54 protein-coding genes and 2 pseudogenes (1 of these 56 running past the window's edge) are annotated in these 56090 nt (G+C 65.0%); 29 read left to right on the top strand and 27 right to left on the bottom strand.

Translation table 11 applies throughout. From position 1 onward, the window contains the following. From C404_RS52490 to C404_RS52475, 4 genes are all read left to right on the top strand, one after another. Positions 1-715, top strand: partial view of an amino acid ABC transporter permease gene (locus tag C404_RS52490; RefSeq protein ID WP_021196854.1) — the 3' portion only. Its footprint begins 11 nt before the window's first position; 715 of the gene's 726 nt are visible here — the last part of the coding sequence; its start codon lies beyond the left edge, outside the window; its stop codon occupies positions 713-715. After that, positions 712-1365, top strand: coding sequence for an amino acid ABC transporter permease (locus tag C404_RS52485; protein WP_021196853.1), 654 nt, complete (start codon positions 712-714; stop codon positions 1363-1365). The genes C404_RS52490 and C404_RS52485 overlap by 4 nt, the downstream gene beginning before the upstream one ends. Next, on the top strand, positions 1352-2089 hold the full coding sequence (locus C404_RS52480) for an amino acid ABC transporter ATP-binding protein (RefSeq protein WP_021196852.1): 738 nt from the start codon (positions 1352-1354) through the stop codon (positions 2087-2089). The genes C404_RS52485 and C404_RS52480 overlap by 14 nt, the downstream gene beginning before the upstream one ends. Before the next feature lie 168 nt (positions 2090-2257). Then, positions 2258-3226, top strand: coding sequence for a bestrophin family protein (locus tag C404_RS52475; RefSeq protein WP_021196851.1), 969 nt, complete (start codon positions 2258-2260; stop codon positions 3224-3226). Positions 3227-3298: 72 nt separating this feature from the next. Here the strand turns inward: C404_RS52475 and C404_RS52470 are convergent, their stop codons facing one another. Continuing rightward, the gene (locus C404_RS52470; RefSeq protein ID WP_021196850.1) at positions 3299-3970 is read right to left on the bottom strand and encodes a hypothetical protein; all 672 of its coding nucleotides are present in this window, start codon (positions 3968-3970) and stop codon (positions 3299-3301) included. A 121-nt stretch (positions 3971-4091) separates the two neighbouring features. Then, positions 4092-4790, bottom strand: coding sequence for a Crp/Fnr family transcriptional regulator (locus C404_RS52465; RefSeq protein WP_021196849.1), 699 nt, complete (start codon positions 4788-4790; stop codon positions 4092-4094). 209 nt (positions 4791-4999) lie between these two features. Between C404_RS52465 and C404_RS52460 the strand changes: the two genes are divergently transcribed. After that, positions 5000-6634 carry an acyl-CoA synthetase gene (locus C404_RS52460; RefSeq protein WP_021196848.1) on the top strand — a complete coding sequence of 545 codons (1635 nt, stop codon included), beginning with the start codon at positions 5000-5002 and terminating at the stop codon, positions 6632-6634. Positions 6635-6714: 80 nt separating this feature from the next. Here the strand turns inward: C404_RS52460 and C404_RS0130345 are convergent, their stop codons facing one another. Further along, positions 6715-8316 carry a lactonase family protein gene (locus C404_RS0130345; RefSeq protein ID WP_031329976.1) on the bottom strand — a complete coding sequence of 534 codons (1602 nt, stop codon included), beginning with the start codon at positions 8314-8316 and terminating at the stop codon, positions 6715-6717. Between the two features lie 198 nt (positions 8317-8514). Here C404_RS0130345 and C404_RS52455 point away from each other — a divergent pair, with 198 nt between their 5' ends. Next, positions 8515-9030, top strand: a complete 516-nt coding sequence (locus tag C404_RS52455; protein ID WP_021196846.1) for a GNAT family N-acetyltransferase — start codon at positions 8515-8517, stop codon at positions 9028-9030. A 107-nt stretch (positions 9031-9137) separates the two neighbouring features. Here C404_RS52455 and C404_RS59575 read toward each other — a convergent pair. The 4 genes and pseudogenes from C404_RS59575 to C404_RS52435 all read right to left on the bottom strand — a co-directional run. Further along, positions 9138-9311: pseudogene (locus C404_RS59575) on the bottom strand (sigma factor); the annotation flags it as partial. 115 nt (positions 9312-9426) lie between these two features. After that, positions 9427-10746, bottom strand: coding sequence for an MFS transporter (locus C404_RS52445; protein ID WP_031329975.1), 1320 nt, complete (start codon positions 10744-10746; stop codon positions 9427-9429). A 70-nt stretch (positions 10747-10816) separates the two neighbouring features. Continuing rightward, a complete protein-coding gene (locus C404_RS52440; protein ID WP_021196843.1) occupies positions 10817-11188 on the bottom strand; it encodes a 5-carboxymethyl-2-hydroxymuconate Delta-isomerase in 372 nt (123 codons plus the stop codon). 64 nt (positions 11189-11252) lie between these two features. Next, positions 11253-12311: a polysaccharide deacetylase family protein gene (locus C404_RS52435; protein ID WP_031329974.1), complete on the bottom strand. Its 1059-nt coding sequence runs from the start codon at positions 12309-12311 to the stop codon at positions 11253-11255. Positions 12312-12417: 106 nt separating this feature from the next. Here C404_RS52435 and C404_RS52430 point away from each other — a divergent pair, with 106 nt between their 5' ends. Continuing rightward, entirely contained in the window at positions 12418-13323 is a 906-nt protein-coding gene (locus C404_RS52430) for a LysR family transcriptional regulator (RefSeq protein ID WP_021196841.1), read from the top strand. A gap of 69 nt (positions 13324-13392) precedes the next feature. After that, positions 13393-14007 carry a glutathione S-transferase gene (locus C404_RS52425; RefSeq protein ID WP_021196840.1) on the top strand — a complete coding sequence of 205 codons (615 nt, stop codon included), beginning with the start codon at positions 13393-13395 and terminating at the stop codon, positions 14005-14007. A 25-nt stretch (positions 14008-14032) separates the two neighbouring features. On the opposite strand, the gene C404_RS52420 is transcribed toward C404_RS52425, so the two are convergent. Both C404_RS52420 and C404_RS52415 read right to left on the bottom strand, forming a co-directional pair. Further along, positions 14033-15208 carry an HPP family protein gene (locus tag C404_RS52420; protein ID WP_031329972.1) on the bottom strand — a complete coding sequence of 392 codons (1176 nt, stop codon included), beginning with the start codon at positions 15206-15208 and terminating at the stop codon, positions 14033-14035. A gap of 117 nt (positions 15209-15325) precedes the next feature. Then, positions 15326-16204, bottom strand: coding sequence for an AraC family transcriptional regulator (locus C404_RS52415; protein WP_021196838.1), 879 nt, complete (start codon positions 16202-16204; stop codon positions 15326-15328). Between the two features lie 273 nt (positions 16205-16477). Between C404_RS52415 and C404_RS52410 the strand changes: the two genes are divergently transcribed. Beyond that, positions 16478-16771 carry a GYD domain-containing protein gene (locus C404_RS52410; RefSeq protein ID WP_021196837.1) on the top strand — a complete coding sequence of 98 codons (294 nt, stop codon included), beginning with the start codon at positions 16478-16480 and terminating at the stop codon, positions 16769-16771. 70 nt (positions 16772-16841) lie between these two features. On the opposite strand, the gene metK is transcribed toward C404_RS52410, so the two are convergent. Then, complete coding sequence (gene metK, locus C404_RS52405; protein WP_031329970.1) at positions 16842-18032, bottom strand: methionine adenosyltransferase; 1191 nt, start codon at positions 18030-18032, stop codon at positions 16842-16844. Between the two features lie 247 nt (positions 18033-18279). Between metK and C404_RS52400 the strand changes: the two genes are divergently transcribed. From C404_RS52400 to C404_RS52385, 4 genes are all read left to right on the top strand, one after another. After that, a complete protein-coding gene (locus C404_RS52400) occupies positions 18280-19128 on the top strand; it encodes a lysophospholipid acyltransferase family protein (protein ID WP_021196835.1) in 849 nt (282 codons plus the stop codon). Positions 19129-19145: 17 nt separating this feature from the next. Next, complete coding sequence (locus tag C404_RS52395) at positions 19146-20039, top strand: lipid A biosynthesis lauroyl acyltransferase (RefSeq protein WP_021196834.1); 894 nt, start codon at positions 19146-19148, stop codon at positions 20037-20039. Between the two features lie 89 nt (positions 20040-20128). Further along, a complete protein-coding gene (gene dapF / locus C404_RS52390; protein ID WP_021196833.1) occupies positions 20129-21007 on the top strand; it encodes a diaminopimelate epimerase in 879 nt (292 codons plus the stop codon). Between the two features lie 61 nt (positions 21008-21068). After that, complete coding sequence (locus tag C404_RS52385; protein WP_021196832.1) at positions 21069-21896, top strand: polyphosphate kinase 2 family protein; 828 nt, start codon at positions 21069-21071, stop codon at positions 21894-21896. 125 nt (positions 21897-22021) lie between these two features. On the opposite strand, the gene pyrE is transcribed toward C404_RS52385, so the two are convergent. Then, positions 22022-22699, bottom strand: coding sequence for an orotate phosphoribosyltransferase (gene pyrE, locus C404_RS52380; RefSeq protein WP_021196831.1), 678 nt, complete (start codon positions 22697-22699; stop codon positions 22022-22024). A gap of 32 nt (positions 22700-22731) precedes the next feature. Here pyrE and C404_RS52375 point away from each other — a divergent pair, with 32 nt between their 5' ends. Both C404_RS52375 and argC read left to right on the top strand, forming a co-directional pair. Further along, positions 22732-23517 carry an exodeoxyribonuclease III gene (locus C404_RS52375; RefSeq protein WP_021196830.1) on the top strand — a complete coding sequence of 262 codons (786 nt, stop codon included), beginning with the start codon at positions 22732-22734 and terminating at the stop codon, positions 23515-23517. Positions 23518-23642: 125 nt separating this feature from the next. Then, positions 23643-24656, top strand: coding sequence for an N-acetyl-gamma-glutamyl-phosphate reductase (gene argC, locus C404_RS52370; protein ID WP_021196829.1), 1014 nt, complete (start codon positions 23643-23645; stop codon positions 24654-24656). A gap of 68 nt (positions 24657-24724) precedes the next feature. Here the strand turns inward: argC and C404_RS52365 are convergent, their stop codons facing one another. From C404_RS52365 to C404_RS52330, 8 genes are all read right to left on the bottom strand, one after another. After that, the gene (locus C404_RS52365) at positions 24725-25633 is read right to left on the bottom strand and encodes a prohibitin family protein (protein WP_021196828.1); all 909 of its coding nucleotides are present in this window, start codon (positions 25631-25633) and stop codon (positions 24725-24727) included. 322 nt (positions 25634-25955) lie between these two features. Further along, entirely contained in the window at positions 25956-26723 is a 768-nt protein-coding gene (locus C404_RS52360; RefSeq protein WP_021196827.1) for a YdcF family protein, read from the bottom strand. A 91-nt stretch (positions 26724-26814) separates the two neighbouring features. Beyond that, positions 26815-27180 (bottom strand): hypothetical protein, encoded by a 366-nt coding sequence (locus C404_RS52355; protein ID WP_021196826.1) that lies wholly within the window; start codon positions 27178-27180, stop codon positions 26815-26817. A 172-nt stretch (positions 27181-27352) separates the two neighbouring features. Next, the gene (locus C404_RS52350) at positions 27353-29131 is read right to left on the bottom strand and encodes a flotillin family protein (protein ID WP_021196825.1); all 1779 of its coding nucleotides are present in this window, start codon (positions 29129-29131) and stop codon (positions 27353-27355) included. 80 nt (positions 29132-29211) lie between these two features. Continuing rightward, complete coding sequence (locus C404_RS52345; RefSeq protein WP_021196824.1) at positions 29212-29868, bottom strand: OB-fold-containig protein; 657 nt, start codon at positions 29866-29868, stop codon at positions 29212-29214. After that, a complete protein-coding gene (locus C404_RS52340) occupies positions 29861-30601 on the bottom strand; it encodes a PspA/IM30 family protein (protein WP_021196823.1) in 741 nt (246 codons plus the stop codon). The genes C404_RS52345 and C404_RS52340 overlap by 8 nt, the downstream gene beginning before the upstream one ends. A gap of 76 nt (positions 30602-30677) precedes the next feature. Then, positions 30678-31172, bottom strand: coding sequence for a hypothetical protein (locus C404_RS52335; RefSeq protein ID WP_021196822.1), 495 nt, complete (start codon positions 31170-31172; stop codon positions 30678-30680). Positions 31173-31319: 147 nt separating this feature from the next. After that, a complete protein-coding gene (locus C404_RS52330; protein ID WP_031329966.1) occupies positions 31320-31829 on the bottom strand; it encodes a MarR family winged helix-turn-helix transcriptional regulator in 510 nt (169 codons plus the stop codon). A gap of 121 nt (positions 31830-31950) precedes the next feature. On the opposite strand from C404_RS52330, the gene C404_RS52325 reads away from it, so the two are divergent. Further along, the gene (locus C404_RS52325; protein WP_021196820.1) at positions 31951-32538 is read left to right on the top strand and encodes a nitroreductase family protein; all 588 of its coding nucleotides are present in this window, start codon (positions 31951-31953) and stop codon (positions 32536-32538) included. Positions 32539-32590: 52 nt separating this feature from the next. Then, entirely contained in the window at positions 32591-33508 is a 918-nt protein-coding gene (locus C404_RS52320) for an EamA family transporter (RefSeq protein ID WP_021196819.1), read from the top strand. 8 nt (positions 33509-33516) lie between these two features. Here the strand turns inward: C404_RS52320 and C404_RS60105 are convergent, their stop codons facing one another. Together C404_RS60105 and C404_RS52315 are read right to left on the bottom strand one after the other, a co-directional pair. Further along, a complete protein-coding gene (locus C404_RS60105) occupies positions 33517-34530 on the bottom strand; it encodes a hypothetical protein (RefSeq protein WP_021196818.1) in 1014 nt (337 codons plus the stop codon). A gap of 320 nt (positions 34531-34850) precedes the next feature. Further along, a complete protein-coding gene (locus C404_RS52315) occupies positions 34851-35795 on the bottom strand; it encodes a M48 family metallopeptidase (RefSeq protein ID WP_031329963.1) in 945 nt (314 codons plus the stop codon). Between the two features lie 92 nt (positions 35796-35887). Between C404_RS52315 and C404_RS52310 the strand changes: the two genes are divergently transcribed. Next, the gene (locus C404_RS52310) at positions 35888-37177 is read left to right on the top strand and encodes a muropeptide transporter (RefSeq protein ID WP_021196816.1); all 1290 of its coding nucleotides are present in this window, start codon (positions 35888-35890) and stop codon (positions 37175-37177) included. Here C404_RS52310 and C404_RS52305 read toward each other — a convergent pair whose 3' ends face one another. Then, positions 37178-38371: a class I SAM-dependent methyltransferase gene (locus tag C404_RS52305; protein WP_021196815.1), complete on the bottom strand. Its 1194-nt coding sequence runs from the start codon at positions 38369-38371 to the stop codon at positions 37178-37180. A 16-nt stretch (positions 38372-38387) separates the two neighbouring features. Here C404_RS52305 and C404_RS52300 point away from each other — a divergent pair, with 16 nt between their 5' ends. Both C404_RS52300 and C404_RS52295 read left to right on the top strand, forming a co-directional pair. After that, the gene (locus C404_RS52300) at positions 38388-39194 is read left to right on the top strand and encodes an SDR family oxidoreductase (protein WP_021196814.1); all 807 of its coding nucleotides are present in this window, start codon (positions 38388-38390) and stop codon (positions 39192-39194) included. A 21-nt stretch (positions 39195-39215) separates the two neighbouring features. Continuing rightward, the gene (locus C404_RS52295; protein WP_031329962.1) at positions 39216-39608 is read left to right on the top strand and encodes a dihydroneopterin aldolase; all 393 of its coding nucleotides are present in this window, start codon (positions 39216-39218) and stop codon (positions 39606-39608) included. On the opposite strand, the gene C404_RS52290 is transcribed toward C404_RS52295, so the two are convergent. Further along, positions 39605-40549 (bottom strand): arginase, encoded by a 945-nt coding sequence (locus tag C404_RS52290; protein ID WP_021196812.1) that lies wholly within the window; start codon positions 40547-40549, stop codon positions 39605-39607. The genes C404_RS52295 and C404_RS52290 overlap by 4 nt on opposite strands. Before the next feature lie 31 nt (positions 40550-40580). Further along, positions 40581-41807 (bottom strand): ornithine--oxo-acid transaminase, encoded by a 1227-nt coding sequence (gene rocD / locus C404_RS52285; protein ID WP_021196811.1) that lies wholly within the window; start codon positions 41805-41807, stop codon positions 40581-40583. Between the two features lie 218 nt (positions 41808-42025). On the opposite strand from rocD, the gene C404_RS52280 reads away from it, so the two are divergent. The 6 genes from C404_RS52280 (at position 42026) to C404_RS52255 (ending at position 48803) form a co-directional block, all read left to right on the top strand. Then, positions 42026-42952, top strand: coding sequence for a LysR family transcriptional regulator (locus C404_RS52280; protein WP_021196810.1), 927 nt, complete (start codon positions 42026-42028; stop codon positions 42950-42952). Positions 42953-43158: 206 nt separating this feature from the next. Then, positions 43159-43896, top strand: a complete 738-nt coding sequence (locus C404_RS52275) for a TetR/AcrR family transcriptional regulator (protein ID WP_037012512.1) — start codon at positions 43159-43161, stop codon at positions 43894-43896. A gap of 48 nt (positions 43897-43944) precedes the next feature. Beyond that, positions 43945-44919, top strand: coding sequence for an HlyD family secretion protein (locus C404_RS52270; RefSeq protein ID WP_031329959.1), 975 nt, complete (start codon positions 43945-43947; stop codon positions 44917-44919). Beyond that, positions 44916-45887, top strand: a complete 972-nt coding sequence (locus C404_RS52265; RefSeq protein ID WP_021196807.1) for an ABC transporter ATP-binding protein — start codon at positions 44916-44918, stop codon at positions 45885-45887. The genes C404_RS52270 and C404_RS52265 overlap by 4 nt, the downstream gene beginning before the upstream one ends. 2 nt (positions 45888-45889) lie before the next feature. After that, complete coding sequence (locus C404_RS52260) at positions 45890-47047, top strand: ABC transporter permease (protein WP_031329958.1); 1158 nt, start codon at positions 45890-45892, stop codon at positions 47045-47047. A gap of 334 nt (positions 47048-47381) precedes the next feature. After that, a complete protein-coding gene (locus C404_RS52255; protein ID WP_031329956.1) occupies positions 47382-48803 on the top strand; it encodes an efflux transporter outer membrane subunit in 1422 nt (473 codons plus the stop codon). Positions 48804-49084: 281 nt separating this feature from the next. Here C404_RS52255 and panE read toward each other — a convergent pair whose 3' ends face one another. Further along, entirely contained in the window at positions 49085-50050 is a 966-nt protein-coding gene (panE, locus tag C404_RS52250; protein ID WP_021196804.1) for a 2-dehydropantoate 2-reductase, read from the bottom strand. A gap of 166 nt (positions 50051-50216) precedes the next feature. On the opposite strand from panE, the gene ttcA reads away from it, so the two are divergent. Beyond that, positions 50217-51152, top strand: a complete 936-nt coding sequence (ttcA, locus tag C404_RS52245; protein WP_021196803.1) for a tRNA 2-thiocytidine(32) synthetase TtcA — start codon at positions 50217-50219, stop codon at positions 51150-51152. Between the two features lie 9 nt (positions 51153-51161). Here ttcA and C404_RS52240 read toward each other — a convergent pair whose 3' ends face one another. Beyond that, positions 51162-52124 carry a DUF6279 family lipoprotein gene (locus C404_RS52240; protein WP_052027485.1) on the bottom strand — a complete coding sequence of 321 codons (963 nt, stop codon included), beginning with the start codon at positions 52122-52124 and terminating at the stop codon, positions 51162-51164. A 171-nt stretch (positions 52125-52295) separates the two neighbouring features. Between C404_RS52240 and glmU the strand changes: the two genes are divergently transcribed. After that, positions 52296-53663, top strand: coding sequence for a bifunctional UDP-N-acetylglucosamine diphosphorylase/glucosamine-1-phosphate N-acetyltransferase GlmU (gene glmU, locus C404_RS52235; protein ID WP_021196801.1), 1368 nt, complete (start codon positions 52296-52298; stop codon positions 53661-53663). A 113-nt stretch (positions 53664-53776) separates the two neighbouring features. After that, positions 53777-55615, top strand: a complete 1839-nt coding sequence (gene glmS, locus C404_RS52230; protein ID WP_021196800.1) for a glutamine--fructose-6-phosphate transaminase (isomerizing) — start codon at positions 53777-53779, stop codon at positions 55613-55615. A 208-nt stretch (positions 55616-55823) separates the two neighbouring features. Here the strand turns inward: glmS and C404_RS52225 are convergent. Beyond that, positions 55824-56090 (bottom strand): annotated as a pseudogene (locus tag C404_RS52225) (hypothetical protein); the annotation flags it as partial.

The following is a 56090-nucleotide window of genomic DNA, read 5'->3' as shown; positions in this document are numbered from 1 at the left end:
ATTCGACTTTGGCGCGGTGTTCGATTACAGCGGCCAGCTGGCGCAGGGTGTGGGCTTTACGCTCGCGCTCACGGCGGCGGGCGCGGTGGTGGGCGGTGCCATCGGCGTGGCCGGGGGCGTGTGCCGCGCCTGGCGCATCCGGCCCTTCAACGCGCTGTTCAAGGTGTATGTGGAGGCCATCCGCAATACGCCGTTCCTCGTCCAGCTGATGTTCGTGTTCTTCGGCTTGCCGTCGCTGGGGGTGCAGATCAACGAGTGGCAGGCGTCGGTGCTGACGGTGGTGGTCAACCTGGGCGCGTACATCACCGAGATCGTGCGCGCGGGCATTCAAGAAACACCGCGCGGCCAGCTGGAAGCGGCCAACGCGTTGGCGATGAGCCGCTGGGCGATCTTCCGGCACGTGGTGCTGCGGCCCGCGCTGCAGAAGGTGTGGCCGGCGCTGAGCAGCCAGATCGTGATCGTCATGCTGGGCACGTCGGTTGTCTCGCAGATTGCCGCGCAGGATCTGACCTTTGCCGCCAACTTCATCCAGTCGCGCAACTTCCGCGCGTTTGAAACCTATCTGATCGTCACCGCGCTGTACTTTGCGCTGGCGTTGCTGCTGCGTCAGTTGCTGGCGTGGATCGGTCAGCGCTTTGTTGTGGGGCGTCGCGTGCCGGTGGCATCGGTGGTGCCGCGTGCCACCACCACCAACCCAGCGGAGACCGCAGCATGATCGCCGACATCCCTCTGTTGCCGATTCTCCTCAAGCTGGGGGAAGGGCTGCTCGCCACGCTCATGCTGTCGCTCATGGCCTTTGTGCTGGGCGGCACGGCGGGCCTGGTGGTGCTGTTTGCCCGCGTGGGGCGCAACGCCACGCTGCAGCGCGTGAGCAAGGCCTACATCCAGGTCTTTCAGAACACGCCGCTGCTCATGCAGATGTTCCTGGTGTTCTTTGGGGCGTCCATGGCGGGCTTCGAGATGTCGCCGTGGACGGCCGCCGCCATCGGCCTGACGCTGTACACCAGCGCCTACCTGGCCGAGGTGTGGCGCGGCTGTGTGGAAGCCATTCCGCGTGGGCAGTGGGAGGCGTCTTCCAGCCTGGCGATGGGCTACTTCCAGCAGATGCGGCATGTGGTGCTGCCGCAGGCCGTGCGGCTGTCGATTGCGCCCACCGTGGGGTTCTCCGTGCAGATCGTTAAGGGCACGGCGGTGGCCTCCATCATCGGGTTTGAAGACCTGTCCAAGCTGGGCTCGGTGCTGGCCAACGCCACGTTCCAGCCGTTCCTTATTTATGGGCTGGTGGCGCTGGCGTATTTCGCGCTGTGTTGGCCGCTGTCGCTCTGTGCCTCTCATCTGGAAAAGAAGCTCTATGCCGCTCGTTGATCTGTGCGCCGTACACAAGCATTACGGCAACAACCATGTGCTCAAGGGCGTGGACCTGCGCGTTGAAAGCGGCCAGGTGGTCGCCATCATCGGGCGCAGTGGCTCGGGAAAGAGCACGCTGCTGCGGTCCATCAACGGGCTGGAAGCCATCGACGACGGCCAGATCGTCGTGGACAACGCGGTGCTCCAGGGCTCGCAGGCCACGGCCGCGCAGTTGCGCGCGCTGCGCCTGAACGTGGGCATGGTGTTCCAGCAGTTCAACCTGTTTCCGCACCTCACGGCGGGCGAGAACGTGGCGCTGTCGCCCGTGGTGGTCAAGGGCATGAAGAAGGCCGATGCCAATGACCTCGCACGCCAGATGATGGCCAAGGTGGGCCTGGCCGATAAGTTTGATGCATACCCCGACCAGCTCAGCGGCGGGCAGCAGCAGCGCGTGGCCATTGCGCGCGCGCTGGCCATGCAGCCGAAGGTGCTGTTGTGCGATGAGATCACGTCTGCGCTGGATCCGGAGCTCGTCAACGAGGTGCTGGCCGTGGTCAAGCAACTGGCCGCCGAGGGCATGACGCTGATCATGGTCACGCACGAGATGCGCTTCGCGCGCGATGTGGGCGATCAGCTCGTGTTCATGCACCAGGGGCTGATCCATGAAAGCGGCCCCGCCAAGGACGTGTTTGCCAACCCCAAGACGGCGGAGCTGGCGGCGTTTATTGGCGCGGTGCAGTGAGCCTGCGCACCATGCGTCCACACTAGCCATCACAGCACCACAGCACGTCGGCGCCCGTTGCGGGGCGGGGATATCACCCAACGGGTGCCATGCCACGCCCTCGGCGTCGAGCCCGTGCGCGATAGGCCATCTGCGATAATCCCGCCCTCCCGCCTCTGCTTCCCCACCATGGTTGTCCGCCCCCACCTGCACTGGTTCCGCATGCTGCTTGCATGGCGCGGTTCCGTTCTGCCGCAGCTTCTGCCGCGCCTGTTTCTGATCTTCTGTATCTCGCTGGTGGCCATGGCGGTGCATGCGCATTGGCTGCCCATCTCCGTCAACCTCAGCACCACGCCGTTCTCGCTCGTCGGCATTGCGCTGGCAGTGTTCCTGGGCTTTCGCAACAACGCCAGTTATGACCGCTACTGGGAGGCGCGCAAGCTCTGGGGCCAGTTGCTCAATTGCGCGCGCGCGCTCACGCGTCAGGCGCTGACGTTGCCGTCGCAGTTGCCGCAGGGTGCGGTGTCCGCAGACGATGTGCGCGAGTTCACGCAGGTGCTGAGCGCGGTGCCGCATGCGCTGCGCCACCAGTTGCGCCGTACTGACCCACGTGAAGACCTGGCCACCCGTCTGCCCTCGCCGCTGCTCGATCGCGTGATGGCCGCGCGCTACCGGCCCGCCATGCTCACGCTGTGGCTGGGCGAGTGGGTGCAACGCCGAACGCAACGCAACCCGCAACGCGACCCGCAGCACAACGGCCAGGCCGGTGCGTTGGATGCCTATGCCGCGCTGGTGTTTGATCGCAGCCTGACCGAGCTGACCAACGCCATCGGCGGGTGCGAGCGCATTGTTTCAACGCCGCTGCCGTTTGCGTACTCGGTCATGATCCACCGCACGGTGTACTTCTTCTGCGCGGCGCTGCCGTTTGGGCTGGTGCAGAGCATCGGCATTTTCACGCCGGTGTTTGCGGTGTTTGTGGCGTACACCTTCATGGCGCACGAGGCCATCGCCTCGCAAATCGAAGAGCCCTTCGGCACCGAAGACAACGACCTTGCGCTCAACGCCATGTCCATCGTGATTGAAGACGCCGTGCGTGACCTGATGGGCGAGCCGAGCCTGCCCAGCGGCAGCGCGGGGCAGCGCGTCATCTTCGATTGAGATAGCGCTGGCGTGCTGGGCTGGGCTCAGTCCAGTCGAGTCCAGTCCCGTCCAATCGGCAGGGCGCCGGTATTACGCCGTCAGCGCCCCAGGCGCGTGCCAGCTTGTCCAGGCGGCCGGGCCGATGGGCGCGGCGGTGTGCGTGTCGTCAGCGGTGGCGGCCATCAGTTGGAAGAGCGCAACCCCGAACAGGCTGGCGCAGGTGTCTTGCAAGGTGCGGGCAGATCGCAGGCAGGTGCGCCGGGCAAGCTGTTCCAGCGCCTCGGTGGGGCAGGCGGTGTTCCCTTCCAGCGCGGCCAGTGCGTAGAGCGCCCGCGCGGCCCGCTGCTCGCGTACCAGTGCAAGCAGCGCTTCGCCTTCGGCAAACAGGCGAGCGCGCACCTGTCGCGGGCCGATCTGCCAGCACTCGCTCAGCAATGCCGCGTTCCACGCCTGCGCGGGGTGTTCGAACACCAGGTTGGCCAGCGTGCGTGACCAGGGCTTGTCGTGGTGGATGGCCGCCATGCGCGGGCAACCGGCATCGGGCACGGCCACCAGCGAGATGGCGCTGGGCTGCCACAGCGTGCCCGGCAGCTCGCAGCCGAAATGCGCGAAGGCGGGCACCACAAACGGGTCGCCCGGGCGCACCTCGCGCCGGCCATTGGCATCGCGCAGGCAGGCGGTGCCCAGCTCGGCCTGCACGCGCACCGCAAAGGGAAAGCGCAGGCGCGAGATGCGAACGTGGGCACGGCTGATGAGCGGCATGGGGGCGCGGCAGGAAACGGCAGAGAACAGCGGGCAAACCAACGGCCCGCCACTGTCGCAGGATTCTAGGCCTGCGCGCAACCCTGGCAATGTCGCGCGGGTGACACTGCGCGGTGTTGCACTACAACTCTGAGAGACCAAAGAGCCGCAGGCGTGCCAGATCGGTCACGCGAATGGTCTGGTACGACAGCGTGATCAGCCCAGCTTCGGCCAGCCGCCGCAGCGCCTGGTTCACGCGCTGGCGTGAGAGCCCGGTCAGCAGCCCGATCTCTTCCTGGGACAGCTCCAGCACGGTGCTCGTGCGTGGGTACAGGGCGGGGTGGAAGAGCTGCGCAATCGCTTGCGCCACGCGTGCATCGGCGCTGAGCAGCCGGTCGTTCTGCACGGTGGCGATGAACTGCCCCATGCGTTCGTTGAGCTGTCGGACCACGAAGCTGGCAAACGGCAGGCTCTGCGCGAGCAGCGTGTTGAACACGGGCTCGGGCACCAGCAGCACGTGCGAGGTGCGGATGGCGATCACGTCATAGCGGCGGTCTTCGCGCTTGATGACGCTGCCCTCGCCGCACCAGCCGCCTTCGGGCACGCCGGAGAACGTGCAGCCGCGCCCGTCGGCGGTGTACACGGCCAGCTTGATGAGGCCGCTGTCCACGCCGACCCAGTAGCGCGAGGGCTCGCCGCGGCGGGCGATGAAGGCGCCGGGCTCGAACTGCTGGAGCAGGGTCTCGCGCGCGGCCAGCGCCTGGTGTTCGGGCGCCAGCGCGGTGAACCACGCGTGGAGCGGCAACTGCGTGGTGGGCGACAGGGTGTCGGGTGCGGTCATGGCAAAGGCGGGTGGGTGAGGGCGCGTGGGGCTCCGCCTTCGCTTTGTAAGAATCCTGTCAGCCTTTGTCTGGCTTGGGTTTCCGGGTGGTTTGTCATCCGGATGACAGAGTGCGGGAGCTGCCCGATGATAGCGTTGGCCCATCTAAAAGCAACAGCGGCAACCGTGGCCCCAGCGCCCGTCGTGCCCGCCGCACCGGAGACCCAGCCATGCCCACCGACTTCGATACCGGCCTCGCCCGCAACGCGGCCAACTTCGTTCCCCTCACCCCGATCGAGTTCCTGGCCCGCGCGGCCGACGTCTATGGCGACCGCCTGGCCATTGTGCATGGCCCGGTGCGGCAGAACTGGCGCGACACCTATACCCGTGCGCGCCGCATGGCCAGAGCGCTGGCGCAGGCGGGTGTGGGGCGCGGCGATACCGTGGCCGCGCTGCTGCCGAACACGCCTGCGATGGTGGAAGCGCACTTCGGCGTGCCGATGGCCGGGGCGGTGCTCAACGCGCTCAACATCCGCCTGGATGCCGCCAACCTCGTCTTCATGCTGCGCCATGGCGAGGCGCGCGTGCTGCTGGCCGATACCGAGTTTGCCGACCTGGCGCGGCAGATGGCGCTGGAGATTCCGGGCCTGAAGGTGATCGCCGTGCACGACGCGCTGGGCCCGCAGGCCGAGCGGTTTGGCGACACCGATTACGAGTCCTTCCTCGCTTCTGGCGATCCGCATTACGCGTGGCAAGGGCCGGTGGATGAATGGGATGCGATTGCGCTCAACTACACCTCGGGCACCACGGGCGACCCGAAGGGCGTGGTCTACCACCATCGCGGCGCGGCCATCAACGCGGTGTCGAACATCCTGGAATGGGATCTGCCCAAGCACCCGGTCTATCTGTGGACGCTGCCGATGTTCCACTGCAATGGCTGGTGCTTCCCGTGGACGATTGCGGCGCGCGCGGGGGTCAATGTGTGCCTGCGCAAGTTCGAGCCCAAGGTGGTGTTCGACCTCATGCGCGATGAAGGCGTGACGCACTATTGCGCCGCGCCCATCGTGCACACCGCGCTGGTCAACGCGCCGGCATCGTGGCGTGAGGGTTTGCGCGGGCCCGTGCGCGGCATGGTGGCCGGTGCACCGCCGCCCGCTGCCGTGCTGGCGCAGATGGAGGCGATGGGGTTTGAGCTCACGCACGTCTACGGCCTGACCGAGGTGTACGGCCCAGCCGCCGTCTGCGCAGAGCAGGACGAATGGCGCACGCTGCCCGAGCACGACCGCGCCACCATGAAGGCGCGCCAGGGCGTGCGCTATCACCTGCAGTCGCAGGTGGCGGTGCTCGATCCTGACACCCTGCAGCCCGTGCCCGCCGATGGCGAAACCATTGGCGAGATCATGTTCCGCGGCAACATCTGCATGAAGGGTTATCTGAAGAACGAGCGGGCCACGCGAGAAGCCTTTGCGGGCGGCTGGTTCCACACCGGTGATCTGGGCGTGTGCATGCCCGACGGCTACATCAAGATCAAAGACCGCAGCAAGGACATCATCATCTCGGGCGGCGAGAACATCTCCAGCGTGGAGGTGGAAGACGCGCTGTATCGCCACCCCGCCGTGCTGGCCGCTGCGGTGGTTGCCCAGCCCGATGCGAAGTGGGGCGAAACGCCGTGCGCGTTTGTGGAGCTGAAGGACGGCGCCACCGCGACGGCGGAAGAGTTGATCGCGCACTGTAAGACGCTGCTCGCCAACTTCAAGGTGCCGAAGGCAGTGTTCTTCGGCCCGCTACCCAAGACATCGACCGGCAAGATCCAGAAGTACGAGCTGCGCCGCAAGGTGAAGTCGACTGCGGCCATCGATGTGTGAGACGTGCCCGCTCAAAAACGAAGCCCCTTGCACAAGCAAGGGGCTCCGGGCGGCCGCCTGACTGAGTCACCCGACCCGCCTCACGGCACCGCCACAATCGCCATCCCGCGTGGGATTTTGCCGGTGGCCGCCGAGCCGTTGGCCACAGCGGTCAGCATGCCCGTCGAGGCGTTAATGCTGTAAGCCGTCACCGAGTTGTCGATGGCACTCACCACGTAGGCGAAGGTGCCCGCGGGGTTCAGCAGCACCGTGACGGGCCCATGACCAACGCTGTTGCTCGCCGTGCTCGTGGCGGTGGTATCGACGGTCTGCACCAGCGTAAGCGCACCGTTGTTTGGGTTGATCGAGAACACGTTCAGATTGTTGGTCAGCACATTGGTCTCGTACAGGAAGCCTCCTGATGGGGAGATCGCGATGTAGTTCGGGCCGCTGTTGGCCCCTGTTGACACCGTTGTGGGCGTCGCGGCCAATGCACCGGCGGTGATGCTGTAAATGCCGATGGTGCTGTCCCCCGAGTTGGCCACATAGGCAACGCTGCCTGCCGGGTTGACGGCGATGAACTCCGGCGAGTTGCCGGCGTTGACCGTGCTGCCGGTCTGCGTGAGGAGGCCTGTGCTGCTGTTGATGGCAAACGCCATGGCAGTCCCGGTCGTGCCGCCGCTGTTGTTGTTCACCACATAGGCGAAGGTACCCGCGCTGTTGATGGTGACGGTGTACGGGTTGGCACCGGCGGGGATGCTGGTCGCGGCCGAGAGCGCACCCGTGCTCGCGTTGATCGAGAACGCCGAGAGCGTGTTGCTCCCAAAATTGGCCGTGTACGTAAACTTGCCGTTGGGCGTGCGCGCAATGCTATAGGGCGTCGTGCTCGCGCCGGTGGTGGTGGGCGAGCCCACCACCGTCAGCACACCGGTATTCGGGTCGATGGAGAGCGTGGTGATGGTGCTGTCCACGGCATTGGCCACATACACAAACTTGCCCGCGGGGTCGATTGTGAGCGACAGGGGCACTTGCCCCACCGCTACCGGTGTCGTGCCGATGACCGTGGGCATGCCGGTGGTGGCATCCAGCGTGAAGGCGGAGACGGTGCCGTCGTTGGAGTTGACCGCATAGCCGAACAGCGGTCGCAGTGTGCAGGCCACGGCAATGGTGGTCACGTTGGCTGTGCCCACCGTGCCGCTGCCGTTGGTGACGGTGCAGTTCTCACCCGAGGGCCGTGTGCCCACCGTGGCAGCGTATGGCTTGCCCTGTGCGAGCTTGGTCGGGAACTGGAAGTTGCCGTTGGCATTGACCACGACGGCATCACCGCCGTTGTCCAGCAGTGTGACCGTCTTGCCTGCGCTCAGGCCGCTCACTGTGCCGCCCACTGAGTAGGTGGGGGCGGGTGCCGGCGCTGGTGCGGGTGCTGGTGCAGGTACGGGGGCCGGCTTTGGTGCCGGCGCGGGCGATGGGGTCGGTGTGGGCGCCGGTGTGACGTTGTTTGTCGGCGGTGTCGTGCTGGAGCTGGCATCGTCGCCGCCGCCACCGCAACCAGTGAGCCCGAGCGATAGCGCGGCGGCCATCACCAAGGCCGCGCCATGCAGGCTATGCGGGTATTGGGGGTGGGCCGGTGGGATTGGCGCCGGCAGCGGTTGTGCTGCAGCGCTGCCGATGTTCTCCCCTTGGGCGATTGATAGCTCGGCCATGGCTCCCCCCGTTCTTGTTGCGCTGTGTGTGTGGTCTTGCACTTTCCCGAAGCATAGAAACTCGGGGCCACACGCCGACATAGGCCAGTTGACCGACAAAGCCCTCCGCTGCATGGATAGGGACATGCGTTACACGCCCCTGCAAGCGTTTGGCGCGATACTGGAAGCCGCTCGTTGTTCGCCCGGTCAGTCACCGTCATGTCCACCAACGCCAACACCATCACCCTTCGCCAACTCTCGCCGTCTGATGCTGCCCACGTCGCCGACTACCGCGCCATCCGCCTGGCCGCGCTCAAGGATTCGCCCGAGGCCTTCGGCTCAACGTACGAGGCAGAGGCCGGGCTTTCGCAGGCGGCCTTTGCCGAACGGCTCGCCACGACAACGGTGCTGGGGGCGTACGACGGCGCGCGCATCGTGGGCATGGTCGGCTTCAAGCAGCAGACCATTGCCAAGCTGGCGCACAAGGGGTTTGTGTGGGGCTTCTACGTGTCGCCCGAGGTGCGTGGGCGCGGGGTGGGGACGGCGCTGGTGGATGGCATCGTGGCCGCGGCCACGGGCGTGGTCGAGCAGCTCACGCTGTCGGTGGTGCAAGGCAACGCAGCGGCGCTGGCGCTGTACGCGCGTTGCGGTTTTGAAACCTATGGCATCGAGCCGCGCGCGCTCAAGTCGGCCGGTGGTTACGCGGATGAAATATTGATGGTGCGCTTCCTGTAGTTCAACCGGTGACAGCTGGTGATGGTGACGGTCACAAAGCTCAGCGCGGAGATCTCTTCATCGCTCGGGTCGGCGGCCGGCGTGTGCGACACCAGCTCGGCCCAGCACAGTGCGGATGGGGCTGCCTGATGCCAGCGCATCCACGCGTCCTGCAGCACGTCTTCGGCATCGGCGCGCGTGCCGAGCATGCGGTAGGCGATGGCAAACAGGCGCGGGCGGGCCGCGGTGAAGGCCGTGTCCAGGCTGGTGGTGCGGATGGGTGAGCGCGTGGGCGCGGTCATGGTGCGGTGTGTCGTCCAGGAAGGTTATTCCCTAGATGGACAGGCACGGGGGCGTGTGACAGGGCTTGATGGTATGCCGCTTTCCGCCCACGCACCGTGTCGTCCGGGGCTGCGCTCAGTGCCGGCGCGTTTGCCGCCCGTACATCAGCGTCAGTGCGCCGGCGAGCATGGCCGACGCGCCCAGCAGGCCCACGCCGGCGGTCGCCGTGTGCGTCTTGTCCGTCAGCCAGCCGATGGCAAATGGGCTGACAAAGCCAGACAGGTTGCCGATGGCGTTGATGAAGCCGATGCCCGCTGCGGCAGCCATGCCGTCCAGCCGCGCGGTCGGCAGGTTCCAGAACAGCGGCAGCGCTGACAGGATGCCCGCCGAGGCGATCGTCAGTGCCGCCATGGCGGGCACCAACTGATCAACCATGAGCGCGCTCACACAGAAGCCCACGCCCGCGACCAGCGCACTGGTGCCCACCAGCGTGCCCCAGTTGCGGCGGCGGTCTGCCTGCCGCGCCACGAGGTTCATGGCCACCATGGCGGCTGCGTATGGCACGGCGCTCAGCCAGCCCACCGTGACAGTGCTGGCGATGCCTGCCGCGCGAATCACGCTCGGCAGCCAGAAACTCACGCCGTACAGGCCCGCAAGCAGCAGGAAGTAGATCAGCGCGAACAGCAGTACCGTGCCATTGAGGATGTCTGCCGCGCGGTGCACGCGTGCCTGGGGTGGCGCCGCCTGCGCGAGATCGGCCTCCAGGCGTGCCAGCGCGTCGGCATCGAGCCAGCGCACATCGCGCGGCCGGCTCGGCAGCAGGAAGAACACCAGCACGCCCACCAAGGCGGAGGGCAGGCCCTCCAGCGCGAACATCCAGCGCCAGCCCGCATGCCCAAGGTGCCCGTCAAATGCCGCCAGGATCCAGCCCGACAACGGGCCGCCCACGATGCCCGCCACCGCCGTGGCGCTCATGAACAATGTGGTCATGCGGCCCCGCCGGTGCGCCGGAAACCAGTAGGTGAGATACAGCACGACGCCCGGAAAGAAGCCGGCTTCCGCCACGCCCAGCAGGAAGCGCAGCACATAGAACCCGGTCGTGCTTTGCACCCAGCCCATGGCTGCCGACAGCAGCCCCCACGACACCATGATCCGCGCGATCCAGGTGCGTGCGCCCAGCCGGTGCAGCAGCATGTTGCTGGGCACCTCGAAGATGAAATAGCCGAGGAAGAAGATGCCCGCCCCCAGCCCGTAGGCGGTGGCGCTCAGGCTCAGGTCGGCGGCCATCTGCAGCTTGGCCGTGCCGATGTTGACGCGGTCCAGGTAGGCCAGCACCTGGGCCAGCAGCAGGATCGGCATTAGCCGCCAGCCAATGCGGCGATAGATGCCCTCGAGTGCCGGATCCGCCGGCGTGGTGCCAAGTATTGAGGGGGCAGCGGGCGCGGGCTGGGCCAGCGCACCGGCGTGCGGGTGCGAGTTCATGCGGTCTCCTTTGATGTTGTTGTGTGGGGTGTCGGGGGGCGAGCTAGCCCGGCGCGCGGGAGTCGGTCTTCTGGTACAGCGCCCGTTCGAGCGTTTCCACCAGCACGCAGCATTGCCACCAGCCGGGCGGCGCGTCGGCTGCAATGGCGTCGCGCAGCACGTTGTGGATGACGAGGGCCATGCTGTGCTGCAGCTCGGCCGAGCGCGGGTTGGTCAGCACCAGCCGGGCCACGATGAACTGGGCTTGCGCATCGTCGCCGGCCAGGAACGTGTTGGTGATGTGCACGCGGCTCTTGAGGTCATGCAGCCGCGCGCTGCCGCTATCGGCCAACTGGCGGTGGATCGTTTGCAGCAGCGCGGGGAAGTCCAGGCGACGTGCCAGCGGCTCGGTCGCTTCGATCACGATATGGGGCATGGCAGTGCTCGGGGGAGGCGTCAGGCAGAGGGGCGGGCATGCTGCGTTGCCCGCCGCGCCGGCTTCAGAGGGTTTCCTGCTCACGCACGGTCAGCGGGCTCGTGGCCGCATAGCGGGCGATCTCGTCTTTGCGCAGGAAGGCCACGCCGGGGTGTTGCTTGGCGTAGCGCAGGAAGGCATCCCACGCGCGCACCATCTGCGGTGTGCCGCTGATGCGGTCGTGCGCGCTGATCGACATCATGCGGCGGCGCGCGCCGGCCTCTTCGTAGAGCTGGTCGAAGTCCAGCTTGATCTGCTCCAGGAACGCCGATGGCGAATAGTTGCGGCCTTCCACCAGCAGGATGTCGTTATTGCGCAGCGTGTAGGGCACGACCACGAAGTCGCGGGCGTTGACCTGCTCGATGAAGGGCTCGTCCCGGCTGAGATCATCGATGTGGTAGAGGTAGCCCAGCTCCTGCAGCAGCGACAGTGTGTTGGGGCCGCGTCGCAGCCAGTTGCAGTTGTAGCCCACCGGGCGCTGGCCCGTCACCGCCTCGACCATGGTGACGGCCTCGCTCAGGAAGGCGCGCTCCTGAGCACGCGTCATGGCGTATTGCGAACTCCAGCGTGGGCCGTGCGCGGCGGCTTCATGGCCGCGTGCCACGATCTCGCGCGCCAGCTCGGGATGCCGTTGCACCGCCTCGCCGATCATGTGCGAGGTCACTTTCACGCCGTGGCGGTCCCACAGGTCCAGCATGCGCGGGATGCCCTCGCGGTAGCCGTAGGCAAACCACGTGTTGGTGGCTGGGTCGGACGGCATGCTGGCCGGAAAGTCGATCTTCGGGAACGGGCTGTCGGTGCCCTTGGGCGGCTGGCCGCCAGCCTCGAACTGCATCGAGATGGAGATGACCAGGCGGATGCCATTTGGCCAGAACTGGCCGGAAGCCGAAGCGGTCGTGGCGGCTGGGGCACTGCCTTGACGCGGCTGCGCAGCGGCGTTGCCGGCCAGCAGCGCACCGGCAGCCAGCGCGCCCGCTCCGGTTCCGGCACGAGCCAGAAAGGTGCGGCGGCCAGCGTCTGTCGGGGTGGCAGGGGTATCGACGCTGGCGTCGGTGGAGGGGCGGGCATCAGGCAATCGAGTCATGGCACAGGCAGGAACGTGAAAGACCGACGCATGCTAGTCTTCGCGAAATCGTGGAAATACCGCTGCCAATAGGAAACATCCTTTCCTGATTGCGAAGAATCTCCTCATGCTCGACAACTTGCCCGCGCTTATTTCGTTTGCCCGCATCGTCTCGGCCGGCAGTTTGTCGGCGGCGGCGCGTGAGATGGACCTGCCGCTGTCCGTGGTCAGCAAGCGGCTGGCACAACTCGAAGCGGCATTGGGGGTGCGCCTGATCCAGCGCACCACCCGCCGCCAGACGCTGACCGAAGAGGGCGCGTTGTTTCACAGCCGCGTGGTACGCATCCTGGATGAAATCGATCAGGCCGAGGCATTGCTGATGCAGCGGCGCCAGGCCGTGACTGGCCTGCTGCGCGTGACGGCGCCGGGCCAGCTGGGGCGGCGGCGCATTGCGCCCATCGTGGCGGCGTTTCAGCGCGAGCATCCGCAACTGAGCGTGCAGCTTGAACTGACCGATGCGGTGGTCGACCTGATCGACAGCGGTTACGACATGGCGATCCGCTTTGGCGCCCTGACCGACTCCACGCTGATCGCGCGGCCGCTGGCGCCCAACTTTCGGGTGCTGTGCGCCTCGCCGGCCTACCTGGCCGAGCATGGCGCGCCCGTGCATCCGTCAGACCTGGTGCGGCATCGCTGCATCCTGATCGGTGACCAGCGCCGTGCTGACCTGCACTTCAGCGGCGAGGGCGAAGCGCACACCGTGCGCGTCACCGCGTCCATTGTCACCAACGATGGCGAGGCCGCGCATACGCTGGCGGCCGAAGGTGCGGGCATTGCCGTCAAATCCATCTGGGATGTGGGCGACGATCTGCTGGCCGGGCGTCTGGTGCGGGTGCTCCCGGGGCATGCCGTGTCGGCCGCACCGCTGCATGCCATCTATCCGCACAGCCAGCACCTTGCGCCGCGTGTGCGCGTGTTTGTCGACTACGTACGGGATCGGCTGCAGCAGGCCTGGCGTTGGGATGCGCTGTGAGGACGACGCAGGCGCCCTATCATGAGCGTTCTTTTGCACACCCACGCATCGCCCCACCCAGGAGACCCCATGAAGCTGATCGGCATGCTTGATTCGCCCTACGTCCGCCGTACCGCCATTTCGCTCAAGCTGCTCGGCCTGTCGTTCGAGCATGCGTCGGTGTCGGTCTTCCGGCATTTCGACCGGTTTCACGAGATCAACCCGGTGGTGAAGGCGCCCACGCTGGTGTGCGATGACGGCACCGTGCTGATCGATTCCACCCTCATCATCGACTATGCCGAGACGTTGGCCGGCCGCAGCCTGATGCCTGCCGCGCTGCCTGCGCGTCAGCACGCGTTGCGTGTCATCGGACTGGCATTGGCCGCGTGTGAGAAGGCGATGCAGATCGTCTACGAACACAACCTGCGCCCGACCGAGAAGGTGCATGCGCCGTGGGTGGACCGCGTGCACGGTCAACTGCACGCCGCGCTCGACGCGCTGGAAGCGGAGTGGAAGGATGCGCCGCTGCCTGCGGATGCGAGCGCGCTGACGCAAGCCGGTGTGACGACCGCCGTGGCCTGGGGCTTTATCCAGTTGATGGTGCCGGACCGCGTGCCAGCGGCGAGCTACCCGCGCGTGGCGGCGTTCTCTGCCGCGGCGGAGCAGCTGGAGGTGTTTCGCGCGTGGCCGATCGACGCGGAGTGATGGATCGCGTGAATCAGCGGGCCGTTCAGGCGGCCTGCGGCTGGATCGTCGCCTGACGGTACAGCCCGCCCACCAAGTCTGATTCAGTAATGATGCCCGCCAGCCGGCCCTCGGCATCCACCACCGGAATGTGGTGATGCCCGGCGCTGGCAAACAGCGGCACCAGGTCGGACATGGGCGCGGTGGCGGCAATGGTCTGCACGTGCGTCTTCATGTGATCGGCCACGCGCGGCGGGGTGAGCGCGCCGATGCTGAACCAGTGGCGCAGCGTCTGGCGGAAATCACGCGGGTTCAGGCCGAGCAAATCCGCACGCGTGACGATGCCGATGACGCGCTGCCCGGTATCCACCACTGGCAGCGCCTTGATGCTGTGCTGACGCAGCAGTTGCAACGCCCGCGGGATCGACGTGGCCGGGGTGGCGGCAATCGCCGGCTGCGACATGATGTCGGCGCAGGTGAGCGCGTGGAAGGTGCGGCGCAGTTTTTCTTCCTGGGCCCGCAGCTGCATCTCGCGCAGCACGGCTTCGATGTCGTCGGGGTCGATGTCGAGCAGCTCGCTCTGGCGGCGCAGCGCGGCGACGATGTCGGCGCGGGTGAAGCCCCCAGCGGTGGGTGCGCGCTCAACGGCGGGCAGGCGTTGCGCGTGCGGATACCGGTGGCCCGTGGCGGCGTGGTACCCCAGCGCGCCCACCAGCAGCAGCGCTGACTGGATCAGGATTGGCTCCAGCACGAACGTGTACCCCAGCGCGTGCACGGCCGGCCCGCCAATCACGGCGGTCAACGCCACCGCGCCCGAGGGTGGGTGCACACAGCGCAGCGCAAACATGCCGGCAATGGCCATCGACACCGCCAGCGCAGAGGCCACCACCGGGTCTTTCACCAACAGCGCGCATGTCACGCCCACCGTGGCGGCCACCAGGTTGCCGCCGATGATCGACCACGGCTGCGCCAGCGGGCTGGCCGGCACCGCAAACAGCAGCACCGCCGAGGCACCCATGGGGGCCACCAGCAAGGGGATCAGCGTGGCGGCACCGGGCACGAGCTTCATCATCGTGCCGGTAAAGAAAATACCGATCAGCGCCCCAACGGCCGAGCGCACACGCTCGCGCCAACGCACCGTTACCGGTGCCGGGACGAAGCTGTGGAGCCAGTGGGCGAATGCGGCGCGTGACGTTGCGCGGGAAGCGGGCGGGGCAGACATGGTCAAGCGAGGTCGCACGGCGATTGCCCGGACCAGGCCTCACCAAGACAGATATGCGGGAAGAGTGCAGGCGCAAATTATATCATGCCATGACATAACGAGCGGGCGCGCACCGTGTCACTTCAGTGGTAACAGAATGTCGGTGATGGCCTCGTGTTCGGGCACGTCTGGGTAGAAGCGCACGCGCTGGAACAGCAGCGGCGCATCGCGCGGTTCCTCGCCGCTGGCGGGCAGCCATTCGGCATAGAGGTACGCGACGCTCTGGCCGAGTGTGTCGTCCGAGCCCGTGTGGCGCAGTACGGCGTAGCGGCCACCGGCCAGCGTTTTGGCGGTGACGCCGGCGGCGTTGGGGGCGATCGGTGCCTGCGTGGCGGCGCAGATGTCCATGCGGAAATCGTCCGGCGCCACATCGTCGGGGCTGTTGTAGACGATGTTGTAGGTGGCCGAGACGGACGGGTGCAGCCGGTGCGCGCGGCGCCAGGCGATGAACGTGCGGAGGGTCTCGCCCAGGCGCGCGGGGTCACCACAGTGCTCGATTGCAGCAACGGGTACGGCGTTGCGTTCAACGATCTCGACGGCATGGGGTTGCGGTTGTGCGGGCATGTGTTCGCTCCTGAGGGCGCGCAGCGCCTGTAGTTCGGTGGCCCAGGTGCGCCACTGTGGCGCCGCCCGAAAGTCCGACGGCGATTGTCCCGTCTGCTTGCGGAACGCACGCGCAAAGGCCTCCGGCGCCTCGTAGCCGCATGCCAGCGCGATGTCAGTGATGCGCGCCGCGTCGCGATAGGCGAGCTGGTGCGCGGCACGTTTGAGCCGCAGCAACTGCACATAGCGCCCGACGTTCATGCCGAACAGCAGCGTGAACTGGCGGTGGAAGTGGTACTTCGAGAACGCCGCCACTTCGGCCAGTCCATCCACGTCCAGCGCGTCCTCTAGATGCGCGTCGATGTGCGCGAGTACGGCGCGCATGCGGGCGAGGTAGTAGTCGGTGGTGGTCAATGGGAAAAGGCTCCTGGGTGGCGATACGGTAGCGCGTGGGTGGCGGGTGCGCCTGACCGAAATTGCGGAGTCGCCAGGGCGGTGATCGGTGTATCGCAACTGAAACGATTTCGACCTAATTGTGGCTGCATTTGCCGCCCGGCAGGGGCCTCACCGGCACGCATGGCATGTGCCTTCTAATATGGCGCGTTCATTGCGGCGTATTTCCTTCCGCGCGTTTCGGCGGCACGCGATGCTGCACCCCCCGGACTCCCGCCGATGAGGAGACGCACCATGGCAACTTTTCTGGCCCTGCTGAATTTCACCGACCAGGGCATCCGCACTATCAAGGACACCACCAAACGGGCCGCCGCGGCCCGTGAGCTGGCCAAGGCGGCCGGCATCGATATGAGGGAAACCTACTGGACGCTGGGCCAGTACGATCTTGTGGTGATTTGCGAAGGGCCGGACGACGCCGCGATGACGTCGTTCGGGCTGGCACTGGCTTCGGCCGGCAATGTCCGTTCCCAGACGCTGCGGGCGTTTTCCGCCGATGAGATGAACGGCATTCTCAGCAAAATCCCGTAAGCGTGGCGTCATTGCACACGCAACAAAAAACCGCCCCGAAGGGCGGTTTCGTTTTTGCAGCAACGCGGGCTCAGGCGAATGCCTTGGCCGGCTCACCCTTCAGGCCAGCCGCTTCGCGCAGCAGCAGGGCCTTGTCGGTGGCTTCCCAGCTGAATTCCGGCTCTTCGCGGCCGAAGTGGCCGTAGGCAGCCGTTTTTTCGTAGACCGGGCGCAGCAGGTCCAGCATCTGCACGATGCCCTTCGGACGCAGGTCGAAGTGCTCGTGCACGAGCTTGGCGATCTGGTCGTCCGGGATCACGCCGGTGCCTTCCGTGTACACGGTGATGTTGATCGGGCGTGCCACGCCAATCGCGTAGCTCACCTGCACCTGGCACTGGCGAGCCAGACCGGCGGCCACCACGTTCTTGGCGACATAGCGTGCAGCGTACGCCGCCGAGCGGTCGACCTTCGACGGGTCCTTGCCCGAGAACGCGCCGCCGCCGTGCGGGGCTGCGCCGCCGTACGTGTCGACGATGATCTTGCGGCCGGTCAGGCCGCAGTCGCCCTGCGGGCCGCCGATGACGAAGCGGCCGGTCGGGTTCACCAGATACTTGGTGTCGGCCAGCATGTGCGAGGGCAGCACCGGCTTGATGATGTCTTCGATCACGGCTTCGCGGATGGCTTCTTGCGACATCTCCGGCGCGTGCTGGGTCGACAGCACCACGGTGTCCACGCTGTGCGGCTTTCCGTCCACATAACGCACCGTCACTTGCGACTTGGCGTCCGGACGCAGCCAGGGCAGGCGGCCGTCGCGGCGCAGTTGCGACTGGCGCTCGACCAGGCGATGTGCGTAGTAGATCGGGAAGGGCATCAGCTCGGGCGTTTCATCGCACGCGTAGCCGAACATCAGGCCTTGGTCGCCGGCGCCTTGGTTCAGGTAGTCGTCCGATGCACGGTCGACGCCCTGGGCGATATCCGGCGATTGCTTGTCGTAAGCGACGAGCACGGCACAGCCCTTGTAGTCGATGCCGTACTCGGTGTTGTCGTAGCCGATGCGCTTGATGGTTTCGCGCGCAACCTGGATGTAGTCGACATTGGCCGACGTGGTGATTTCGCCCGCCAGCACCACCAGACCGGTGTTGCACAGCGTTTCTGCTGCGACGCGCGCATATTTGTCCTGGGCGAGGATGGCGTCCAGGATGGCGTCGGAAATCTGGTCGGCGACCTTGTCGGGATGGCCCTCGGAGACGGATTCCGAGGTGAAGAGGAAGTCGTTTGACACGGCTGTAAGCTCCAGAATGGCGAACTTGCTATTACGCGCCATCCGTTTGAGCCACGGCCGGCGACGCTTTAGCGGTATTTAGTAACCTTGCCCAGGTTTGTGGCCCGACAAGGATTCGCCCCGCAAGTTGTCAGTTAACTCGGCGAATCGCGCTATTATACGCGGCACTTTTTGGGGCCGCAGCACGGGCTGCCCAAGACCCTGCTCCTCTGTCGACTGCGACCAACACATTGCTGCGACCGCACGCATGACCTTCCTGTTCTGGCTGTTTTCACGCTTGCCCCTGTCAGTGCTGCAGGCGTTGGGCGGCTGGCTGGGAGCGCTGGCCGCCAAGGTGCCCGGCCGCTATCACGACCGGCTGATCGCCAACTTCCGCCACGCCTATCCGGACGCCACGCCCGCCATGCTCAAGGAGGCGGCCCGCTCTGCCGGCCGCATGGTCTTCGAGATGCCGTATTTCTGGGTGCGCAAGAACGGGGCGGATGTTGCTCCGCACTTGTTCAACGTCTGCCGACCGATCATCGAGCGTGCGCTCGCAGATGGGCGCGGCCTGATCTTCCTGACGCCGCACCTGGGCTGTTTCGAAGTGCTGCCGCAGGCCTATGCGCGTGAGCATCCCGTCACGTCGCTCTTCAAGCCGCCGCACAAGGCAAGCCTGCGCAGCTGGATCGAGACCATGCGCGCGGGACCGAACATGTCCATGGCGCCGGCCGACCCGCGCGGCGTGCGCATGCTGGTGCGCGCACTCAAGCGCGGCGAGGCCATCGGCATCCTGCCTGATCAGACCCCCACGGGTGGCGAAGGTGTGTGGGCGCCGTTCTTCGGCAAGCCCGCCTATACGATGACGCTGGTGCACCGCCTGCACCGGCTGACGGGTGCGCCTGTGGTCGCATTGTTTGCCGAGCGCCTGCCGCGCGGCGGCGGCTATCGCCTGCACGTGCAGGACATCGGCGATTTGCCTGAAGACGCAACGCAAGCCGCCACCCGCATCAATGCCGCCATCGAGCAGTTGATTGCCGTGGCACCGACGCAATATCTGTGGGGCTATAACCGCTACAAGCACCCCAAGGGCGCGGACGCTCCGCCCGCTGCCTGACGAGACTGCTGCACTTTATGGAACGTTTCACTGCCAAACTCGGACTCGGCTTTCTATGGCTGCTGTCCTTCCTGCCCTACAGCTTCGTCGCGCGTTTTGGCGAGGGGCTGGGCGGGCTGCTGTATCGCATTCCCAATGGACGGCGCCGTGTGGTGTTGGCCAACCTGAAAGCGTGCTTCCCTGAGAAATCCGACGCTGAGCGCGAAGCGATGGCGCACGAGGTCTTCCGAAAGGTCTTCCGCAGCTTTGCCGAGCGCTCGTTCGCGTGGTTCGCATCAGAGAAGCGCCTGATGCGCGTGGTCAAGATCGACGATCAGGCCAACCTGCCGGCGCTGCATGGTCAGCCGCATATTCTCGTCACGCTGCACCTGTCGGGTGTGGAGATCGGCGCGCTGGCGCTGACGGAATATCTGCGTACGAACACCGGCAACGCAGGCTGCTCGCTGTACACGCGCATGGCCAACCCGGCGCTGGATGATGCCGTGAAGGCGCTGCGCAGCCGCTTCGGTGCGACCATGGTGTCGCGTAACGAAAACATCCGCCAGATCATGCGGACCATCAAGCGCGGCGAGGCGCTGCAGCTGATCTCCGACATGGACTTCGGCGAGCGCGACTCGGAGTTCGTGCCGTTCTTTGGTGTGCCCGCGCTCACGCTCAACGCCATCCCGCGTATGGCGTCGATGACCGGCGCCAAGGTCATCCCGATGTACACCGAGATCCTGCCGAACTACGAAGGCTACGCGCTGCGCATCCTGCCCGCGTGGGAGAACTACCCCACCGGCGACCTGACCGCCGACACGCGTCGCATGAACGCCTTCTTTGAAGACGCCATCCGCCCGCGCATTACCGAGTACTACTGGGTGCACAAGCGCTTCAAGCACCGCCCGGAAGGCATGCCTGGCATTTATTGACGCCCGGGGCGGGCCGGCCCGGCTCGCTTTAGAATGGGCGTTTTCCGAACGCTCACCGCCGCCTGGGTCACCTTGGGCGGCCAACCATCGTGAAACTGCACTTCACCAAGATGCACGGCGCGGGCAACGACTTTGTCGTGCTCGACGGCATCCAGACCCCGATCGACTTCACCCCTGAGCAATGGGCCGCCATTGCTGATCGCCACTTTGGCGTGGGGGCAGACCAGCTCCTGCTGGTCGAGCGCTCGACGCGCCCGGATGTCGATTTCCGCTATCGCATCTTCAACCATGACGGTGGCGAGGTGGAGCACTGCGGCAACGGTGCGCGCTGCTTCGTGAAGTTCGTCACCGACCGGGGTTTGACCGATAAGCGCACCGTGCGCGTGGAAGTCATGAACGGCATCGCTACGCTGACGATGCAGGACGATGGCCGGGTGACCGTCGACATGGGCGCGCCCGTGTTCGAGGCTGCACGCCTGCCATTTCTGCCCGAGGGCTTGCCCACGCGCGCCGAAGGCCGCGACACGCTGCACGCGCTGCAGATCAACGGCCGCACCGAGTGGCTGTCGACCGTATCAATGGGCAACCCGCACGCGGTGCAAGTGGTGGACGACACCGAGGCCTTCCCCGTACTGGAGGACGGTCCGCTGATCGAATCACACGCCGTGTTTCCGCGCCGTGTGAATGCGGGCTTCATACAGATCGTCGATCGTCACGCCATCCGCCTGCGCGTGTACGAGCGCGGCGCGGGCGAGACGCTTGCCTGCGGCACGGGCGCCTGCGCGGCCGTGGTGGCGGGTATCCGCCGTGGCCTGATCGATTCGCCCGTCAAGGTAGCCACGCATGGCGGCGACCTGACCATCGCCTGGGCGGGCGAGGGCGAGCCGGTGATGATGACTGGCCCCGCCACGACCGTCTTTGAAGGCACGCTGGATCTGGATGCATTGAAGCTGACTGCTGCGCACTAGCCCCCGAGTCAACTGCACGGTTGGCTGCCGTACCCGTCAAAACAATAACGAGGAGAAGTTCATGGCATCGAACGGCAAGACACTGATCGACGAGTGGCGTTACGACGGCAGCAGCAAGTTCAAGATCGCCAAGGCGGATGCGGGGATCAAACCGTTGTCAACCGGTAGCAAGGCCACCGACCAGGAGCGCCTGGCCGAGATTGGCGCGCGGCTCGATACGCTGCAGGACATCCTTTACGCCGAGCACCGCCGCAAGGTGCTGGTGATCCTGCAGGGCATGGATACCTCCGGCAAGGACGGCACCGTGCGCAGCGTGTTCCGCGCAATGGACCCGTTGGGGTTGCGCGTGATCGGCTTCAAGGCGCCGACGCCGCTGGAGCTGGCGCACGATTACCTCTGGCGCGTCCACGCGCAGGCGCCTGCACGCGGCGAGATCGTCATCTTCAACCGCAGTCACTACGAAGACGTGCTCATCACGCGCGTGCACGGCGACATCGATGCGGATGAATGCAAGCGCCGCTACGGGCATATCAACGCGTTCGAGCAGATGCTGGTCGAGACCGGCACAACCATCGTCAAATGCTTTCTGCACATCTCCAAGGACGAACAGCGCAAGCGACTGCAGGAGCGCATCGACGATCCGCACAAGCACTGGAAGTTCGACCCTGCCGACATCTCGGAGCGCAAGTTCTGGGATGACTACATGGATGCCTATGAGGCGGCCATCAATGCCACGGCCACGCCTAGCGCACCTTGGTATGTGGTGCCGGCGGATTCCAAGACGCACCGGAATTTGATGGTGGCGGAGATTTTGTTGCAGGTGCTGGAGGGGATGAAGCCGGAATATCCTGAGGGGAATCCGGCTTTTGAGGCTTTGAAGATCGAGTAGGGATTGGGTATGGCGGGGTTGGGCTTTGGTGGTCCATCCCCGGCATGGGATTGAACAAAGGAAAAACCAGAAAAACAAAACCCCGGCGAACAACATTCACCGGGGTTTTTCACAACTTCAAGCGTTCAAATTGCGCTAACGCCGTACTTATCCCGATACGCCGCAGCCTTCTCGCGATACCCCGCCAGCGCCGGATCACCAGCGCCATCCAGATACCCCAGCAAGTCGTCCAGGTTCGCAATCGACACAACCGGCATGCCGTATTGAGCCTGCACATCCTGCACGGCCGAGCGCTCGCCGATATCCACAGCATTGCCGCTGCGCTCCATCCGATCCATCAGGATCAGCACTGCCGCCGGTGTGGCGCCCGCCGCGCGAATCAGCTCCACCGACTCGCGCACCGACGTGCCGGCCGAGATCACGTCATCAACGATCACCACGCGCCCTTGCAGCTTCGCGCCGACCAGGCTGCCACCCTCACCGTGGTCCTTGGCTTCCTTGCGGTTGTAGGCAAAACCCACATCGCGGCCCATGCCCGCCAGCGCCACGGCCGTGGCCGATGCCAGCGTGATGCCCTTGTAAGCCGGCCCGAACAGCATGTCGAACTCGACGCCCGAGTCCAGCAGGGTTTTCGCATAGAATTGCGCGACTTGGCCCAACAGTCCGCCGTTTGCGAACTTGCCGGCGTTGAAGAAATAGGGCGACGTCCGCCCCGCCTTGGTCACGAATTCCCCGAACGACAGCACGCCGGCTTCCACCGCAAAGCGGATGAAGGATTGGCGCAACTCGCTGTTTTGGCTCATCTTTTTTCTCTGGTCTGCAAAAAAGTCCCGCCATGTTACGCATCATTTCCGCCAACCTCAACGGCGTTCGCTCTGCCTCCAGCAAAGGCTTTTTCGACTGGATGGGCAAGCAGGACGCCGATTTCGTCTGCGTGCAGGAACTGAAATGCGCGCAAGACGACATGACGCCCGAATTCCTGGCCCCGCACGGCTACCACGGCGTGTTCCAGCACGCGGTGAAGAAGGGCTACAGCGGCGCAGGCATCTACACGCGCCACAAGCCTGACGAAGTCATCATCGGCTTCGATAACGGCGAGTTCGATGCCGAAGGCCGTTACGTCGAGGCGCGCTACGGCAAGCTGTCGATCATCTCGGTCTACGTGCCGTCAGGCTCCAGCGGCGAAGAGCGCCAGCAGGCCAAGTTCCGCTTCATGGACTTGTTCATGGCGCACCTGAAAGACCTGCGCCATGAAAAGGGCCGCGAGGTCGTGCTGTGCGGCGACGTCAACATCGTCCACAAGGAAATCGACATCAAGAACTGGAAGGGCAACCAGAAGAACTCCGGCTGCCTGCCCGAAGAGCGCGCGTGGCTGACCAAGCTGTTCGACGAGGTCGGCTACGTGGATGTGTTTCGCACGCTGGACCAGCGCCCCGAGCAGTACACGTGGTGGAGCAACCGCGGCCAGGCCTACGCAAAGAACGTCGGGTGGCGGATCGATTACCAGATCGCCACGCCGGGGATTGCCGCCACCGCACGCCGCACGTCGGTGTTCAAGGACATCAAGTTCAGTGACCACGCGCCGCTCACCGTCGATTACGACGCGCCCGTGCACTGGTAAGTGGCATAAGCATCACGTTGTTGCGCTGCCGCAGAAATTTCTTCGGCAGCCGCTACAATGCAAAACTCACGTGCCGGCGAGTGCCGGCGTTTTTTTTCTGCTCCAGTTTTTTTAGCGAGATCGCCATGGCATTCAAGGTTTTCGTCGACGGTCAGGAAGGCACCACCGGCCTTCGCTTGCTCGACTATCTGTCGCAACGTGACGATATCGAGCTGCTGCGCATCGCCGAAGACAAGCGCAAGGATTCGGCCGAGCGCGCCAAATTCCTGAATGCCGCCGATGTCGCATTCCTGTGCCTGCCAGACGTCGCCTCGCGCGAGGCCGTGTCGCTGGTCAACAACCCGAACACCTGCATCATCGACGCCAGCACCGCGTTCCGCACGGACGACAACTGGGTCTACGGCCTGCCCGAGTTGAACAAGGGCCAGCGTGAGCGCCTGCGCAACACCAAGCGCATCGCCGTGCCGGGCTGCCACGCCAGCGCTTTCGTGCTGCTGATGCGTCCGCTGGTGGAAGCGGGCATCGTCCCGGCTGATTACCCGGTTACCGCGTTCTCGCTCACCGGCTACAGCGGTGGCGGCAAGCAGATGATTGCCGACTACCTCGCCGCCAATAACCCGAAGCTCGACAGCCCGCGCCCGTACGCGCTGGCGCTGGCGCACAAGCACCTGCCGGAGATGCGCGTGCAGAGCAAGCTGAGCCTGCCGCCGATCTTCACGCCGGTGGTCGGCAACTTCCTCAAGGGTCTGGCCGTGACGATTGGCCTGCACCCGCAGCATCTGGCACGCAAGGTGAGCCCGGCGGATGTTGCCAAGGTGTTGGCCGACTACTACCAGGGCGAGCAGTTCATCCGTGTGGCCCCGGCCGACAATGTCGCGACGCTCGACAACGGCTTCTTCGACGTGCAAGGCGCCAACGACACCAACCGTGCCGATCTGTTCGTGTTCGGTTCGGACGAGCGCATGGTCGTCACCGCCCGCCTTGACAACCTGGGCAAGGGCGCAGCTGGCGCCGCGGTGCAATGCATGAACGTGCATCTGGGCGTGGATGAGGCCACCAGCCTGCACGTGGAAGCGCCGATTCCCGCTGCGGGCGCCGAGCATGCCGTGCGTGAAGCCGCTCCGGGTTTCGCAAGCTGATCGTCGGTTGAACCGATACGAAAAACGCGCCTTTGGGCGCGTTTTTCTTTGGTGCGTTGGCTTGCGTGTTAGTGGTTCTGCCCCGTCGCCGGGATGTTGAACAGCATGCTGCCGCCATTGCCACCCGCCATCACACTCGGCGTCACGCCGTTCCACTTCTCGATGGCGGCACGTTCGAGCTTCAGGCGTTCCCACGCCAGCAGGCGGTCATCCAGCGATGAAGCCAGCGCGTGGTTGGCAGCCGCTTCGCCTTCGGCAATCGCCACCTTCTTCTTGGCCTCGGCTTGGGCGGAACGCACTTCGTTTTCGGTGCGGATGGCGTCTTGGATGGCCTTGGTCTTGGCGCTCACGGCATCCAGCAATGCGCGCGGCGGGCGCAGCGAACCGACGATCCCGAATTGCTTGATCGACACGCCCAGCGGTGTGAGGCGCGCGTCGAGCTCGTTGGTCAGCCGTGCGACAAACTCCTCCTTCTTCGCGCCGTTCACGTCGTCGAAGTTGTATTCCGAGCCGATGGCGACGATCACGTTACGTGCCGTGTCGCGCAGATAGCCGTGTGTGAAGCTTTCGATATGGTCGGCGCGGAAGTTGGTGTAGAACGCCGGCACCTTGTCGCGGTCGAGCTGGTACGAGACAGCCACGTCCACGTTCACGGGCACGGCGTCCTTGGTGTTGAAGGTCAGCTCTTCGTTCATCGGCCGGCCTTCGTTCAGGTCTTGCGTCCAGACTACGCGTTGCACGAAGGTCGGGTACTGGATGATGACCGTCTGCACCGGGTTGTAGAACACGAACCCGGTGACCACGTTCTCACGCGAGATGCCGCGATCGACCAGCCGGTTGATCTTGATGCCCGTATAGCCGGGTGGAATGATCTGCCAGTTCAGCAGGAAGGTGCGCGCGATCACCAGCGCCGCAATGGCGCCAAAGACGAACGCGAGCAGTTTGACCGGCAGTTTGCTTGCCGTGACTTGAGGCATGAGGGTTCCCCTTGCTTGTTGGTTTGCTTCTGAGGTGTTGGCTGGCGGGGCGGACGTACTGCTAGTGCAGACGTCTGCTGCTGGCGCAGGAATCGTCAGCGATTCCCGTCAGGGATGGCCGCGCCCGGTGGGCGGGTGGTGGCAAGCGAGCTTGCCAATGGTGATGCGGTGGTGAGCGTCAATACGACCGAGGTGGCGCATTGCAAAACTCGGATGTTGCGATGCACAAAGTATAGGTCGGCGCCGGAATTTTGCTGCCTATTTTGTGGCTTAAGCGCGAGCGCTAGAGCCGTGCTTCACATGCACGAATGGTGCAGTGGGGTCAGGCTTGGCCCGGATGGACGCGTTCCGGATTCCAGCCGAGCGCGTTGTACACGTGATAGCGCGCAATGCCGATCCACTCGTGCAGCGCGTAGTCCATCAGCGCAAAGTTGTACGCCATCGGCAACGGTGATGCGGTGGCCTGCAGATCATCGGCGCGCACGGGAATCGGCGTCATGCCGAAGTGCGCGAAATACAGCAGGCTGCGCCGCAGGTGGATGGCGGAAGACACCAGTAGCGTGCGATCTGGTGCGTAGTCGGCCAGCGCCGCGCGTGAGAACTGCGCGTTCTGCCACGTGTTCATGCTCTTGGGCTCCATGAGCACGTCGTCGCTGTTGACGCCGAGTGCGACGATCTCGTGGCGATAGACCGTCGCTTCGGGTTCGCCGTGGTGGCGTGCATCACCGCCGCTCACGAGGATCTTGCATTCGCCGTTCGTTCCGGCGCTTGCCTTCCGGCAGGCCTGGTACAACTGCACGGCCTCCACGATGCGCGGATACGAGAAGAGGCCAGGCTCCACCGTCTTGCCGATGCGGAAGGTGCCCGCACCCAGCAGCACGATGGCATTGCGCGCGCCCCAACTGATTTGCGGCTCGTTCTCGAACGGCTTTTCCAGGGAGTCGAGCAGCCAGGCCGGCACCGGCCCACAGCCGATGGCCACCACCAACACCACGCAGAGCGCCGTCAGCGTGCGCGCAGCCCGGCGCCGTGCACGCGCCGCGCACACCATCGCCACGATCACCAGCACACACAGCACGGCCAGGCTCACAGGTTTCTCCCATCCAGCACATCAGGGCACGCCATGCGCGTGCATGAGGTGCCATCGTAAAGAGGAATGGCCTGTCACGCGACCCGTCTTCTTACGGGGTTGTTGCCGGTGCGGCAGAAGGCTGCGGATTGGCTGACGGCGCGGGCACATCTTGCGCAGCTTGCGGCTTGGTGTCGGGGCTGGCGTTGTCCTGTTGTTGTTGCTGACGCATCCGACCCTTGCCACCGCGTCCGCCGCCCTGGCGGTTGACCGGTGCGGCCTTGGCTTGCTGCAGGTCTTTGTTGATGGACTCCACCGAGCGTGGCGGTGGTGTCATGTGGGCGAAGTTGCTTTGGATGTTGTGCAGGGCCTCGTTGTCTTCAGCCGGTGCGGATGTTGTCTGGGCAACAGCCGGCGGCGGCAGCGCCGCAACGAGCGCGGCAGCGCAGGCCAGGGGGAGGAGGGTGGTGCGGAGCATGGCGACTCGCAATCAAGTGGGAGCGGTACCCGGATTGTGGCGCCGGATGCGGGCGGGGAGTTTGAGGGTTGTGTTGCGGGAAATTACTGCGGAAGGACGATGGGTGAGGTGCAGCATCGGCGTAAAAAACGCGCCCGAAGGCGCGTTCTTCCTGGGTGCTTTTGACGCCGGTTCAGGCTGCCGGATTGCTGGTGTCCTGCCCATTGCGAACCGGCGCACCATCGACCTTGTGCACCGCGTGCGGTTGCGGCGAGACACCAATCTTTGCCGCATCGGCTGTCACCACCTTTTCCTGACCAGCGACGCCCGGCACCAGCCCTTGCAGCGAACCGCCGCTCAAGCCGATCTCATTGAGCAGCGAGTCGATCAGCGGTGCGTGTGCGCGATACGACAGCGCGGCAGACATCGCTTGCTCGGCCAGATTGCTGCCAGTGTGGGCGGGGCCGGCACCGTCTGCGCCGCTGCCACCGGTACGGTTGAGTCCGTCCACCTGAATGATCTTGATGCCGTCGATTGCCTTCATCGGCTCGACGGTCTGCTGGATCACCGCCGGCAGTGCTTGCAGCAGCGCGAGCTTGAACTTCAGGCTGGTCTGGTCCGACGACAGCGCATTGATGGCGTCATTCAGCGCGCGTTGGGCTTCGGCTTCTGCCAGGCCCTTTTTGCGGGCAGCCTCAGCTAGTTCAACGATGGCAGTCGCCTGCAGTTGTGCGGCTTCCTTCTCGGCACGCGCTTGCGTGGTGATGTGCACGGCCTTCGTTTCGGCTTCCTGCGCGGCTTCGATCAGCGCCACCTGTTTGGAGCGGTCTGCTTCTGCGGTGCGACGCGTGGTCTCGACCAACTGTTCGGCCTTGACGGCTTCAGCCAGCGATTCGTTCGCGCGTGCCTGTGCCTGCGATTGCGCTTCCGACTTCTCGGCAATGACGATCGCCTTGTCCTGTTGCGCGATCTCCGTCACCTTGGCCTGCTCGATGGCGGCCATTTGCGTGACCTTGGCCTGCTCGATCTCCTTCACGCGCACCTCACGCTCGGCCTCGACCTTGCGTGTGCGCACGGCCTGCTCGCGCTGGATCTCGGATTCCTGAACCTGGCGCTCGGCCGCAATGCGGCTTTGCTCGGCTTCCTGATGGCGCTGGGCTTCGAACACGGCAATCCGCGCGCCTTGCTCGGCGGCACGCGTCTTCACCTGCTGCTCCTGCTCCAGCTTCATGAACGCTTCCTGCTGCTCGATCTCGAGCTTCTTGGACAGCGCATCGCGGTTCTTCTCGCGCACCGACACTTCCGTATCCTGCTCGACCTCGTTGCGCTCCCGGCGGCGGCGTTCGGTCTCTTGCGTGAGCTTGGTCAGGCCTTCGGCGTCGAACGCGTTGTTCGGGTCGAAGAACTCCTTCGACGTCTGGTTGAAGTTGGTGAGCGAGACGCTCTCCAGCTCCAGGCCGTTCTTCGTCAGATCTTCGGACACGGTGTTCTGCACGCCCTGCACGAACTTTTCGCGCGCGTCCTGCAGGTCTTGCATGGTCATCTGCGCAGCGGTCGAGCGCAGCGCGTCGACAAACTTGTCGTCAACCAGCGCGCGCAGGTTCTCGGGCGACAGTGTGCGCTGACCGAGCGTTTGCGCTGCGGTCGAGACACCTTCCGCCGTCGGCTTGACGCGCACGAAGAACGCCACCACGACGTCGACACGCATGCGGTCCTTGGTGATCAGGCTGTCGCGAGAAGCGCGGCTGACTTCGAGTTTGAGCGTGTTCATGTTGATCGGAATCACTTCATGAAACACCGGCAGCACGATGGCACCGCCGCTCATGATGACCTTCTGCCCGCCAAGGCCCGTGCGCACGAATGCGCGTTCGGCGGAGGCCCGCACATAGAGCCGCGCAAAGATCAGGCCGATGACACTCAACGCGATGATGACGGCGAGCCCCAGGGCTCCCCAGTAGATGATGGCGTCCATATGGATTGTTTGACTCCCTTGAAGAAAGGAACAGCGGCAAGTCTCAGGCTTGCATCGGCATCGAGTTGCGATGCCGCGGTTTACAGCAGATCAGGATGCGGGTTGGCGATGACACGGTAGTGCGAGCCCGATACGCGCGAGACCAGCAGGACGGTGGTCCCGCGTGCAAACGACTGCTCGGGCTCGTCAGGTTCAACGCGCACATAGTGCGGCTGGCCGAATTCGTCGACGAGCTTGGCTTCGGCGGGTACCCCTTCCGATGCCGTGCCGGTGACGATCTGCGCGGTACGGCCGACGAACGCCTCTTCCGACACCGCCGTTGTTTCGTTCTGCGGCAGGTAGCGGCAGATCAGTCCGCCCATCTGGCGCACGAACGGCAACGCGCCGGCAGCCGCCAGGACGGCAGCAAACGCCGGTGGCGCCATCCAGCCCGTGAGGACGCGCAGTACCTGCTGCAGCGACAACCCGACCACCGCAAAACCGAGCAGGAACAGGATCAGCACCATCAGCAGCGGAATGCGGCCGATGTGCAGCCAGCCGAGGAATTGGCCGACGGCGCCTGGTTCAGCGCCCGTGTCGCTGTGGTCCAGACCGAAATGCGTGACCAGCAGATTGCCGGCGTGCTCGGTCAGGCTCAGCCCCAGCAGCAACGAGAGGCTCTCCAGTGCGCCAATCACCACCATCAACCCGATGGCAACGACGAACGGCGCGTTGCCGGGCAGCAGCAGATCACCCATGACTGTCGATGGCTCCAAGTTGATCCAGTGACGACGGCGAGGCGGCATCGGCCTGGCCGGTGCGCGCATTCTTCAGGCGGGCAAGCCGCTCGCTCACGCGCTCGGCCTTGTGAATGGCTTCCAGCCGCTTGAGCAGGAGCGGATCGGCAGAGGATTTGCCGGTGCCGAGTCCCAGCGCGCCGGTGGCGCTGGCCATGGTGCGATTGAAGCCGGTTTCGAGTTGCTCCGCACGCGCACCGACCGTCGAGCCCGCGGCCGATTCCGTCTGCGACATGCCTTGCACCGCCGCGCGGGCCGCAATCATCTCGTTGAGCGCGGCCTCCATTTCGGCACGCTTGGCACGCAGGCCGAGCAGGTCAGACTCGGCGGTCTGGGCACGTTCATTGGATTCCTGCAGCGTTTGGTACAGCGCGCCGAACTGGTCTTCCAGGTCGATCTGCCGTTCTGCGCCGGCGCGGGCAGCGGCATCGTCGCCCTTGGCCAGCGCGGTGGCCGTCAATTCGGTCAGCCGCTCGATCTCGTTGTTGATGCGCGTAATGGCCTTGCCGGCCTGGTAGCGCGCGGCCTCATGCTTGCCCAGTTCGTTGCGGGCCTGCGCGATGACCTCGTCGAACTCGCGCAGGTATTGCTCGGCCACCGCTTGTGGGGCACGGCTTTCCAGCGAGCTGACAAGTGCGTGCACGTTGGCGCTCAGCAGCCGCTTGACGCGGGTTCCCAGGCGATCGGTTGTCATGGTGCTTGGCTCCTTTCCAGGCAAGAACAGCGGGGGCGGGGCGATGTGGAAATGCGTAGGAATGAGGGGCTTTCGCTCAGGAGGGCTCGCGCGCAGGCTGAATGATCTGCGCCAGTTCCTGAACCTCGGCCACGTAGGGGTTGAGTACCGTGCTCTGATACACCGGTGGGCGCTGGGTGACGGCCAGGCGCAGCAGGCCCAGCAGGATGCGCATGGCCTTGGCGGTCAACCGTGCTTCGAGCTCTACCGCTGTCTCGGCCAGCCGCTTGCTGTCTGGCGCCGACGTGATGAGGGTCGCCATGAGCTCCGGCAACTGCGCGGCCAGCAGCGACACGATCTCGGAATGGCTGTGCGAGGTGTGTTCGTGGATCTGGACGGCGTCTTGCAGTGGGCGGACCTGTTCGCGCAGCAACGCGACACAGCTCGCAAAATCGTTCTCTCCGCCGGCGCGCCGTTTGGCCTCAGACAGCAGCGCGCGAATCTTGTCGCTCGGGCTGGAGGCGCCGGCCAGTTGAAGATTCGACAACCACGCGAGGTCGTCTTCAGGGATGCGTACGGATACGGTTTGCATGACAGAACCCACTCTCAAGCTCGCTTGCAAACCAATATAGTGCAAACGCATACAAACGTATACGAATGCAATTGCCCCTTGAGATACAAAAAAAGCGCGTCCTAAGAATAGGCGCGCTTTGCTGATTCCGCTGGTTCGGTTGGCGTGTCAATCGGCTCCGCCAACCTTCCCCAGCAACTCCCGCAACATCGCCCGCTCGGCCTGACTCAGCGCCGCGAGCATCCGCTCCTCCGTCTCTACATGCGAGGCGACCAGGCCATCGACCAAGGCGAAACCCGCGTCGGTGAGCACGATCTGCAGCCCGCGCCGGTCTTCCGGATCGGTCTTGCGGGCGATCAGGCCGCGCTTTTCCAGCCGGTCGAGCCGATTGGTCATGGCGGAGGTGGACAGCATCATGTCCTTGGCCAGCGCGGAGGGCGACAGCGCCTGCTCACGGCCATTGCGGCGCAGCGTGAGCAGTACATCAAAGCCGGCCATGTCCAAGTCGGCGCTGGCGATATTGGCAATCACGCCCTGGCGCAGCCGCTCGCCAGCGCGCCAGACCTCGCCGCAGACGGCCATCGGGCTCGCGTCGACGTCCGGGCGCTCGCGCCGCCATTGCGCGAGGATGCCGTCCATCGGTCCCCCTTGTGTGGGTGTGGGATCACCTTGACCCATCGAAAACCTCGTCCTAGTATTTCGATATCAAACTATTTGATATCAAGATTCTTGAAAGCGTATCGGGTTTGCCGGTACGAAGCAATCGGGCATCCCGCCGCACTTTTACATGAGAGCCATCATGACTGAACGACTTGCTGATCACCCGATCGATCCGCTGTTCCTGGCGCGCTGGTCGCCGCGCGCCTACGACGGCCAGCCCATGCCCGAGGCCGATCTGCTGCGCATTCTGGAGGCGGCGCGCTGGGCACCGTCGGCCTACAACTACCAGCCGTGGCGCTTTCTCTACGCCCGTCGCGACGATGCGCACTGGACCGAATTCGTCAGCCTGCTCGTACCCATGAATCGTGATTGGGCGCAACACGCCTCGGCGCTGATCTTCGTGTTGTCCGACACGCGCATCCACCGCGACGACCCGGCCAACGCTGTGCCGTCGCAGACGCACAGCTTCGATGCCGGTGCCGCATGGGCGCAACTGGGGCTGCAGGCGGTCAGCCTCGGCTACCACGCGCGCGGCATGGCGGGCGTGGACTACGAGCGGGCGCGCGCTGTGCTGCACGTGCCGGAACGCTTTCGCATCGAGATTGCCGTGGCCGTTGGCCGCCGCGGCTATGTGGCGTCGTTGCCGGCGCCCCTGCAGTCGGTGGAGGGCCCCACGCCGCGCAAGCCGATCAGCGAACTCGCGTTCAGCGGGCGTTTTCCGGGCTGACTCTTCTGATCCATTTAATTCGATATCAAATTACGTGACGTGGAGATTTATCATGCCATTCAACCGCCTGACCGCAATGCTGGCCACCGCCGTGGCGCCCATGTTGTGGGGTACGACCTACCTCGTCTTCACGCAGACACTGCCGGTTGACCATCCGCTGCTGGTGGGCGCGCTGCGTGCGCTGCCGGCTGGCGTGTTGCTGATGCTGCTCGGCCCAGGCTTGCCGCCGCGCGACAAGCTGCTGCCGCTGCTGCTTCTCGGGCTGGCCAACATCGGCGTGTTCTTCGCGCTGCTGTTCGTAGCGGCGCAGCGCCTGCCGGGGGGTGTGGCGGCGACGATCATGTCTGCGCAGCCGCTGGTGGTGGCGTTGCTGGCGTGGCCGCTGCTCGCGCGCAAACCGCGTCCGGTGCAACTGGTGGTGGCGATGGCAGGGTCGCTGGGGGTGGGGCTGCTGATTCTTGGGCCGGCGGCCAAGCTGGATGCGATTGGCGTGGCGGCGGCGCTGGCTGCTGCGCTGTCGATGGCAATGGGCACGGTGCTCATCGAACGCTGGGGCCGTATTGGCACGCCGCTGGCCGTGGCCGCCTGGCAACTCGCGCTGGGCGGGTTGGTGCTGCTGCCGGTCGCGTTGTTCGTGGAAGGGCTGCCGCCTGTGCTCACAGCGCGCAATGCCGTGGGCTTCGCGTACCTGATCGTGATCGGCACGGCGCTAGGCTACTGGCTGTGGATTCGCGGTATCGGTGTGCTGGGCGCGGACGTGACGTTTCTCTCGCTGCTGAGCCCGCTGACAGCCACGGTGCTGGGTGCGCTGGTGCTGGGTGAGTGGTTCAGCCCGGTGCAGAGCGCGGGAGCGGTGCTGATCCTGGGCGCGACAGTGGCGGGGATGGCGTTGTCGCGGCGCGCGAAGGCCGTCGTGCAAACAACAAGCCCCGCGAGGCCGGTGAAGCCTGCGGGGCCGAGAGTGCGGTGATGCTGTGCTTATTTGACCGACTTCAGGTCTTGCGAGAACGTCTTCACGTAGTTCGCCGGAGCGGTGTCCTTGTAGGTGTAGGTCTGGTCGCACTTGACGGTGCGTTGGCCAGCGACGTCCCACCAGCAGCGCATATCGATGCCGTACGTACCACTTGGCAGATTGCCATCTGTGGACTTTGTAATCGATTGCACGTGGTGGATGCGCAGCGCGTTGAACGTGCCGGAGGCGATCGTCACCGGCTCATAGGCTTCCACGGTCGAGGTGGCGTTGACGGTTTCCTGATAGCCGGTGTCGCAGCTGTACATCCATGCCGACGTCCATGATTTGTTGACCGACAGGGGGAAGCTCACCAGCGTGCGCTTGGGGGTGTACGTGCAGATGCTGCCGTCCGTGCGCTTGCGCTTGATGCGGTTGCCGTCAGCATCTTGCGTGTAGGTTTCGTCGGCCACGCCGTCGACGGTTGAGGGCATCGTGGCATAGCCCGTCGTGCTGTCGACGTTAGTCGTCGTGTTCACGCGCTCGTGGACTTCTGGCGCGCCACCGCTCAGGCGTGCGGTCGTTTCCGTCCAGGTTGTGACGCGGCCAGCGGTTTGCGGCGCGCCGGAGGTGTACTCATGCGGCGTCACCGTTACCGTCACCTTGACCGACTTGCTCGCATCCTTGGCCGACGTCGCCGTCACCGTGAACGTGCCACCCGGCGGGCTCATCGAGCTAGCTGTCCAGCTTTGCGTGCTGGCGCCCTTGACCAAGAAATCGGTATAGCTTGTCTTGTTGCCGGCATTCCAGTTGACGTCCTTGTCGGTATCAAGGCGCAGATCCTGGCCCGACTTGACCGTCAGCGTGGCGGTCTGGTTGCCGCCGACGTTGATCGACTGAACCTTGGCGCCGCCAACGGTGGCGCTCACGGTGAAGCTATTCGGATCGGCAAAACCACCGTTGCTGCCGCCATCGCCGCCGCCGCAAGCGGCCAACGTGCAAGCCAGGACGATGCCTGTCAGTCCCTTACCCCATGTCTGCATTTTTCTTATCCCTGATTTTTGTAGAAATTTGTGTGCAGTAAAGCTGCGGTGCGCAGCGTACAAGGAGGGGAAATTTGTTTTCTTAGGATTTCCTTATGGAAATGAGGCTCCCCACTCGTTGGTGGGTATTCAGCGGTTTTCTGCGCTCGGGTTTCGTTGATGCCGTGGTGCCAAACAAAAACCCCGCAAAACCAGTTGGCTGGCGGGGTTGTGGGGTTGAGTTGGATTGGGCGGGCGAATCGGCGTCGTTATGCGCGTAGTGGCCGTGACGAAATCGGATGTCGCCATTGGCAGATGCGCGTTGATTAACGAATGATTATCTAAGGCCGCACCATCGGCCGCATCGGCGCCTCATCCCCATTATCAACAGGTGCTGCCCCCAGATACTGCATGTTCGACCGATAGGCCGAGAGCTTGGCCATCGGCATTTGCATGGCGTCGGCAAACAGCGGCAGCGTTTCCGGCAGATGGCGCGATAGCACCACCATGCGCGTGCGCCCCGACGGATGCGTCGAGAGGAACTGCTTCTGCTCCGCCCCGCCGATCGAGCCCATCTTCTGCCACAGCGTGAGCGCGGCACGTGGGTCGTAGCCGGCGCGCGAGGCGATGTCCATGCCGACCAGGTCGGCCTCGGTTTCCTCATTGCGGGAGAAGGCCAGCAGGTGCATCTTGGCCCCTTCGCCCAGGTCCGTATCGCCGCGGTTGCCGAAGCCGAAGAGCTGCGAGATGACATTGGCGCCCAGGTTGGTGACCTCGCGCTGGCCGGCGCGGGCGCGGGCATGTTCTCGCAGCGCGTGGGCGATCTCGTGGCCGAGCGCCATGGCGAGTTCGTCATCGGTCAGCTTGAACTGCTCCACCAGCCCCGAGAACACGGCGATCTTGCCGCCGGGCATGCAGAACGCATTCACCTGAGACGCGCCAATCAGGTTGATCTCCCACTGCCAGTGGGCAGCGTCGGGGTTCCAACGAGAGGCTTGCGGGGTGATTCGCGCGACGATGGCGCGGATGCGGATCAGGTCCGGCACGTTGTCCGGGGCAAGCGCCCCTTCGCGTGCGGCGTTGTCGATGACGCCCTTGTACTCGGCCTGCGCACGTTTCTCGATTTCTTCGGCCGGAATGACGAGGCGGATGTTGGGCGAGGTGGTGGTCGGCGCTTCCAGCTTCACGCCGTCGGCGGGCACGGGCAGCGGGCCGTCCATGGCGGTGGCCCATGTGGCCAGCGTGAAGCCGGCGATCGTCAGCAGGGTGCGTGAGACACGTGGCATGGAAGCGGTGGGCGGAATCGACTGAGACATAATATCGGCCAACGCACCCGGCCACGCTACGTGGCAACCCGCATCGCATCTCCGCCCGTCGCATGACCTTCCACGATTACCTTGACGTTTTCCGCAACCGCCGCATCGGCGCGATGCTGCTGCTGGGCTTTGCTTCTGGCCTGCCGCTGGCGCTCACCTCGGGCACGCTGCAGGCGTGGATGACGGTGGAGGGGCTGGATATCCGCACCATCGGGCTGTTCTCGCTGGTGGGGCAGGCGTACATCTTCAAGTTCCTGTGGGCGCCGCTGATGGACCGCTTCACGCCCCCGCTCATGGGGCGCCGCCGCGGCTGGCTGGTGCTCACGCAGATCGGGCTGGTGGCGTCGATTGCCGCCATGGCTTTCACACCGCCGCACGCCGCGCTGTGGGCGCTGGCTGGGCTGGCGGTGCTGGTGGCGTTTCTTTCCGCCTCGCAGGACATCGTCTTCGATGCGTACAGCACCGATGTGCTGCATACGAGCGAGCGCGGCGTCGGTGCGGCCGTGAAGGTGCTCGGCTACCGGCTGGCGATGCTGGTGTCGGGCGGCCTGGCGCTGTATCTGGCCGATCGCGTACTGGGCTGGAGCAACATGTATCTGCTGATGGCCGGGCTGATGGCGCTGGGCATTTTCACCACGCTGTGGTCGCCCGAGCCCGAGGTGGTGGCGCGCCCGCCGCGCAGCCTGCAGGAAGCGGTGGTCGGGCCGCTGAAGGATTTCTTCTCGCGCCGTGGCGCCTGGGCGCTGCTGGCGCTGATCGTGCTCTACAAGCTGGGCGATGCGTTTGCGGGCAGCCTGTCGACCACGTTCCTGATCCGCGGCGTCGGCTTCTCGGCCGGCGAGGTGGGCATCGTCAACAAGACGTTGGGGCTGGCGGCCACCATTGCCGGCGCGCTATACGGCGGCACGCTGATGGTGCGGCTGGGGCTGGTGCGCGCGCTGCTGCTCTTTGGCGTACTGCAGGCGGTGTCGAACCTGGGCTACTGGGTGCTGGCGGTCACGCCGCAGCACCTGTGGACGATGGCGGTGGCTATCGGCATCGAGAACATCTGCGGCGGCATGGGCACGGCGGCCTTTGTGGCGCTGCTGATGGCGCTGTGCAACCGGTCGTTCTCGGCGACGCAGTATGCGTTGCTGTCGGCACTGGCCTCCATTGGCCGCGTGTATGTCGGGCCCACCTCGGGCTACTTGGTGGAAGCCTACGGTTGGCCCGCGTTCTATCTGATGACCGTGGCGTTTGCCTTCCCGGGCCTGGTGGTGCTGTGGTGGATGCGCGGCACGATCGGCCGGTATGAGTCCGAGCAGAACGAGCGTGCCCTGGAAGCCAAGGCCGCCAAGGCGGCGTCAGCCTGATCAGCCCAAGCGGTTCGAACGGTCGGCATCCGCAAAGCCGGCCAGCGGCAGCGCCGCATCGATGCCCTTGCCCAGCGCGATGGCCTTGAACAGCTCGCCCATCTCCGCTTCCGATAGCAGCTTCTGCACGGCGTTGGCCGCCGGCAGGAACTGCATCGGATCGTGCGGATCCAGCGTCATCAGCAGCTCGCCCACACCCGAACTCAACAGGAAGCGCGCCTGGCTCGTGTAGCCGAGCAGCTCCAGCCCCGCCTCTTGGCCTGCCTGGGCAATCCCCGAAAAATCGACGTGCGCGGTGATGTCCTGCAGGCCAGGCAGCCAGAATGGGTCGTCGTGTGCGTGCTGGCGGTAGTGGCACATCAACGTGCCGTTGGCGCGATGTGCGTGGTAGTACTCAGCGGCGGGGAAGCCGTAGTCGATCAGCAGCAGCAGGCCGCGCGCGAGTGCCGCGCCCGTGCTGCGGATGAAGCCCTCGGCGGCTTCGTGCGATTCGGTGACAAGGTCACCGGTGCCGGGCAGGGCAGCGAGCTTGGCGGGCACCTCAGACGGGTCGACAAGGCGGTCTTTCCATTGCAGGCCGTGCTCGGCGTCGAGCACCACACCGCGCTGATGCCACACGCCACTACGCCGCGCCCACAGCGACACGGGCATCGCATCAAGCACTTCGTTGCCGACCATCACGCCGGTGAATGTGGTGGGCAGCGTGTCATGCCACTGTGCGAGCGCGCCCAGCTCGGAGCCGAGCGCCGTCAGCCGTTCCTGCTGGCGTTGGCGCAGTTCGCCGGACAGTTCGACAATGCCGTAGCTGTCGGGGCGCACACCCAGAGCATCGAGTTCGGTGAGGATGTCTGCGGCCAGCTTGCCGGTGCCGGCGCCAAATTCCAGCACGTGGCGCTTGCCTTCGGGCAGCGTTTCCAACACCTGTGCGATTTGATGCGCGACAGTGCGGCCGAAGAACGGCGTCAGTTCGGGGGCGGTAATGAAGTCGCCGCCGTCTTCCACGCGGCGGCCAAACTTGGCCGCGCCGCCGCTGTAGTAGCCCAGGCCCGGCGCGTAGAGCGCCAGTTCCATGTAGCGATCGAATGCCAGCCAGCCGCCGGCCGTCGCAATGGCGTCGGCGATCAGGGCGAAGAGGTGCGCGGATTGCGCCTGCGCCGCCTCATTGGGAAGCGGTAGACTCACGGTTTTGCTCATTGCCGGATTGTAAACAATGGCGCAGACGCCGACTCAATCGAACGCACAACCGCCCGTACAGACACGGGTGGCCCTCGTCACCGGCGCAGGCCGCCGCGTGGGCCGCGTGATCGCCCTGGCCCTGGCCCGCCACGGCTGGGATGTGGCCGTGCATTGCCATCGCTCGCGCGCCGAGGCCGACGCCGTGGCCGCCGAGATCATCGCCATGGGCCGTCGCGCTGCCGTGCTGCAGGCCGACTTGTCGGACGAGGCCGCTGCCAGCCGCCTGGTTGGCGACTGCATCGCTGCACTGGGTACGCCCACATGCCTGGTCAATAACGCCTCGCTGTTCCAGTACGACGTGGCGACCAGCTTCAGCTATGCGTCGCTCGATACGCACATGCGCACCAACGTGGCGGCACCGTTGCTGCTGTCGCGCGAGTTGCACCGTGCACTCACGGCCGGTGATGCTGAGCATCGCGGTGTTGTCATCAACCTGCTGGATCAGAAGCTCGACAATCTGAACCCGGATTTTCTGTCGTACACGCTGTCGAAGGCGGCGTTGTCGACGGCCACCATGCAGCTTGCGCAGGCACTCGCGCCCGCGCTGCGTGTGGTGGGCGTGGCCCCCGGCATCACGATGGTGTCGGGCGACCAGTCGAGTGGCGGGTTTGCACGCGCGCACCAGATGACGCCGCTGGGCCAGTCGTCCACGCCGGAAGACATTGCCGAGGCGGTGTGCTATCTCGCCACCGCACGCGCCGTGACCGGCACCACGCTGTTCGTCGATGGAGGCCAGCACCTGATGCCGCTGGCACGCGACGTGATGTTCCTCACTGAATAATTCTTTCCCCCGGACGCTCCCATGCTTTCCCTGCTATCCCACCCGCGCCTGTCAAACTGCCGCCGCATGTTTTTGCGCAACTACGAGGTGCAGATCAACATCGGCGTGCACGACTTCGAGAAGAAGGGCGAGCAGCGCGTCCTGATCAATATCGAGCTGTACGTGCCGCTGGAATACTCCTCGCCCACGCAGGACAAGCTGCACGAAGTGGTCGACTACGATTTCATGCGCGATACGGTTGCCCGCCGCATGGCGCAAGGCCACGTTCACCTGCAGGAAACGCTATGCGATGACGTGCTGACGGCCATGCTCAAGCACCCGCACGTGCGCGCCGCGCGGGTGTCGACGGAGAAGCCAGATGTCTATCCGGATTGCGAGTCGGTGGGCGTTGAGGTCTTTCGCATCAAAGACTAAGCAGCACTCGCATACTCACGGCGCTGGGCGTGCAACGCGCCCGCGACGCTGCCCAGCAGGTCGAGCGCCAGGTGCGCCGTGATCCCGCCCCCTTGGTTGTCGTGCTGATCGTGGCGCGGGTTGTATTCCACCAGTTCGAACGCCGCAAAGCGCGCATCGCGTGCGCAAGCGGCGAGCGCTTGCGTCATGCCCTGGGCGGTGAGCCCGTCCGTTTCCGGCGAGCCCACACCCGGTGCAACTTCGGGGTCGAAGGCATCCAGATCCAGCGTTACGCCAAAGGCCGCTGTGCCTGACGTGACCAGTCGGATTGCATCCGCCATCACCGCGCGCAGGCCATTCCGTGCCACCTCAGCGGCATCAATCACGCGTACCCCCAGCAGATCGAGCAGCGCCCGTTCGGCGGGCTCATAACTGCGCGCACCAATCACCACCACATGCTGCGGTAGCAGCTTGGGCGCGGCATCGCGCACCTGCGTGAGGGCCGGCGCACCGTGGCCGAGCAGCGTTGCCAGCGGCATGCCGTGGATGGCGCCCGAGTCGCTCGTCTGCGGGGTGTGGCTGTCGAGGTGGGCGTCGATCCAGATCAGGCCGAGCGGACCTCTCGGCCGCAGGGCGTTTGCGATGCCCGACCACGTACCGATCGCGCACGAGTGATCGCCGCCGATGACGACCGGCACATGCCCCGCGTGCACGCTGTGTGCCGTCGCATCGGCCAGCGCGCGCGAGAACCCCGCCACGCCCGGCAGCGCAGCCAGCCGCGCAGACCGGTTGTGCCCGGCCGACGTTGCCAGCTCAATGTCGTGGACCAAGCCACCGCGCGTATCCGGCGTCTGCAACCGCGCCAGCGCGCCGGCCTGCAGCAGCGCACGCGGGCCGTCCTTGCAGCCGTCGTCTTGCGCGCCGCAGCCGATGGCCGCGCCGATCAGGTCAATGATGGTCATGTGTTGCTCCCCTTGATGCAGTCGTCGTTGTTCATGCCGCTTTGCGGCGCGGCCAGTCGGCCAGCGTGCGGCGGATCACGTCGCGCGCCAGCTCCAGTTCGGCCTGACCGATTACCAGCGGTGGTGTGAGGCGAATCACATTGCCGTAGGTATCCTTGGACAGCACGCCGTGTTCGGCCAGCGCCGCGACAAAATCGTGGGCTTCGATGTCGGCATCGAGTTGCAGGCCGATCATCAAACCGCGCCCGCGTACTTGGCGCACGCCGTGCCCGACCAGCGTTTTCAGTTCGGCGATGAAGGCGTCACCCAGGCGCGCCGCACGCTGCGGCAGTTGTTCTTCGATCAGTAAGGCGAGTGCCGCGCGGCCAATGTGCGCCGCCAGCGGGTTGCCGCCGAAGGTCGAGCCGTGGTCGCCCGGCTGGAACACCCCGATGACCGACTCGCGCCCGGCAATGGCCGACACCGGCATCATGCCGCCGCCCAGTGCCTTGCCTAGTACCACCAGGTCGGCATCTACACCTTCGTGCCAGCTCGCCAGGACATCGCCGGTGCGGCCCAGGCCGGTTTGTACCTCATCGCAGACCAGCAGCACGTTGTGCTGCGTTGCCAGTTCACGTGCCAGCTTCAGGTAGCCCGGTGGTGGCACCACGATGCCGCCTTCACCCTGCACAGGTTCCATCAGGATGGCGCCCGTGTTGGGCCCGATGGCCGCGCGCAGTGCATCGGCATCGCCAAATGGAATGCGCCGGAATCCCGCCGCGAACGGCCCGAACCCATAGCGGTATTGATCGTGGGACGAGAAGCCGACGATGGTGGTCGTGCGGCCGTGGAAGTTGTTCTCGAAGACGATGATTTCGGCCACATCAGGCGACAGGCCTTTCACATCGCGCGCCCATTTGCGGGCGGCCTTGATGGCGGTTTCCACGGCTTCGGCGCCGGTGTTCATCGGCAGCGCGCGATCCATGCGTGTGATGCGGCAGACGTCGGCCAGGAAAGGGCCCAGCTCGGTGTTGTGGAAGGCACGCGAAGTGAGCGTGAGCCGGCCGGCTTGCTCCACAAGCGCCGCAACCAGCTTGGGATGCGAATGCCCGAAGCTGACGGCCGAGTAGGCGGACATCATGTCCAGATAGCGGCGACCATCGGTATCGAACAGCCACACACCTTCACCGCGTTCCAGCATGACCGGCAGGGGCGCATAGTTGCGCGCGCCGTAGGCGGCTTCCAGGGCATAGCTCGGATGTTGCAGTGCGGTCGTCATGATGGCCTCCGGGCACGTTGGTCGTTCACTTGCGGCGAATTCTGCGATCTGACAAACTCAAAATCAAATCGAATGTTTTTGGTTTTTCGATCCAAAAATTTGATCAATCAAGGAGCCGCTCACAACGCTCTCCTGGCTAGGCGCGCCGACGTAGGCAGTCCTGAAGTACGACAAGTCGGCGCAACGACGCCAGGGGCGCGTTGTGAGCGGCGATACCCATGTCCCACTCGCCGTTGCGCTATCTGCATAGCTTCCTGACCGTCGCCAACGAGGGCAGCTTCGTGCGTGCGGCAGACCGCCTGGCCGTGTCGCAGCCGGCACTGTCGTACCAGATGCGGCAACTGGAGCAATGGCTGGGCGTGCCCCTGTTCGAGCGCTCGGGGCGCAAGCTCGTGCTCACGCGGGCCGGTGCTTCCGTGCGTGCGTGGTGCCGCGACGCGTTTGCCGGGCTGGATGAATTGCGCGCCGCACTGCACAGCGGCGAGATAGAGCGCGTGTCGCTCAAGCTGGCCAGCGGCTCCAGCTTCGGGCGCTATGTGCTGATGTCGGCACTGCTGACACCGTCGCCGGAATCCGACGCACCGCTGCTCGATGATGTGCGACTGGAGTTGGCGTTCGGTAGCGACGACGAAGTCTTTGGCCATGTCGAGTCCGGCCGCGCAGACCTTGGTTTTGTCTACACACCACGCACGTCTCGCCTGTTCGAGCACCACGCTGTCTACACCGAGGAGTTCGTGCTCGCGTGCAGTGCGCGCGCGCTGCGTGAGCAGGGCGCCCCGCGCACGCTGACCGATTGCGCAGCGCTACCTTTCGTCACCTATGACGAGTCCGATGCGGTGTACGGCCTGTGGTTCAAGGCGCTCTTCCGCCGCTTGCCCGAGACCACCGTCAGCGCGCACCACGTGTCGGACCTGGAGGAGGTGAGTACGCTGGTGGAGGCGGGCGTGGGCTGGTCCGTGCTGCCGCTGCATGCCATTCAGGAAGCAGTGGAGCGCGGACGCCTGCAAGTGGTGCGGCCGACGACAACACGGCGCTGCCTGAACACCGTGTTTGCCGTGCGCCGCACGTCGAGCTTCCCGAGCGAAGCGCAGGATCGTCTGCTGGTACGCCTTGCCCAGCTCAATGCCGCGACCGCGAATGGCTGAGGCGTGAGCCGCGTCGAAGCGGATGCGGCTGTCGTAGCGGCAGTGCGGTGCCGTCGGTGACCGTGGGGCTATCTCGGCTCCGACCTTGCTTTCGGCCGCCGCCCGAGTCGCGCGCACCTCTTCGAATGCGCAGTCGATCTCTCTGAGTTGCTCGGCGCCGTGTCTTTGTCTTGAAATTAATTAATTCGACAATTAATATGCGGCGCATGGCAACCCGAAAACCTTCTCCACGCGGCCCAGGCCGCCCCCGCCGACGCGATGGCGCGACGCAGGATGACCTGCGCGACCGCTTGCTCGACATGGCCGTGACGCTGTTCGCACGGGATGGTGTTGGCCCGACCACGCTCGCCGCCATCGCGCGCGAGGCTGGCGTGACGGCGCCGATGGTGCACTACCACTTCAAGACGCGCGATCAACTGCTCGACGCGGTGGTGGAGGCGCGCATCCGTCCGCTGATCGATCAGGTGACGGGGCCGGCGCTGGAGCGCATTGCCGACGACAGTCACTTGCCTGACTTGGCGCAGACGATTGCGGGCGTGGCACAGCGCATGGTGGCGATGGCGGCGAGCACGCCGTGGTTTCCGCCGCTGTGGATTCGCGAGGTCGCCAGTGATGGCGGCCAGTTGCGCGAGCGCGTCTTCGAGCGCATTGCGCTGGAGCGCGCCAAGCTGATCGTGGGGCGCATCACCCGAGCGCAGGCTGCCGGCGCGGTGAACCCCGCGTTGCAGCCGCCGCTGTTGATGCTCTCCGTGATCGGCCTGGCGATGTTGCCGCTGGCCACACGGCCACTGTGGGGGCGCTTGCCCCAGGCAGACCAGGTGGACGACGAGGCCATCGGCCGGCATGTGGCGGCGCTGCTGCTGCACGGCATCGGCCCGGGCGCTGCGGTAGCGGATGCCGGCGGCAAGTCGACCAAGGCGGCCAAGAACAAGACGCACAAGTAGGGCATTGCAGCGGGTCAATCGCATCAATCCATTCCGGCGGAGCACGGTATGCGGCAAGTGTTGTGGAACGGTAGAACGGCGTGTCTGGCCGCAGTGGCGGCGGCAGTTGCAGCGTTGAGTGGCTGCGCGAAGCAGGACGCCAACACCTATCAGGGCTATGTAGAGGGCGAGTTCGTCTATGTCGCCTCGCCCGTAGGCGGGCGGCTGGACCACCTGGGCGTGCAGCGCGGGCAGACCGTCAGTACTGGGGCGCCGTTGTTCGTGCTCGAGTCCGTGGATGAAACCGCAGCGCGCCAGCAGGCGGCGGCGCAGTTGCAATCGGCCGAAGCACAACTGGCCGATCTGAACCTCGGCAAGCGTGTGCCCGAAGTGGATGCCGTGCGTGCGCAGTTGGCGCAGGCGGTGGTGGCCGACAAGCTCTCTGCCATCCAGCTCACGCGCGATGAGGCGCAGTTCCGCGCGGGCGGCATCCCGCAAGCGCAGCTCGATACCAGCCGCTCCACCGCACAGACCAACGCCCAGCGCGTGCGCGAACTGACCAACCAGCTGCGCATCGCCCAACTGCCGGCGCGCAATGACCAGATTCGCGCGCAAGCGGCACAGGTTGAGGCGGCACGTGCCGCCGTCGCGCAAGCGCAATGGCGGCTCGACCAGAAGGCGCAGAAGGCGACGCAAGGCGGCCTCGTGTTCGACACCCTGTACCGGGAAGGGGAATGGGTGGGCGCCGGCAGCCCGGTGGTGCGCATGCTGCCGCCGGCCAACGTGAAGGTGCGCTTCTTCGTGCCCCAGGGCGTGGTTGGTTCGCTCAAGCCGGGGCGGGCGGCGCGCATTCACTGCGATGGCTGCGCGGCGGATGTGAACGCCACTGTCACCTACGTTGCCAACGAGGCCGAGTACACGCCGCCCGTGATCTACAGCAACACCACGCGCGACAAGCTTGTCTTCATGGTGGAGGCCCGTCCGACGCCGGCCGATGGCCCCAAGCTGCGCCCGGGGCAACCCGTTGAGGTGACGTTGCAATGACCACCTCGGGCAATCACAACGGCAGCGGTGCGAGTGGGCGTGATTACGCCATCGACGTGCGTGGGCTGAACAAGCACTTCGGTGACAAGCACGTCGTGAAAGACCTCTCCATGCAGGTTGCGCGCGGTGAGATCTTTGGCTTTCTCGGGCCCAACGGCAGCGGTAAGACCACATCGATCCGCATGATGTGCGGGCTGCTCACGCCCGACAGCGGCAGCGGCACCTGCCTGGGCTACGACATCCTCAAGGAGTCCGCTCAGATCAAGCGCCGTGTCGGCTACATGACGCAGCGCTTCTCGTACTGGGACGATCTCTCCATCCGCGAGAACCTTGACTTCGTTGCGCGCCTGTATGAGATGCCCAACCGGCGCGAAGCGGTGGACCACGCGCTGGAGACGCTGGGGCTGGCCTCGCGCGCCAAGCAACTGGCGGGCGCGTTGTCGGGCGGCTGGAAGCAGCGGCTGGCGCTAGCGGCCTGCATGCTGCATCAACCCGAGTTGCTGCTGCTCGACGAACCCACCGCCGGTGTCGACCCGAAAGCCCGCCGCGATTTCTGGGAAGAACTGCATCGCCTCGCTGCACAAGGCATTTCGGTGCTGGTCAGCACGCACTACATGGATGAGGCCGAGCGTTGCCACAAGCTCGCCTACATCGCGTATGGCGAACTGCTGGCGCAAGGCACCGCCAGCGAGGTGATTGCCAGCCAGCGGTTGTCGACGTGGTCGGTGATGGGCGGCAATCTGGTGGACCTGGGGCGCAAGCTCGATGGCCAGCCTGGTGTGGACCAGACCGTTGCGTTTGGCTCCGTGCTGCACGTGACGGGCGCCGATGCGCAGGCACTGGAGGCCACACTGCGCGGTCTGGCCAGTGAGTCGGGCGTGCGCGTGGCGCCGATCGACACCGGCCTGGAAGACGTCTTCATCCACATGATGCGCGGCTCGTCCGACAACTACGGAGCGCAGCCATGAGCATCACCCTCAACGGCAATCGCTTTTCGGTCCAGCGCTGGTGGAGCGTGGTGCTCAAGGAGTTCCTGCAACTGCGGCGGGATCGCGTGACGTTCGCCATGATGATCGGCATTCCGATCATGCAGTTGTTCCTGTTCGGCTTTGCCATCAACGCGGATCCGAAGCACCTGCTGACCGGTGTCATTGCGGCGGACCAGAGCGAGTTCACGCGCAGCTTCCTGGCCGGCATGCGCAACTCCGACTACTTCGACCTCGCCAAAACCCTGCCCGACGAAACAGCGGGGCGCGAGGCGCTGGCCAAGGGGCAGTTGCAGTTTGTCGTCACCATCCCGCCGGACTTCACGCGCAAGCTGGTGCGCGGTGAGAGGCCCTCGCTGCTGGTGGAAGCGGATGCGACAGACCCGGCCGCGACAGGCCTGGCGGTGGCTTCACTCTCGCAACTGGTGCAAGGCGTGGTCGACAAGGACATGAAGGGCGCGCTGGCACCGCTGGCTGGTGGCACGAACGGTGCAGCGCCGCCATTCGACGTGCGCGTCCACAAGCTCTACAACCCGGAAGGCGTCACGCAGTACAACATCATCCCTGGCCTCATGGGCACCATCCTCACGATGACCATGGTGATGATGACGGGCCTGGCCATGACGCGCGAACGCGAGCGCGGCACCATGGAAAACCTGCTTGCCACGCCGGTGCATCCGCTGGAGGTGATGACGGGCAAGATCGTGCCCTACATCTTCATCGGGCTGGTGCAGGTGACCATCATTCTGCTGATGGCGTACTTCGTGTTTCAGGTGCCGTTTGTCGGCAGCGTGTGGATGGTCTACGTGTCTGCGCTGCTGTTTATTGTGGCGAGCCTGACGGTGGGGATCACGCTGTCGTCGCTCGCGCAGAACCAGTTGCAGGCGACTCAGCTCACGTTCTTCTACTTCCTGCCGAACATCTTGCTCTCGGGGTTCATGTTTCCGTTTGTGGGCATGCCGAAGTGGGCGCAGGTGATTGGAAACCTGCTGCCGATGACGTACTTCAACCGGCTCACGCGTGGGATTTTGCTCAAGGGCAATGGGTGGTTTGAGCTGTGGCCCAGCATCTGGCCGTTGATGGTGTTTACGGTGGTGGTGCTGAGTATTGCGTTGCGGTTTTATCGCAAGACGCTGGATTGAGGTGGCTATGCGAACGCTCTTGATTCGTTGCAGGAACGGGGTTGTTGGTCCATCCCCTGTTTCATCCCCTGCCGGGGCTGACTCACTTTTCTTTGTCTTGCCAAAGAAAAGTAAGCAAAAGAAAGGCGCGCCCGAGATGGCGAAAGACTCCTTGAATTTTCGTAACCGGGCGGAGACGGGAAAAACTCGCTGCGCTCAAACAGTTTCCCGTCTTTTTTCCGCCCGCTTACGAAAATTCAAGGCGCCATCAAGGGCAGGGTACGGCCAAACCGTCTGGGGGTGTGCGTTGGTGTTCAGTCGCGCTTTGGCGGGTCGTAAGCGGGCCGTTGGTGTTCTGCTGGTTTCCGCATTGGCGATGAGTGGCTGCGCCGTCGGCCCCGACTTCAAGACGCCTGCTGCGCCTGTGGCATCAGGCTACTCCGCACAGCCCGTGCCGCGCGAGACGGCATCGGCGCCCATCCCTGGTGGTGAAGCGCAGCATTTGGCTGATGCAAATGTGCCGGGCGATTGGTGGCATCTGTTTCAATCTCCCGCGCTTGATGCGTTGGTGGATGAAGCGCTGCGTGCCAGCCCGTCGGTCATGCAGGCCGAGGCGCGCCTGCGCCAGGCCCAGGCTGAAGCCGAGGCGCAGTTCGGCTACGCGCTGCCCACGGTGGATGGCACCGTGTCCGCCGTGCGCCAGCAAGTCAACCCGGAAGCGTTCGGTTTCAACACGCCCAAGCCGGGGCCGTTCACGTTGTACTCGGCGTCGCTGTCGGTGTCGTATGCACTGGACATTTTTGGCGGCGTGCGCCGGGCATTGGAAGCGTCACGTGCGGAAGTGGATACGCAGCGCTATGAGTTGGAAGCTGCACGCCTGGCACTCGCCGGCAATGTGGTGACGTCGGTGGTGCGCATCGCCTCGCTCGATGCGCAGATCGCCACCACGCAGCGGCTGGTGGCCGAGCAGCGCAAGCAACTCCAGATTACCGAGCGTCGCTTGAACCTGGGTGGTGTGGCGAACGTTGACGTGCTTTCGCAGCGCACCCTCGTCGCGCAGACGGAGGCGACACTGCCACCGCTCGCCCAGCAAGCCGCGCAGATGCGGCATCGGTTGTCGGTGCTGCTTGGTCGTGAGCCAGGGGCAGGGTTGCCGGACTTGCCCACGCTCGATGCCTTGCGCCTGCCAGACCCGCTGCCCGTGTCATTGCCGTCGACGCTCGCACAGCGCCGGCCCGACATCCGCGCGGCTGAGGCGATGTGGCACGAAGCCAGCGCCAACGTGGGCGTTGCCACGGCCAACTTGTTCCCGCGGATCACCTTGTCCGCAGGGTTGGGTTCTGAGACGACGGGTTTCCGCAACGTGCTGGGCGCCGGCTCCAGCATCTGGAACCTGGGCGCCTCGCTCACGCAGCCGATCTTCCATGGCGGCACCCTGCGCGCCAAGAAGCGCGAGGCCGAAGCCGCCTACGACGCAGCAGGCGCGGCGTACAAGCAGACCGTGTTGCAAGGCTTGCAGGAAGTGGCCGACGCCCTGCACGCCGTACACAACGACGCACAAGCACTGCAGGCGCGGGCGCTGGCAACCGATCAGGCCCAGCAGACATTGCAAGCCGCCCAAGCCCGCCACGCCGCCGGTGGCATCAGCACGCTCACGCTGCTGGACGCGCAGCGCCAGGTTGATCAAGCAACGCTGCAACAGGTACAGAGCCGCGCAGATCGCCTGCTGGACTCCGCCGCCCTGATGCAAGCACTAGGCGGTGGTTGGCAGCAATGAACGCTGCCGGCAACACGCGCATACAGATGGTGTGGCCGTACCCTGCCCTAGATGGCGCCTTGAATTTCTGTTGCAGGGAGGAAAAAGGAAGGGGAACTGTCTGAGCGCAGCGAGTTTTCCCCTTCCCCTCTGCGACAGAAATTCAAGGAGGGGGTCGCCATCTCGGGCGCGCCTTTCTTTGCTTACTTTCTTTGGCAAGACAAAGAAAGTGAGTCAGCCCCGGCAGGGGATGAAAGGGAGGTGAACCACCAAGCCCCAACCCTCCCCAAAAGCACCACCGCTCAAACAGCAGCCCGCAACAACCGCTGCTGATACGCCTGCAAATGCGCATAAGCCACGCGCAGGAGCGAAACATCCACCCCCAGCTTGCGCCCCCGCTGCAGCATGTCCCCGACGATATGCGCCGCCTCCACGCGGCCACCGTTCTCCAGATCCCGCAGCATGGATGCCGTCAGCGGTGACCCCACCTGCGTCAGCACCAACTGACCACGCTCACGCGCCTGCGTACGGATCGGGTAACCCGATGCAGCCGACACCGATTGGCACGCCGCAAACATCTCCTCGTTCAGCGCACGGCCCTCATCCGTGGCAACGATCTCGCCCACGTTGGCCCGCATCAGGCACGTCATCGACGCCAGCGAGGTCAGGAAGGCAAACTTCTCCCACATGTCCTGCATCACGTTGTCGGCCAGCACCGTATCAAAGCTGGCGGTGGCAAACACGTTGCGGATCGCCTCGGTGCGCTCGCGCGGGGCGTGCGGCGTGCGCTCGCCAAAGGTGATGGACTGCGCCGCCGGGCCTTGTCCAAAACCCAGGTGCAGCACGGCACCGTCAGGCGCAGTGGTGGCGCTGATATGGCACAGGCCACCCAGCACGCGTGATTCGCCAAACGCGGCATCCAGCAGCTCCAGATGCGCCAGCCCGTTGAGCACCGGCAGCACGACAGTGCGCTCGCCCACCGTGGGGCGGATCGCAGCAATCGCATCGTCCAGGTCATAGGCCTTGCAGCTCAGCAGGATGAGATCGGCATGGCCCCGTTGTTGGGCCCATCCTGCAGCCTCGTCGGCGGTAATGATCTGGACGGGCAACTGCGCATCACCCGCCGGGCTGCGGATCACCAGACCTTGTGCGCGCAACAGTGCCGCCCGCGCCGGGCGTACTAGAAAGGTTACGTCTGCGCCGGCCTGGGCGAGCCGTCCGCCGAAATAGCCGCCGGTGCCGCCGGCGCCGAGTACCAGAATCCGCATTGCTGTCTCCGTGTTGGGCAGGGGATGAAGCAAACGATTCTAGGCCGGTTCGTCCAAGCTTGCAGACGGTGCGCCCGCGTGGCGTCGGGGCACGCTAAAATACTGATTTTCCTCACGATTTGACGCCCGTTCGGCCATTATTCAGCGCTGGCGGGGTCAGCATGCCATGACGTTTTCCAATAACTTCCACCGCCTCGAAACCCGCCTGCAGTCGGCGGTCGGTCGCGCCATCGGCGACTTCAAGATGATCGAGGACGGCGACACCATCCTCGTGTGCCTGTCCGGCGGCAAGGACTCGTACACGATGCTGTCGATCCTGATGGCGCTGCAAAAGCGCGCGCCCGTCAACTTCAAGCTGATCGCCATGAACCTCGATCAGAAGCAGCCGGGCTTTCCGGAAGAGGTGCTGCCCAACTATCTGAAGAAGACGGGGGTGGAGTACGTGATCGTCGAGGCGGACACGTATTCGATCGTCAAGGAGAAGGTGCCCGAGGGCAAGACCACGTGCTCGCTGTGCTCGCGCCTGCGCCGTGGTGTGATCTACCGCACCGCCAAGGAGCTGGGCGCCAACAAGATCGCGCTGGGCCACCACCGCGACGACATCGTCAACACGTTCTTCCTGAACATGTTCTTTGGCGGCAAGATGAAGGCGATGCCGCCCAAGTTGGCCACCGACAATGGCGACCACATCGTCATCCGCCCGCTGGCGTACTGCGCGGAAAAGGACATTGCCTCCTACGCCCGTGCGATGGAGTTCCCGATCATCCCGTGCAACCTGTGTGGCTCGCAGGAAAACCTGCAGCGCAAGAAGGTCAAGGAGATGCTGCTGGAGTGGGAGCGCCAGCATCCGGGCCGCACCGACAAGATCTTCGCGTCGCTGCAGAACGTCGTGCCTTCGCACCTGGCCGATACGGAGCTGTTCGACTTCAACGGCCTGAGCACGGGCCTGGCCAAGATCGGCGAGGATTCGCTGTTCGGCCAGACCTCTTACGATCAGGCGCCGCTGGTGTTTGCGGGCTCGCATGACGACCGCATCGAATTCGTGCGCTTTGAGCGCAAGCCGTCCGACGCAGCGGCCGCCGACGAGGCTGCAGCAAACTGATCGCCGCGTTCAGTTGTTCTGCGCCTGAGGCGCGGCGCCAGCCTCACCCTCTCGCATCAGATCGCGTACGTCGTTGAGCCAGCCTTGCAGGCGCTCGCGCGCATGCTGTTTCTGGCGCGGTGTGGTCAGGTTGGCGATGGTGATCAGCATGGCGGTATCGGCCTCGCGGCGCAGGCGCTGGTGCACACCACGCTCGCCCGGTGCCTGCTGCCACTGGTCGGCATAGGCGGTGAGCCATTGCATGACAGTCGTCTCATCGGGGCGAGCCTGCTGCACGCGGGCAATCAGCGCCAGCCACGCCTGCTGCCGCGCGATGCGCTCCTCATACCGGGCCGGGGTGCTGTCCACCATCGGGGCGATGGCCGTGCGGATGGCCTCTTCCTGCTCGGACGAGAAGTTGCCATACACGATTCGTGCGTCTTCCATCACTTTCTTGAGGCGTGCCTGCATGCGTTCCTGGGCGTCGCTGCCCAGATAGCGGCGCTGGTATTTCTCGTTGCTTTCGGCCTGCTTCTTTTGCACGTGCGCAAGCTGGGCAGGCGTGGTGCTCAGCAGCAAACGGGAGATATCGGGCTTGGCCTGGTCAAAGGCGGCGCGCCCGAACTGCTGGAAGGCGTCCTGGTACGCGCGCATCTGCTGCGCTGTCATGGGTTGCTGCAATTCATCCTGCGCATGCCGCAGGAGTGCTGCCACGCGCGGCAGCTGGTCTTGCCGGTGCCAGGCAAAGAAGCGCGTGATGGCCTCGCGCGTGGGGCCGGTCTGGGCGTCCTGCAGGTCAAACTGGCCGTCGATCCACCAATAGGTCAGTCGCGCCCCCTGGCTGTAGCCCACTTTCACGGTGCTGCACGCCTGCAGGCAGGCCAACGAGACGACCGCCGCCAGCACGACCAGCCAGCGGCCTAGCCGGCCTGGCAATGGCGCAATTGCAACAATTCGACCATTTGACGGGTTCAGTTGGGGGGTAGGCCCCATGCTAAAATTTTTCATCTGTGTCTTATCCGCCGCAAATGCGCCCCATAGAAGGGTTTGCAGGCGGTTCAGCCAACTTGAGGGGAGGTGGCGGGCAGCAGGTTCCGGGTGGCCATGTGCGTGCTTGGGACACCGCCGCAGGCTATCGCTTCGAGTCACTCTAGGAACCTCCTTGTGAATATCGTCATCCTTGCCGCCGGCATGGGCAAACGCATGCGTTCCGCCCTGCCGAAAGTGCTGCACCCGCTGGCCGGCAAACCGCTGCTGGCCCACGTGATCGAAACCGCGCGGTCCATGTCGCCGACACGCCTGGTGGTGGTGGTGGGCCACGGCGGCGAGCGCGTGCGTGAGATGGTCGGCGCGCCCGATGTCACCTTCGCGACGCAGGAGCAGCAGCTCGGTACCGGCCACGCCGTCATGCAGGCAGTCGACCAACTCGATGAGAGCGTACCCACCCTGGTGCTCTATGGCGACGTGCCGCTCACCCGTGCAGAAACGCTGGGCGCGCTGGTTGGCGCGGCCGGCCAGGACCACCTGGGCGTGCTGACCGTACACCTGGATGACCCGACCGGCTATGGCCGCATCGTGCGCGACGCAGCCGGCCGCATCACCCGTATCGTCGAGCAGAAGGACGCCAACGAAACGCAGCTTGCCATTCACGAGGTCAACACCGGTATCTTGGTGTGCCCGACGGCCAAGCTCAAGACGTGGCTGGCCACGCTATCCAACAACAACGCGCAGGGTGAGTACTACCTGACCGACGTGATCGAGCGCGCCGCCACCGATGGCGTGCCCATCACCTCCGCACACCCGCTGGCCGAATGGGAAACGCTCGGCGTGAACAGCAAGGTGCAACTGGCCGAGCTGGAACGCATTCACCAGCGCAACCTCGCGCAGCAACTGCTGGAAGACGGCGTCACGCTCGTCGACCCGGCGCGCATCGACGTTCGCGGCAAGCTGTCGTGCGGGCGCGATGTGGTGATCGACGTCAACTGCATCTTTGAGGGCAACGTCACGCTGGGCGACGGTGTGCACATCGGCGCCAACGCGGTGATCCGCAACGCGACCATCGACGCCGGCACCGAGATTCTGCCGTTCTGCCATATCGAGCAGGCCAAGGTGGGTGCCGACTCGCGCATCGGCCCGTATGCGCGCCTGCGCCCGGGCACCGAGCTGGCCGAAGATGTGCACATCGGCAACTTTGTCGAGGTGAAGAACAGCCAGGTGGCCGCGCACAGCAAGGCCAACCACCTCGCTTATGTGGGCGATGCCACGGTGGGTTCGCGCGTGAACATCGGCGCGGGCACGATCACTTGCAACTACGACGGCGCGAACAAGTTCCGCACCATCATCGAAGACGACGCCTTCATTGGCTCCGACACACAGCTCGTGGCGCCGGTGCGCGTGGGCAAGGGTGCCACGCTGGGTGCCGGCACGACGCTGACCAAGGATGCGCCGGAGGGCAAGCTGACGGTCTCGCGTGCGCGCCAAGTCACTATTGACAGCTGGCAGCGCCCAGTCAAGCAGAAGAAGGACGCCTGACAGCTGTTCTCCTGCGCCGAACAGCGGATGCCGCTGCAGCGCACGAGCATCGATACTGAATGCATACCGAGTGCGGCGCACAACGGCGCCGTGCTCAAACTGGAGAAATCAACATGTGCGGTATCGTCGGCGCGGTTTCCACGCGCAATATCGTTCCCGTCCTGATCGAAGGACTGCGCCGCCTGGAATACCGCGGCTATGACTCGTGCGGCGTTGCCGTGCAGCGCGATGGCCAGCTTGAGCGCGCGCGCACCGTGTCGCGCGTGGCCGACCTCGACACGCAGGCGCAGACCAGCCACCTGGACGGCGCCATCGGCATCGCCCACACGCGCTGGGCCACGCACGGCAAGCCGGATACCGTCAATGCGCACCCGCACTTCTCGGGCGACACCATCGCCCTGGTGCACAACGGCATCATCGAGAACTACGAAGCGCTGCGCGACGAGCTCAAGGCCGTCGGCTACGGCTTTGAATCGCAGACCGACACCGAGGTGGTCGCCCACCTGATCCACCAAGCCTATACGTACCCGAGCAGCGCCACGCGCGGCAACCTGTTTGCCTCGGTGCGCGCGTCGGTCAAGCGCCTGCATGGTGCCTATGCCATTGCCGTGTTTGCCCGCGACAACCCCGACGTGGTGGTGGGCGCGCGTGCCGGCTCGCCACTGGTGGTGGCCCTGGGCGAGAACGAATCGTTCCTCGCCTCCGACGCGCTGGCCGTAGCCGGTACGGCCAGCCGCATGGCCTATCTGGAAGAAGGCGACGTGGTGGAAATCACCCGCGAGGGTTTCACCGTGGTGGACGCGCACGACCGCCCGGTCGAACGCGAGGTCAAGGAAGTCGGCACGTACGCAGCAGCGGTGGAACTCGGTCCGTTCCGCCACTTCATGCAGAAGGAAATCTTCGAGCAGCCGCGCGCCCTGGGCGACACGCTCGAAGGCATTCAGGGCTTTGGCCCCGATCTGTTCGGCCCGCGCGCAGCCGAGGTGCTCTCCAAGGTTGACAGCGTGCTGATCCTGGCCTGCGGTACGAGCTACTACTCGGGCTGCACCGCCAAGTACTGGCTGGAGTCGATCGCCAAGATTCCGACGCAGGTCGAAGTCGCCAGCGAATACCGTTACCGCGAGACGGTGCCCAACCCGAACGCGCTGGTCGTCGTGATCTCGCAATCGGGCGAGACCGCCGACACGCTGGCCGCACTGCGCCACGCACGCGAGCTGGGCCATACGCACACGCTGGCCTTCTGCAACGTGGCGACCAGCGCCATGGTGCGCGAGACCGAACTCAAGTTCCTCACGCGCGCCGGCACCGAGATTGGCGTGGCCTCCACCAAGGCGTTCACCACGCAGCTGGCTGCGCTGTACATGCTGTCGCTGACGTTTGCCAAGCTGCGCGGCCATCTGAGCGACGCGCAGGAAGAAGACGCCCTGCGCCACCTGCGCCACCTGCCGTCTGCACTGAACGCCGTGCTGGCGCTGGAGCCGCAGATCATTGCGTGGTCGGAAGAGTTTGCCCGTCGTGAGAATGCGCTGTTCCTGGGCCGTGGCCTGCACTACCCGATCGCCCTGGAAGGCGCGCTCAAGCTCAAGGAAATCTCGTACATCCACGCTGAGGCCTACCCGGCCGGCGAACTCAAGCACGGCCCGCTGGCACTGGTGACCGAACAGATGCCCGTGGTGACGGTGGCCCCGAACGACGCACTGCTCGAAAAGCTCAAGTCGAACATCCAGGAAGTGCGCGCACGCGGCGGCAAGCTGTACGTGTTTGCCGATGCCGATACGCAAATCCACTCTAGCGACGGCATCCAGGTGATCCGCATGCCGGAGCACTACGGCCAGCTCTCGCCGATCCTGCACGTGGTGCCGCTGCAGCTGCTGGCGTATCACACGGCACTGGCGCGTGGGACGGATGTGGATAAGCCGCGGAACCTCGCCAAGTCGGTCACAGTCGAGTAAACACGGTCGCTGTGCAAAAAAGATAACGGGAGACAAAAAAGTCTGTACCTGTACAAAAAAGTTTGTACCTGTACAAAAAAGTCTGTACCAGGTCCCGCTGTTGAGACGTATAGACACCGGTCTGCCCCGATTAAGCGGGGGACCGGTGTTTTTTTTCGAATAGGTGTTGGCTAAGCGGAAGCAGGCGTCGCCGCTGTTTCCCCAGACCTTAGTCGTAGGGCGACCAGTGGACCCCGTCGTAGAAGTTCGATGGCAATTCGATGCTCAGCGTGCCGAATTTATCCAACAGCTTCTTGGCGAGCTCGGGCGAGGCGACCTGTTCCGCGTAGAGGGTGTGGGAGTAAACCAAACCGCCGTCGTTGCTTTCGTTCGGCAAAATCTCCGCGTCCACAAGGGTTTCAGCTTCCTCCAAGCCGATGCCGAGTTCACTGGCTAGCGCCTGCGTGTTGATTTGCACCGAATCCTGACCCACCCG

It is taken from the genome of Ralstonia sp. AU12-08 (assembly GCF_000442475.1).
Classification (GTDB): Bacteria; Pseudomonadota; Gammaproteobacteria; order Burkholderiales; family Burkholderiaceae; genus Ralstonia; species Ralstonia insidiosa.
The sequence above is the reverse complement of the archived record's forward strand: the minus strand, read 5'-3'. Positions and strand labels throughout refer to the sequence as shown.

Bases quoted from the DNA above. Each gene is read 5' to 3' on its own strand.
- C404_RS52485 (WP_021196853.1), top strand. From the start codon at position 712: ATGATCGCCGACATCCCTCTGTTGCCGATTCTCCTCAAGCTGGGGGAA.
- C404_RS52480 (WP_021196852.1), top strand. From the start codon at position 1,352: ATGCCGCTCGTTGATCTGTGCGCCGTACACAAGCATTACGGCAACAAC.
- C404_RS52475 (WP_021196851.1), top strand. From the start codon at position 2,258: ATGGTTGTCCGCCCCCACCTGCACTGGTTCCGCATGCTGCTTGCATGG.
- C404_RS52470 (WP_021196850.1), bottom strand. From the start codon at position 3,970: ATGCCGCTCATCAGCCGTGCCCACGTTCGCATCTCGCGCCTGCGCTTT.
- C404_RS52465 (WP_021196849.1), bottom strand. From the start codon at position 4,790: ATGACCGCACCCGACACCCTGTCGCCCACCACGCAGTTGCCGCTCCAC.
- C404_RS52460 (WP_021196848.1), top strand. From the start codon at position 5,000: ATGCCCACCGACTTCGATACCGGCCTCGCCCGCAACGCGGCCAACTTC.
- C404_RS0130345 (WP_031329976.1), bottom strand. From the start codon at position 8,316: ATGGCCGAGCTATCAATCGCCCAAGGGGAGAACATCGGCAGCGCTGCA.
- C404_RS52455 (WP_021196846.1), top strand. From the start codon at position 8,515: ATGTCCACCAACGCCAACACCATCACCCTTCGCCAACTCTCGCCGTCT.
- C404_RS52440 (WP_021196843.1), bottom strand. From the start codon at position 11,188: ATGCCCCATATCGTGATCGAAGCGACCGAGCCGCTGGCACGTCGCCTG.
- C404_RS52435 (WP_031329974.1), bottom strand. From the start codon at position 12,311: ATGACTCGATTGCCTGATGCCCGCCCCTCCACCGACGCCAGCGTCGAT.
- C404_RS52430 (WP_021196841.1), top strand. From the start codon at position 12,418: ATGCTCGACAACTTGCCCGCGCTTATTTCGTTTGCCCGCATCGTCTCG.
- C404_RS52425 (WP_021196840.1), top strand. From the start codon at position 13,393: ATGAAGCTGATCGGCATGCTTGATTCGCCCTACGTCCGCCGTACCGCC.
- C404_RS52420 (WP_031329972.1), bottom strand. From the start codon at position 15,208: ATGTCTGCCCCGCCCGCTTCCCGCGCAACGTCACGCGCCGCATTCGCC.
- C404_RS52410 (WP_021196837.1), top strand. From the start codon at position 16,478: ATGGCAACTTTTCTGGCCCTGCTGAATTTCACCGACCAGGGCATCCGC.
- C404_RS52400 (WP_021196835.1), top strand. From the start codon at position 18,280: ATGACCTTCCTGTTCTGGCTGTTTTCACGCTTGCCCCTGTCAGTGCTG.
- C404_RS52395 (WP_021196834.1), top strand. From the start codon at position 19,146: ATGGAACGTTTCACTGCCAAACTCGGACTCGGCTTTCTATGGCTGCTG.
- C404_RS52385 (WP_021196832.1), top strand. From the start codon at position 21,069: ATGGCATCGAACGGCAAGACACTGATCGACGAGTGGCGTTACGACGGC.
- pyrE (WP_021196831.1), bottom strand. From the start codon at position 22,699: ATGAGCCAAAACAGCGAGTTGCGCCAATCCTTCATCCGCTTTGCGGTG.
- C404_RS52375 (WP_021196830.1), top strand. From the start codon at position 22,732: ATGTTACGCATCATTTCCGCCAACCTCAACGGCGTTCGCTCTGCCTCC.
- argC (WP_021196829.1), top strand. From the start codon at position 23,643: ATGGCATTCAAGGTTTTCGTCGACGGTCAGGAAGGCACCACCGGCCTT.
- C404_RS52365 (WP_021196828.1), bottom strand. From the start codon at position 25,633: ATGCCTCAAGTCACGGCAAGCAAACTGCCGGTCAAACTGCTCGCGTTC.
- C404_RS52355 (WP_021196826.1), bottom strand. From the start codon at position 27,180: ATGCTCCGCACCACCCTCCTCCCCCTGGCCTGCGCTGCCGCGCTCGTT.
- C404_RS52350 (WP_021196825.1), bottom strand. From the start codon at position 29,131: ATGGACGCCATCATCTACTGGGGAGCCCTGGGGCTCGCCGTCATCATC.
- C404_RS52345 (WP_021196824.1), bottom strand. From the start codon at position 29,868: ATGGGTGATCTGCTGCTGCCCGGCAACGCGCCGTTCGTCGTTGCCATC.
- C404_RS52340 (WP_021196823.1), bottom strand. From the start codon at position 30,601: ATGACAACCGATCGCCTGGGAACCCGCGTCAAGCGGCTGCTGAGCGCC.
- C404_RS52335 (WP_021196822.1), bottom strand. From the start codon at position 31,172: ATGCAAACCGTATCCGTACGCATCCCTGAAGACGACCTCGCGTGGTTG.
- C404_RS52330 (WP_031329966.1), bottom strand. From the start codon at position 31,829: ATGGGTCAAGGTGATCCCACACCCACACAAGGGGGACCGATGGACGGC.
- C404_RS52325 (WP_021196820.1), top strand. From the start codon at position 31,951: ATGACTGAACGACTTGCTGATCACCCGATCGATCCGCTGTTCCTGGCG.
- C404_RS52320 (WP_021196819.1), top strand. From the start codon at position 32,591: ATGCCATTCAACCGCCTGACCGCAATGCTGGCCACCGCCGTGGCGCCC.
- C404_RS60105 (WP_021196818.1), bottom strand. From the start codon at position 34,530: ATGCAGACATGGGGTAAGGGACTGACAGGCATCGTCCTGGCTTGCACG.
- C404_RS52315 (WP_031329963.1), bottom strand. From the start codon at position 35,795: ATGCCACGTGTCTCACGCACCCTGCTGACGATCGCCGGCTTCACGCTG.
- C404_RS52310 (WP_021196816.1), top strand. From the start codon at position 35,888: ATGACCTTCCACGATTACCTTGACGTTTTCCGCAACCGCCGCATCGGC.
- C404_RS52305 (WP_021196815.1), bottom strand. From the start codon at position 38,371: ATGAGCAAAACCGTGAGTCTACCGCTTCCCAATGAGGCGGCGCAGGCG.
- C404_RS52300 (WP_021196814.1), top strand. From the start codon at position 38,388: ATGGCGCAGACGCCGACTCAATCGAACGCACAACCGCCCGTACAGACA.
- C404_RS52295 (WP_031329962.1), top strand. From the start codon at position 39,216: ATGCTTTCCCTGCTATCCCACCCGCGCCTGTCAAACTGCCGCCGCATG.
- C404_RS52290 (WP_021196812.1), bottom strand. From the start codon at position 40,549: ATGACCATCATTGACCTGATCGGCGCGGCCATCGGCTGCGGCGCGCAA.
- rocD (WP_021196811.1), bottom strand. From the start codon at position 41,807: ATGACGACCGCACTGCAACATCCGAGCTATGCCCTGGAAGCCGCCTAC.
- C404_RS52280 (WP_021196810.1), top strand. From the start codon at position 42,026: ATGTCCCACTCGCCGTTGCGCTATCTGCATAGCTTCCTGACCGTCGCC.
- C404_RS52275 (WP_037012512.1), top strand. From the start codon at position 43,159: ATGGCAACCCGAAAACCTTCTCCACGCGGCCCAGGCCGCCCCCGCCGA.
- C404_RS52270 (WP_031329959.1), top strand. From the start codon at position 43,945: ATGCGGCAAGTGTTGTGGAACGGTAGAACGGCGTGTCTGGCCGCAGTG.
- C404_RS52265 (WP_021196807.1), top strand. From the start codon at position 44,916: ATGACCACCTCGGGCAATCACAACGGCAGCGGTGCGAGTGGGCGTGAT.
- panE (WP_021196804.1), bottom strand. From the start codon at position 50,050: ATGCGGATTCTGGTACTCGGCGCCGGCGGCACCGGCGGCTATTTCGGC.
- ttcA (WP_021196803.1), top strand. From the start codon at position 50,217: ATGACGTTTTCCAATAACTTCCACCGCCTCGAAACCCGCCTGCAGTCG.
- C404_RS52240 (WP_052027485.1), bottom strand. From the start codon at position 52,124: ATGGGGCCTACCCCCCAACTGAACCCGTCAAATGGTCGAATTGTTGCA.
- glmS (WP_021196800.1), top strand. From the start codon at position 53,777: ATGTGCGGTATCGTCGGCGCGGTTTCCACGCGCAATATCGTTCCCGTC.